Source organism: Streptomyces sp. NPDC059564 (assembly GCF_042735575.1).
GTDB lineage: Bacteria > Actinomycetota > Actinomycetes > Streptomycetales > Streptomycetaceae > Streptomyces.
Map to the genome: position 1 here is coordinate 1 of NZ_JBHWBP010000031.1, position 41354 is coordinate 41354.

Here is a 41354-nt window from a genome sequence, read left to right on the forward strand (position 1 = left end):
GCGACCGGGACCTCCCAGCGCGAGCCGAGGCCCGCGGCGACCACGTTCTTCGCGACCCAGCGCATGGCGTAGGCGGCGGAGCGGTCGACCTTGGACGGGTCCTTGCCGGAGAAGGCGCCGCCGCCGTGGCGGGCCATGCCGCCGTACGTGTCGATGATGATCTTGCGGCCGGTCAGGCCGGCGTCGCCCATCGGGCCGCCGATCTCGAAGCGGCCGGTCGGGTTCACCAGCAGCCGGTACCCGTCGGTGTCCAGCTTGATGCCGTCGGCGGCCAGCTGGGCCAGCACGTGCTCGACCACCTGCTCGCGGATGTCGGGGGTGAGCAGCGCGTCCAGGTCGACCTCCGCGGCGTGCTGCGTGGACACCACCACCGTGTCGAGGCGGGCCGGCCGGTCGCCGTCGTACTCGATGGTGACCTGGGTCTTGCCGTCGGGGCGCAGGTAGGGGACGGTGCCGTCCTTGCGGACCTGCGTCAGGCGGCGGGAGAGCCGGTGCGCGATGTGGATCGGCAGCGGCATCAGCTCGGGCGTCTCGTCCGTCGCGTAGCCGAACATCAGGCCCTGGTCGCCCGCGCCCTGCCGGTCGAGCTCGTCGCCCTCGCCCTGGACGCGCCGCTCGTACGCCGTGTCCACGCCCTGCGCGATGTCCGGGGACTGGGCGCCGATGGACACCGACACGCCGCAGGAGGCGCCGTCGAAGCCCTTCTCCGAGGAGTCGTAGCCGATCGCCAGGATCTTCTCGCGGACGAGCTGCGCGATCGGCGCGTACGCCTTCGTCGTCACCTCGCCCGCGATGTGTACGAGACCGGTCGTGATGAGGGTCTCCACGGCCACGCGCGAGGTCGGGTCCTCGGTGAGGAGCGCGTCGAGGATGGTGTCGCTGATCTGGTCGGCGATCTTGTCGGGGTGGCCCTCGGTCACGGACTCCGAGGTGAACAGGCGACGGGACATGGCTCTCCGATGGCGGGGGGACGGGCGGGGGCGTCGTGCGGGCGGACCCATGCTGGCCAGGGGCCCTGGAGGTCCGCTCAACGTCGGGTCACTTCACGCCGGGCAGGCCCAGCAGCCGGGGCACGATCTGGTCGGGGCCCGGCTGCGCGGCCAGGGCGGCCGCCGCGGCCCTGGTGGAGGCGCGCAGCCCCTCGTCGTCGAGGAGCGTCTTCAGCAGCCGCGCGTCGACGTCCTCGGGGTCCCGGTTCAGGCCGAGACCGCAGCGCTCGATCATCGCGGCGTTGATCCAGTTGTCGGCGCCGTGGGGCATGGCCAGCTGGGGGACACCGGCGTGCGCGGAGGTCAGCGTGGTGCCGGAACCGCCGTGGTGGATGATCGCGTCGCAGGTGGTCAGCAGGGTGCTCAGCGGGGTCCAGCCGACGACCCGTACGTTGCCGGGCAGCGTGCCGAGCGAGTCGAGGTCGGGGTCGTCGCCCAGGGCGAGCACGAACTCCGCGTCCACCTCGGAGGCCGCGTTCAGCACGCTCTCCAGGCTGCCGATGCCGGCCACGTGCGGCACGGTGGTGCCCAGGGTGACGCAGACGCGCGGGCGCTCCTTGGGCCGTGCCATCCAGTCGGGCAGGGTGCCGCCGCCGTGGAAGGGGACGGAACGCATCGTCCAGCCCTCGCCCTTGCCGTGCATCATGTGCTCGGGGGCGAAGTACAGCGAGGTGATGGCCGGCAGCTCCACCGGTACGCCCACGCGCTCGTACAGGGGCGTCAGGTACGGCAGGAAGCGCTCGGCCATGTCCCCTTCGCGCAGGAAACTGAACCCGTGCTCCACGGCCGGGATGCCCAGCGCCCTGGCCGTGACCAGCGCGGCGCCCTGGAGCTTCGAGTACACGATGAGGTCCGGCTGCCAGGCCGTCGCGAACTCCAGGGTCCCGTCGAGCATCAGGTCGCTGACCCGGGAGAACTTCTCGAGGATGACGTCCGGGGTCTCCAGGGTCTTGGCGATGGCCAGGCCCCGCTCGCGCATGGCGCGCGTCCGCTCCTGCGCCGAGCCGACCTTGGGGAAGACCGAGGCGAAATCGGCTCCCGGAGAGACCTCGCGGACGGCGAAGCCCGCGTGCGCCGCGGCCTCGGTGGAAACGCCCGAGGTGGCTACGACGACGTCGTGTCCGGCGGTGCGGAACGCCCACGCCAGACCCGACAGCGGATACAGGTGGTCAAAGCCCGGAGAGACGGCGAACAGTACGCGCATGCGTCGACCTCGAATCAAAAGCGCTGGTGGACCGTGCTGTCGGCGCAGACTGTGCCGCGCGCTGCTCGACGGCGGCTCGGGGAGCGCCTGACGGGGCCGTACGTCCACCGGGAGTCGAGGGGGGCGAGAGGTGTGCGCGAGGGACTTCCGCAAGCCTCGACGCGGTCCGGGGCGAGCCGGTCCGGACGGGTCCAGCGGGAGGAAAGCGATGTACGAGAACAAGAGCCAGGCGCAGATGTACGACCGGCTGTACCAGGACCGCAAGGACTACGACGCCGAGGCCGCCCAGGTCGCCGGGTTCGTCCGCGCGCGCAAGGCCGGGGCCTCCTCCCTGCTGGACGTGGCCTGCGGCACCGGCATCCACCTCGCCGCCTTCGGCAAGCACTTCGACCGTGTCGCCGGCCTCGACCTGTCCGAGTGGATGGCGGACGTCGCCTCGGAGCGGCTGGGGGGCGTGCCCGTACACCGGGGCGACATGCGGGACTTCGAGCTCGGCGAGACCTTCGACTCCGTCGTGTGCATGTTCAGCTCGATCGGCTACCTGCGCACCGTCGAGGACCTGGACTCCGCGGTCGCCGCGATGACCCGTCACCTCGCCGAGGACGGCGTCCTGGCCGTCGAGCCCTGGTACTTCCCGGACACCTTCCTGCCCGGGCACGTGTCCACGCACGCGCTGGGGGACGGCCACCGGGGCATCTCCCGCGTCTCCCACTCCACGCTGGTCGACGGCAACGTCACGCGGATGGAGATCCACTACCTGGTCGCCGACTCCGAGGCCGGCATCCAGCACCGCAGCGAGATCGACCTCCTCACCCTCTTCTCCCGCGAGGACTACACGAACGCGTTCCGCAAGAGCGGGCTGGCCGTGGAGTACGTGGAGACGGGCGGCGGCCGCCCCGGATTCTTCCTCGGCACCCGCGCCTAGCCGCGTATGCGAACCGGCAGGTGCTCGAACCGGATTCGAGGGGGAGTGGAGCGGCCGCTCGTACCGTCCCTGCCATGCAGAACCCCACCCCGGAACGCCTGGACCGCAAGCTGCTCGTCCTTGCGGGCACGCTGCTCATAGGCGCCATCGCATCCCTGCTGGACTCCACGATCGTCAGCGTCGCGCTCAACGACATCTCGGCCGATCTGGACGCGTCGGAGTCGGCGCTCTCCTGGGTGAGCACCTCCTACCTCCTCACCCTGGCGCTGGTGACGCCGCTCGTCGGCTGGGCCGTCGACCGGTTCGGCAACAAACGGATGTGGATGTGCGCCCTGGCGGTGTTCCTGGGCGGTTCGGTGCTGTGCGGGACGGCGTGGTCGGTCGAGAGCCTGATCGCGTTCCGCGTCGTGAAGGGCATCGGCGGCGGCATGGTGCTGCCGATGGTGCAGACGATCCTCGCCCAGGCCGCGGGGCCCAAGCGCTTCGGCCGGGTGATGAGCCTGGTGGGCATCCCCGGGCAGCTGGCTCCGATCCTGGGGCCGGTCGTCGGCGGGCTCATCATCGACGCGGCCGGCTGGCGCTGGATCTTCTTCGTCAACGTCCCGCTGATCCTCGTGGCGCTGGCGCTGGCGCGCAAGGTCCTGCCGGCCTCGGCCCCGGGCGGGGACGCCAGGGTGGACCGCGTCGGTGTCATGCTGCTCCCGCCCGGCATGGTGGCGCTCGTGTACGGATTCTCGCGGGTGCGGGAAGTGGCGCAGCTGACGGACCCGCTGACGCTGGCGGTCCTGCTCGCCGGCCTGGCCCTGGTCGCCGCGTTCTGCGTGCACTCCGCGCGCTCCGCCGACCCGCTCGTCGACGTGGGGCTGTTCCGCTCCCGCGCCTTCTCCTCCTCCTCGATGCTGGTGTTCCTCAACGCCGTGGCCGTCTACGGCCCGCTGTTCGTGCTGCCGCTCTTCTACGCCCGCTACCTCGGCTACGACAGCTCCACCATCGGCTGGCTCCTCGCCCCCCAGGGCCTCGGCATGCTGATCGGCATCTCGGCCGCCGGGTGGCTCACGGACCGCTACGACCCCCGGCTGCTGATCCTGGGTGCCACCGTCCTGTCCGTGGCCGGCACCGTCGGCTTCACCCGGCTCTCCGCCGGCTCGGACGACCTGCTCCTCGGTCTCTCGCTGGGGCTGCGGGGCCTGGGCCTCGGCGTCGTCGGCGTGTCCATCCTCATCACCGCCTACCTCGACATCCCGAGCGACCGGATCCCCCGCGGCACCGTCATGATCGCGGTGGTGCAGCGCGTCGGGGCCTCGTTCGGGACCGCGATGGTCGCCCTGCTGCTGTCGGTGAACCTCGGCCCCTCCACCGCTTCGGGCGGCCCGGCCGAGGACCCCGCCGCGTACGCCAACACCTTCTGGTGGGTGCTCGCCATGGTGGCGGCGATGGTCGTGCCCACGCTCTTCATGCCGAAGCGGCCCCGGGCGCAGGCCCCCGCCAAGGACGGGGCGGTGCGGCCGGAGCCGGAACACGACCGGTGCTGAGCGTCCGCGCCCTCAGAACAGGGCGGAGACGGGTCCGGCCACGCCGACCGGGACCGCCTCCGCCCGCGCCGCGCCGCGGGCCGACTCCGCGACCGACATCACGTACTCCCCGTAACCGGACTTCCGCAGCAGCCAGCCGAGCCGGTGGCACTGGTCGGCGTCGATGAAGCCCATCTGCAGGGCGACCTCCTCGACGCAGGCGACGCGCAGGCCCTGGCGCCGCTCCAGGGTCTGGATGTACTGCGAGGCCTCCAGCAGCGAATCGTGCGTGCCCGTGTCCAGCCAGGCGAAGCCGCGCCCCAGGTCGACGAGCGAGGCCTTGCCGCGGGCCAGGTACTCGAGGTTGACGTCCGTGATCTCCAGTTCCCCGCGCGGAGAGGGGGTCAGGCCCCGGGCGATGGAGACCACGTCGTTGTCGTAGAAGTACAGGCCCGTGATGGCCCGGTTGGACTTCGGACGGGCCGGCTTCTCCTCGATGGAGACGAGCCTGCCGTCCGCGTCGGTCTCGCCCACGCCGTACCGCTCCGGGTCGCGCACGGGGTAGCCGAACAGCAGTGCCCCCTGCGTGTGCGGGACGTGGCGGCGCAGCAGCTGGGCGAAGCCCGGGCCGTGGAAGACGTTGTCGCCGAGGACCAGGGCGACGGAGTCGTCGCCGATGTGCCCGGCGCCGATGACGAACGCCTCGGCGAGGCCGCGGGGTTCGGCCTGCTCGGCGTACGACAGGTTCAGGCCCAGGGAGCTGCCGTCGCCGAGGACGCGGCGGAACTGGGGCAGGTCCACCGGCGAGCTGATGACGAGGATGTCCCGGACTCCGGCGAGCATCAGCACGGACAGCGGGTAGTAGATCATCGGCTTGTCGTAGACGGGCAGCAGCTGCTTCGAGATCCCGAGGGTGAGCGGGTGCAGCCGGGTACCGTTCCCGCCGGCCAGGATGATTCCCTTCACGGACAATCTCACCTCATGTCGTCGTCGCCTCGTGCGCGGGGCCCCGAGTACCGGAACGAGCCTGTGTCCGACCGGTCGAGGGAGCCTCGAAGGCCACAAGCGGAAGGCGGAAGAGGGGGGCGGCCGTGGCGGCCGCCCCCCTCTTCTTCCCCTTCCTCGCGGTGGGTCAGCCGATGGTGAGGACGACCTTGCCGCGGCCGTGACCGCTCTCGACGTCCCGGTGGGCCTCGGCGGCCCGCGCGAGCGGGTACGCCTCACGGATGTGGATGTTCACCTTGCCCTGGACGTACAGGTCGACCAGCTCGCCGAGGCGCTCGGCCGAGCGGGCTCCCGCGACCGCCGGCAGGCCCAGTTCCAGGGCGGCCTCGTCGGCGATCATGGTGGTGACCCGGGCGCGGTCCTTGGCCACCTCGACGGAGGCGCGCAGGGCTTCGGGGCCCGCCGCGTCGACGGCCGCGTCCACGCCCTCGGGCGCGATGGCCCGTACCCGCTCCGCCAGGCCCTCGCCGTAGGTCACGGGGATGGCGCCCAGCGCGCGCAGGTGGTCGTGGTTGCGCTCGCTGGCCGTTCCGATGACCCGGGCCGCGCCCCAGGCGAGGGCGAGCTGTACGGCGAAGGTGCCGAAACCGCCGGCGGCGGCGTTGACGAGCACCGTGTCGCCGGGGTGGACGCCCACCGTGGACAGGGCCATGTGCGCGCCCTGGCCGTTGCCGGAGAATCCGGCCGCGACCTCCCACGGCATGGCCGCGGGCTTGCGGACGATCTGGTCCGCCGGGACGGTGACGTACTCGGCGTACCCGCCGAGCACGCCGTAGCCGAGCACCTCCTCGCCCGCCGCGAAGGCGCCCACGCCCTCACCGACCTGGTCGATCGTCCCGGCGAACTCGTTGCCGAGCACCATGGGGAACTCCCGCTTGATGAACGGCGGGGTCCAGCCGCCGCGCACGCGGACGTCGAAGGGCAGTACCCCGGCGGCCCGGACGCGTACGCGTACCTCGCCGGGACCGGCCTCGACGTCCTTGACCGTGGTCTCCCGCAGCACCTCGGGTGCGCCGAACTCGGACAGAGCGGCTGCTCGCATCGTGGGGTCCTTTCAGCACTTCATCGGTTGAGCACACATAAGGTGATCAATTGATCAGTTCGCATCCTGCTCGAGTCGGCGTTTGACCGCGTCGAGTATCAGCCGGACCTTGGAGCTCAGCTCCGTCCGGACGAAGCCCCGCGCGGTCCCGGTCGACGTGCCGTCGCCGAGGACGGCGGCGACGCCGGACTCCTTGATGACGACCGTCTGCACGGAGCGGACGACGGTGGCGCCGGCCTGCTGCGTCAGCAGCCACCGCACGTGGTGGGACGCGCCCAGCGGAGGCAGCAGCAGCTGCTTGTACGCGATCTTGGCGGCGGGCAGGCCGACGCGGGCGGCGCGGGTGGTGAAGGTGCCGCCGTGGCGCTCGATGGTGTCGAGTTCGAGGACGTGGGTGTGCCCCTCGCCCTCACCCCGTACGTCGGCCCGTGCCACGTGTTCCATGTACGCGGGCCAGTTCCCGGCCTCGTACAGGGCGGCGAACACCTCGGCGGCGGGAGCGGCGACGGTGACCGTGTCCTCCACGGTGACCAGCACCTCGGGCCGCAGCTCGGCCGCTTCGCGGACCGCCGCCACCTCGGAGAGCGCGATGCCCTCGATGGTGGCGAGGGTGGTCTCGGCCGCGGCCCGGTCCTCCTCCTTGAGGCGGAACTCGTGCTCCAGGCGGACCACGCACCCGCCGTCCGGGGCCGGCTCTACCACCCAGGAGCGGTACATGGACTCCAGCTGCGGCGGCAGGGATTCCGGCCGGAACTCGACGCGCAGGGCGGCCTCGTCGACCCGGCGCAGCGCGACCCAGTGCTCGACGGCGCCGTCGTAGTGGCCCCACATGCCGATCCGGTCGAAGTCGCCGTCACGGCCGAGGTTCTCGAGGTGGACGAAGGACGCGAAGATGCGGGGCCAGTTGTCCTCGTCCGCGAGCAGCCGGTGGACCGCCCGCGCGTCGGCCCGTACCGGCGTCTCGTGCTCGGTCCGGTGGAATGGTGACTGTGCCATGGGCTCCTCTTCCGTGGTGCCGGTCAGTTGTGCCAGCGCGCCGCGCGGATGACGCCCGCGGGGGTCGTCACGGAGCCGACGGCGATGCCGGAGTCGTTGACGGCGTAGGCCTCGCTCGGTCCGGACCAGGCGACGCCGAGGTCGGTGACGGCGCCGTTCTCGTCCCAGGTCACGGCGTGGTAGACGCCGCCCGGCGAGTACGAGAACCCGGCCGCGACGCCCTTGTTGTTGATGCCGTAGGCGGCGGTTCCGGTGTGGCCGGGGAGCGGCGGCAGGGCGGCGAGCTGGCCGTGCCGGTTCCAGCGGACGGCGTGGTACGGGCCGTCGTAGAACTTGCCGGCCTTGAAGGAGTTGCCCACGACGACGCCGAAGTCGTTGATCCAGCTGGCCTGGCTGGAGTCGTCGCCCGGCAGGATGCCGCCGAGGGCGACGGGGGTGCCGTCGGGGTTCCAGCGGACGGCGTTCTGGAAGCCGTTCTGGAGGGAGTAGCCGACGGTGGTGGCCGTGCTGTTGATGGATCCGGCGGAGCTGGCGGTGCCGCCCGCGAGCGGGGCGAGGTGGACGGCCTTGCCGTTCAGGTTCCAGCGCATGGCCTTGTAGACGTTGTCCGGGGTGGCCGAGAACCCGACGACGTCCCCGAGGGAGTTGACCGCGTAGGCACGGCTCTTGACGGAGCCGGGCAGCGCCTCCAGCTGGGTGGGGCCGCTGTTGGAGCGCCACACGACGGCGTGCTCGGACTTGTCGGCGCCGACCGACTTGCCGACGGTGACCCCGGAGCCGTTGACGATGAAGGCCGAGCCGCCGACGTCTCCGGGCAGTGTGCCCAGGTCGGACACGGTCCCGGTCGCGGACCAGCGGACCGGGCGGGTGACGCCCTGGGCGTTGTCGGAGTAGCCGACCGTGACACCGTTCGGGCCGATCCCGTACGCCAGGCTCGTGGTGCCGCCCGGCAGCGTGCCGAGGTCGGTGACCGAGACGGTCGCGTGCGCGGGCAGCGCGGCTGCCGTCACCAGGGCCGCCGTGCCGAGCGCGAGGCCGGCTCCTCGCAGTGCGCGGGACAGCGGGTTGAGTCTCATCTTCCGGGATTCCTCTCGGTGGTGGGGATGGAGATGGTGGTGGGGCGGTGTGGGGGTGCGCCGAGGGCGGGGGCGAGCCGTCGATTCGGCTGGAAAACGGCTGTGCGGCCACGATGGCGGGCCCGGCTCAACTCGGACTCGAGAGGCGCGGTGGAGCCTCGGCGCGAGGACGCGCCTGTGCGGGAGAGGGGAATGCGGATGAGCGAGGCCACGAGCGGGGCGGGCGCCGGCTACGTGCCGGCCGAGCTGTACACGGAGGTGCAGCAGTTCTACGCCCGGCAGATGAATCTCCTGGAGGGGCCGGCGGCGGACCCGGACGCGTGGGCGCGGACCTTCACCGAGGACGCCGTCTTCGCGACGGCGGGCGAGCCGGAGCCGCCGGCCGGGCGGGAGAACCTGCGGGACACCGTGCGCGCGGGAGTGGAGCACATCGCCGCGCAGGGGCTGGACTTCCGGCACTGGTTCGGGATGGTCGGCGTCGAGCGGCGGCCGGACGACACGCTGCGCACCCGCTACTACGCGCTGGCGATGGCCACGGCGCGGGGCGGCCCCCTGAAGGTCCGCGGGTCCATGCTCTGCCACGACGAGCTGGTCCGGGGGGACGACGGACGGCTGCTCGTGCGCCGGCGCAGCCTGGACGCGGACGGGCGGGAGCGCTGAGGTTCCGCGGGCCGCGGGCCGGCGGGGGAAGCACGCGGGGGCGTTGACGGCTCGGTGCCGTCAGCGCCCCCGGTGTGCGTCGTTCACGGGCCCGTTCAGATGCGGGCCATCAGGAGTTCCGTGACGGCCTTCAGGTCGTCCGGGGTGAGGTGGGCGGTCAGGGCGTCCGCGATGGTCTCCGGGGACTGCGTGGAGATCGTGATGCGCGGGGCCGGGGCGGCGGGCGCCGGGGCGGGTTCTGCCGCGGCGCCTTCGGTGGTGCCGGTGCCGGTGCCGGTGCCGGTGGCCGTGGCGTTCGCCGTGGTGCCGGCGGAGGGCGTCGGGCGGGTGCGCTGGCGGGGCGGGTTGACGGTGTTGATGCTCTCGTCGGCGGCCGCGGCCTGGGCCTCCTGCGGGAGGCGGCCGATGCGGCGGGCCGGCTCGACCTTCAGCTCGCCCGTCTCCACCTTCTCCTGGAGGGTGGGCGTCAGGTTGAGCAGGGTCAGCCGCTGGGAGACCCAGGCCGCCGTCTTGCCGATCCGCTTGGCGACCTGCGCCTGGGAGCCGTGGACGTCGACCAGCTCCTGGAGGGCGCGGGCCTGGTCCATGGGAGCCACGTCGACCCGGTGGACGTTGGCGATGAGGGCCGATTCCAGGATGTCCGCCGCCGACGCGGACAGGGCGTCGTTCACGTGGATCTGGATGGTCTTCAGGCCCGCCAGGTGGGCGGCCGCGAGGCGCCGGTTCCCGTCGATGACCACGTACGGGGCGCGGCCCAGGCCGTCGGTCGCGCCGGGGTGGGCCTCCATGAAGGCCATCCGGGTCGCGACCGCGAGGGGCTGGAGCTGGCCCCGTACGGTCAGGGACTCGGCCAGCTCCTCTAGGTCCGTGAGGTCCTCGCGGAGGTTGAAGGGGTTGTGGGCGAGGGCGTCGATGGGCACCTCGGACGGCGGGACCACCCCGGAGGTGGGGGCGCCCGTGGCCTCGGCGATGGCGGCGCGCCGGGAGCTCACGCCGACCGGCTGGGCGCGGGCGAAGGAAGCCGATACCCCGAGTTTGTCGGCCTTGCTCATGAGATCTCCCTTGCGAGGGCGCGCAGGGCCACGGCCTGGTCGCCCTTGGGTGCGTAGACGAACAGCGGCTGCTTCACGCGGACGGCCTCGCGCTGTTCCTTGAGGTCGGGGACGATCGCCACGACCCGCGGATCCTTTATGTCCATCCAGGCCTGGAGCGAGGACGTCGCGATGTAGCCGCGGCGGCCGTCGTAGAGGTTCACGACGAGGCCGAGGTAGTCGATGTCGAGGCTGAGGTCGTCGCGCAGGTCGTTGATCTGGGAGGTGAGCAGGTCGTACGCGTCGGCGGAGGAGTCCTCGGCCTGTACGACGATCAGCGCGCCGGAGGCGCCCGGCTGTTCGGCGTTGCGGCGGCGGCCGTAGTAGATGGCGGCGTCCATGCTGAGGCCGAGGCTGGGCGGGCAGTCGATGAGGATGACGTCGTAGTCGGCCTCGACGGGGGAGAGGGCGCGTTCGAGGGCGGCCTCGCGGGCGCGGACCGTGGAGAGGCGGACGTCGAGGAGGAAGGCGTCCGTGCAGGCGGGGAGGATGTGGAGGCGGTCGCCGAAGCGGTCGTCCGGGATGCGGACGATCAGGTCGGAGAGCGGGCCCTTGGCCTCGCCCGCCATGTGGCAGGTGAGGCTGTCGCCGCCGATGGGGAGGGGCTGCTGGCCGAGCTGCTTGGTGAGGTGGCCCTGCGGGTCGAAGTCGACGAGCAGGACGCGCATGCCGAGGCCCGGGAGGTCTTCCAGGTCCAGCGGGGTGGCCGGCGGGTGGGGGTGCTCGCTGTCCTCGGCCGGGGCGAGGCGCGCCAGTTGGCGGGCGATGCGGACCGGGTGGAGGGAGGACGGGTCCTCCGCGAGGGCCTCGGCGGTGCCGGCGGTGATGGCGGTCTTGCCGACGCCGCCCTTCTGGTTGCACACGACGATGCGGCGGACCACGGCGGGCCGCTTGACGGTGGGGGCCGGGTTCAACTCCAGCCAGAGGCGGACGGCTTGGGCGAGGCCCTGGATGAGGGAGACGCCGCGGTCCTTGGAATCGGTGCGGAAGGACTCCCACTGGCCGGCCGGGAGCCACGTCGAGAAGGACTCGGCGCCGGAGGTGTCGACGGGGGAGGGGGCGGACGCGAGGGCGCTCCATTGGGCGATGCCCTGGTGGACGGCGTCCTGGATGTCGACCCGCAGCTGGGCGGTGCGGATCTTCAACTCCTGGCGGAGCCACGGGGGGAGCTTGGAGACGACCTTCTCTCGGTCGCTCTGGGACGAGGGCGAAGTCATGAGAGGGACTTTACTAACGTTCTGGGGTGCGTGTGGGCGCCACGCTTGGGTTTTGCTAACGAAATGGCTTGGGGGTGGGGGTCCGTCGGGTGCTGTCGTCCGCCGTCAGCCGGTGGTGACGGGCGCCGGGGTGGTGTTCAGGCCGAGCGCGGTGCGGCAGGCGGTGGAGCCCGCCGGGTCGAAGAAGGGCATCCGGCGTGCGGGGACGATCCCCGGGAGGAGGTAGTTCCACAGGTCGACGACCCGGGCGTGCAGGTCCTCGCGGCCGGTGCGGACGTGCGAGGTGACCTGGATGCCGGTGAACGAGCCGACGAGGAAGGTCGAGAGGGCGCGTACGTCGTGCGAGGGCAGGACGTCCCCGCGCTCCCGGGCCGGCGTCAGGCAGTGGACGCAGGCGTCGATCCAGGTGTTGTACGGGTCCGGGTCCGGCTGCGTGAACGAGCCGAGCTCGATGACCAGGCGGATCCCGGCGCGCACGCGGACGTTGGAGCGCAGTCCCGCCGCCATCCGGTGGGTCAGGTCGATGACGGTCTGGAGGCCGGGGTCCTCGATGGCCAGGACGTCCTCGGACACCTGGAACTGCTCGTCCATCAGGGTGCGGGCGAGGGCTTCCTTGGACCGGAAGTGGAAGTACAGGGCGCCCTTGGTGACTCCGGCGTGCCCGACCACGTCGCTGAGGCTGGTGCCGCTGAAGCCGGCCTGGTCGAAGGCGACGGCCGCGCCGTCGAGGATCGCCTGCCGGGTGATCTCCGCCCGTTCCTGCCTGACCCTCGCCACGTGCGTGTCTCCTGTTGCGGTGCTGTCCGGTGGTACGGGGTCAATTTAGGGGGTTCCGGTGAAAGGAAACCAGTCGACCAGTATGTATTGGGGGGTCGGGGGAGGTTGTTTGGGGGATCACGGGTGGTTTGTGCTGTTTCTTTTTGGTGGGGTGGGGCGTTAACGGCGTTAACGCCGTTAACGGTGGGCGGGGTTCACGCGTCGTCGGGGAGGGCGAGCGCGGTGGAGGGAGGGGTCTGACTGACGGTCTGGCACCTCTTGGGGCGGGCGGCTGCTCGGTGGGGGCCGGGTTGAGGGGGACCTGCTGAAGTCGGCGTGGGTTTGGTGCCGGCTCGGGAGGAGGTGGGCAGGGTCGGGCCGTGGCGGGTGGGGTGCTGGTCGCCTTGGCGGTGGTGGTGCTCGCGTGTGGCGCGGGCGGTGCGCTGGCGCGCCGGCTCGGACAGCCGGCGGTGGTCGGGGAGATCGCCGTGGGCATCCTGCTCGGGCCCTCGTTGCTGGGGTGGGCGTGGCCGGAGGGGCAGCGGTGGCTGCTGCCGGGTGAGGTCCTGCCGTACCTGGGGGTGCTGGGCGACCTCGGGCTCATCGCCTTCATGTTCCTGGTGGGGCTGGAGCTGGATCTCGGGCTGCTGCGGGGGCAGGGGCGCGCGGTGGTGGCGGTGAGTCAGGCGAGCGTGTGGGTGCCGCTGGGGTGTGGGGGGCTGTTGGGGCTCGGGCTGTACGGGTCCTTCGCGCCGGAGGGGGTCGGCCGGGCGGAGTTCGCGCTGTTCGTGGCGGTCGCGCTGAGCGTGACCGCCTTTCCGGTGCTGGCCCGGATCCTCACCGAGCAGGGGCTGTACGGGACGCCGGTGGGGGCCCTGGCGATGGCCTGCGCGGCGGTGGTCGACGTGGTCGCCTGGTGCCTGCTGGCGGTGGTCGTCGCCGTGGCGGGAGGTGGTGGGGCGGGGGCCGGGCTGGGGCGGGCCGCGCTGGCCGGGGTGTTCGTGGCGGGGATGTGGTGGGGGGTCCGGCCGTTGCTGGGCCGGGCCGCGCGGTGGCGGTGGCGGCCGGGGCGGGGAGCGGGCGGCGGGGTGGTGGTCGCGCTGTTCGGGGGGCTGTGCCTGGCGGCGTACGCCACCGACGCACTGGGGGTGCACGCGCTGTTCGGGGCCTTCGTCTTCGGGGCGGTGGTGCCGCGCGGGGTGAAGGGGGTCGAGCGGGCGGCGGAGCGGATGCGGGACTTCGCGGTGCCGGTGCTGCTGCCGCTGTTCTTCGTGGGGAGCGGGCTGCGCACCGACGTGGGGGCGTTGGGCGCGGGCGGCGGCGGGGGCTGGCTGTGGGCGGCGGCGGTGCTGGCGGTGGCCGTCGCCGCGAAGTGGGGCTCGGCGACGGCGGCCGCGCTGGCGGCGGGGCGGGGCCGGCGGGACGCCGTACTGCTGGGGGCGCTGATGAACTGCCGGGGGGTCACGGAGCTGGTGGTGCTGAACGTGGGGCTCGGACTGGGGGTGATCGGCGTGGAGCTGTTCACGGTCCTGGTGCTGATGGCCCTGGTGACGACGGCCGTGACGGGGCCGGTGGCGAGGGCGCTGGCCGCGGGGGGTTCGGGCGGCCGCGGGGCGGGCGGCGGGTCCGCGCGGGCGCGTACGCCACGACGCGGGTGACCGGCGGTCGGCGGTGCGCGGCCGGGTGGCCACGCTCCGGTGGGAGTCCGCTCGGGCTCCGGTGGGGGAGCCGAGCGTTGCCGCGACGATGTCATACCCCTGTTCTGGGGCGAACCGCGGAGCCCCCATGGTCAAGCAGGAGCGTGCGGCACGTACGCGGGAGTCTTTGGTGCGCGCGGCCGCGGAGGTGTTCGCGGAGGAGGGCTTCGCCGTCGCCTCGGTCGCCGCGATCAGCGAGCGGGCCGGGGTGACCCCCGGTGCGCTGCACTTCCACTTCGACGGCAAGGACGCTCTGGCGCGGGCCGTCGAGGAGCGCGCCGTCGAGGTGGTGCGGGGGATCACCGGGGCGGGGGGCGATCCGCTGCGGGCGCTGGTCGGATCGACGTACGCCCTGGTGGCGCTGCTCGGCGACGACGTGGTCGTACGGGCCGGGTTCGTGCTCGGTGCGGACCTCGCCCATCGGAGCCGGGTCGATCTGCGGGCGCAATGGCGGCGGTGGGCCGAGGAGTCGCTCGGTTCCGCCGCGCGGGCCGGGCTGCTCGCCGAGGGGGTGCCGGCGCCGGACGCGGCGCGTCTGGTGGTGGCCGCGACGGTCGGGCTGGAGGACCTGGACCCCCTGGGACCCGGCGGGGACGCGCCGCACGCCCTCACCCGGATCTGGTCGGTGATCCTTCCGGGCATCGCCGCTCCCCGCACCCAAGAAACAGACTGGATGGTTTGATTATCTGCCCCGTCAGGGTGTTATATGACCCCTGTTGCGAGGCGGCCGAAGGCTTCCGAACTGTCGCAGGTGTGCGCGTTGCGCACGAAAGTGCAGGTCAGCGGAAGATTCTTGGACGGCGCCGAGATCTCGAACGACCGAAAACAGCATGTCCGGTTTGATATTGACAAACCGTCCGGCCTGTTTTCTACTGACTCTTGCGACTCATCCAAGGACAGGGGAGTACGACGTGGACATCGATGTACTGGGCGCACTCGCCGTGCGGGAGAACGGGATCTCCATCACGCCCACCGCCCCCAAGCCCCGGCAGGTCCTGGCGCTCCTGGCCCTCCATGCCGACCAGGTCGTGCCGGTGTCGGCACTGATCGAGGAGCTGTGGGGCGCGGTACCGCCGCGCAGCGCCCGTACGACGCTGCAGACGTACGTCCTCCAGCTGCGCGCGCTCATCGCGACCGCGCTGGAGGGCACCGACGGGGCGCGGACGGCGAAGGACGTGCTCGTCACGCTGCCCGGGGGCTACCTGCTGAGCAGCGGTGGCGGGACCAGCGACGTGAAGGAGTTCGACCGGCTGGCGGCGCTGGGCTACCGGGCCATGGACGCCGGGGACTTCCCGACCTCCGCGCAGCGGCTGCGCGAGGCGCTCGCGCTGTGGTCCGGGCCCGCGTTCGCCGACGTGCACGGCGGGGTGCAGCTGGACATGGAGACGCGGCGGCTGGACGAGATCCGGCTGTGCGCGCTCGACCAGCGCATCGAGGCCGACCTGAAGCTGGGGCGGCACCGGGAACTGCTGGCGGAGCTGACGGTGCTGGTGAGCCGCTACCGGACGCACGAGAACCTGCACGGGCAGTTCATGATCGCCCTGCACCGGTCCGGGCGGCGCGGGGAGGCCCTGGACGTGTACCAGCGGCTGCGCGCCACGCTCGTACGGGACCTGGGGCTGGAGCCGTCCACCGCGCTGCGCCGGTTGCAGCGCTCGATCCTGATGGCGGGTCCGGAGAGCGCGGGCGCGGGCGCGGCGGTGGCGGCGGGCGTGGGCAAGGCGCCGGCGGTGACCGCGGTGACCGGGACGGCGCGGGCGGCCGCCGACCGGCTCGTACGGGCCTGAACCGGCGGGCCGGTGCCGGGTGCCGGCGCGGGTGCCGGGTACGGCCGGGCGGGCGCCGGGTGCGCCCGGCGGCCGGGCGGCGGCGCCGGGCGCGGTGCGCGGGTGCGGAGCGGGCGTACGTGCGGGCGGGGACGGAACGGGGCGGAAGGAGACGGAGCGGTGCAGGAGAGGTCGGAGCGGACCCGTAGGCGGTTGGTCTTCGCCGGGGCCGAGTTGTTCCACCGCAGCGGATACGCCAACGCCACGCTCGGCGAGATCGCGGGCGCGGCCGGGGTGACGAAGGGGGCGCTGTACTTCCACTTCGCCTCCAAGGACGAACTCGCGGACGCCGTGCAGCGACGGGGCTGCGGTCTGCTGCGCGAAGCGGTGCGCGGGCTGAACGAGAGCGGTGCCTCGCCCCTGCAGGCGCTGATCGACGCGACGCACTGGCTGGCGCGGACGCTGCACGAGGAACCGGCGATCCCGGCGAGTTTCCGGATCACCAAGGAGTGCGCCGGGCACCAGTCGGCGCAGCTGGACCTGCAGGGTGCGTGGCTCGCGGCGGTCTCCGACCTGCTGCGGATGGCGCGGGACACCGGGGAGCTGCCGCTCGACGCGATGGCCGGCGGCGCCGGTGACGGGCTTTCGGCCGCCGAGCGGTGGGAGAGCGCCGAGGCCCTGGTCGCGGCGGCCGTCTGCGGCATCGAGGTGCTGTCCGGGACCGGGCTGTCGTACCGGGAACTGCGGCGGAAGGTGGCCGCCCTGTGGGGGCTGCTGCTGCCGAGCCTGGTGGGGCGGGTGCGGGCGCGCGAGTACCGGACGGACGCCGGTGAAGCGGCGGCGACGGGCGGGGTGCGCGGCTACGAGTTCTTCGGGAGCGCGGTCTAGGCCCGTGCGCCCGCACACGGGCACCCGGGCCGGAGCGCGGAAGCGGGCTCCGGCGAGGGGCCCGGCGGTATCGGTGCGATTCGACGAACCACGAAGGGGGAGACCATGAAGATCCAGGTTCTGGGTCCGCTGAGTGCCGAGGTCGACGAGGACTCGATCGTGCCGACGGCGGCCAAGCCGCGGCAGATCCTCGCGCTCCTCGCGCTGCACCCCGGGCAGGTGATGCCGGTGCCCACCCTCATGGAGGAGATCTGGGGCCAGGACCTGCCCGCCAGCGCGCTGACCACCGTGCAGACCTACATCCTGCAGCTGCGCCGCAGGCTCGGCACCGCCATGGGGCCGGGCCGGCCGGGCGGTGCGAAGGAGGTCCTCACGACGCGGCACGGCGGGTACCTGCTCCAGGTGCCGCCGGAGTCCGTCGACGTGAACACGTACGAGAGCCTCGTCGCCCGGGGGCAGAGCGCCTTCGAGGGCGGCGACGACCGGGCCTCGGCGGACCTGCTGCGGGAGGCGCTCGCGCTGTGGCGGGGGCCCGCGCTGGTCGACGTACGGGTGGGGCCGGTCCTGGAGATCGAGGTCCTGCGGCTGGCGGCGAGCCGGCTGGTGGCGGTGGAGCGGCGCATCGACGTCGACCTGCGCCTCGGGCGGCACACCGAACTCCTCGCGGAGCTGACCGAGCTGACCGCGCGCCACCCGCAGCACGAGGGGCTGCACTCCCAGCTGATGGTGGCGCTGTACCGGTCCGGGCGGCAGGCCGCGGCCCTGGACGTGTTCCGGCGGCTGCGCGGCCGGCTGATCGGGGAGCTGGGCGTCGAGCCGTCGCCGCAGCTGCGGCGGCTGCACCAGGCGATGCTGACGGTGGACCCGGCCCTGGACGTACCGGCCGGCCCCAAGCGCGGCTCGACCTTCGACCTCTACGCCGCCTGACCACCGGGGGCCGTCCCGGCAGCGTGACGCGGGGATGGCAGGGTGGGGGGATGGACGATCTCGGGGTGGGGCTGACGCCGTTCCGGCTCGACGTGGCGCAGGAGGACCTCGACGACCTCGACGGGCGGCTGCGCCGGGTGCGGTGGCCCGATGAGCTCGACGGGGTGGGGCGGGCCTACGGGATGCCGCTCGGCGAGATGCGGGAGCTCGTGCGGTACTGGCGCGAGGAGTACGACTGGCGGGCCGCCGAGGCCCGGCTGAACGAGTGGCCGCAGTTCACCACCGTCATCGACGGGGCACGGGTGCACTTCGCGCACGTCCGCTCGCCCGAACCGGACGCCACGCCGCTGTTGATGACGCACGGCTGGCCGGGGTCCTTCGTGGAGTTCCAGCGGGTCGCGGGCCCGCTGACGGATCCGCGGGCGCACGGCGGGGACCCCGCCGACGCCTTCCACCTCGTCCTGCCGAGCATCCCCGGCTTCGGGCTGTCCGGGCCGACGACCTCGACCGGCTGGGAGTTCAAGCGGGTCGCGCGGGCCTTCGGCGTGCTGATGGAGCGGCTCGGGTACGGGGCGTACGGGGTCCAGGGCGGTGACTGGGGCGCGGCGGTCTCGCGCGAGCTGGGGCGGCTGCTGCCCGGGCGGGTGACCGGGGTGCACCTGAACCTGCTGCCCGGGGCGGGGGCCACCGCCGAGCCCGGCGGGGCCGAACTGGCCGCGCTGAGCCCGGCCGAGCGGGAGCGGACGCTGGCCTCCTGGGAGCGGCAGCGGGTCTGGGCGCGGGAGCGGCAGGGCTACGCGGACATCCAGGCGACCCGGCCGCAGACCCTCGCGTACGGGCTGAACGATTCGCCGGCCGGGCTGCTCGCCTGGATCGGGGAGAAGTTCACGGAGTGGGCTGACCCGCGGTGTCCGGTCGACCGGGACCAGATGCTGACCAACGTGATGCTGTACTGGCTGACCGGCACCGCCGGTTCCGCGGCCCGCATCTACTACGAGCGCGCGCACGCCGACTACTACGGGCAGCCGCCCGAGGTGTCGGCCACCCCGACCGCCCTCGCCGACTTCCCCCGGGACAACTTCATCCCGCTGCGGCACGTCGCCGCGCGCACCGACGCCGTGGTGCGCTGGACCTCGTACGACCGGGGCGGCCACTTCCCGGCGATGGAGGTGCCGGAGCTGCTGGTGGGGGACATCCGGAGCTTCTTCCGGGAGCTCGCCCGGTCCGGAGGGGCCGCCGGGGGCGCCGTGTCCGGCATGTGAAATCCCGCGGGCGGGGTCCCGCGGAGCTGTGATCATCACACGGTGAACAGCGAACAGCGGACCCCTCCCGTCCTGGTCGGCGACGAACGGGCGACCCTCACCAGCATCCTGCAGTGGCAGCGCGACACCCTGATGGTGAAGTGCGCGGGCCTCACCGACGAGCAGCTGCGGCGCAAGGCCGTCGCGCCGTCCGGGCTGAGCCTGCTCGGGCTGGTGCGGCACCTGGCCGAGGTGGAGCGCGGCTGGTTCCGCAACGTGGTGGGCGGTGAGGACGTACGCGGCTACTTCCCGAAGAACGAGGCCGGGGAGTGGACGGAGTTCCACGTCGAGGACGCGGATCCGGCGGAGTCGTTCCGGATCTGGGAGGACACCTGCGCGCGGTCGCGTGCCGTCGTGGACGCCGCGGAATCCCTCGACGTCCAGGGCCGCTACGGGGAGCAGGCGTACTCCCTGCACTACGTGCTGGCCCACATGATCGAGGAGTACGCCCGGCACAACGGGCACGCCGACCTGTTGCGCGAGGCGATCGACGGGGTCACCGGGGAGTAGCCGCCCCGCGCCCGGTCAGGGCTGCGGTGCGGCGACGGTGCGGTCGACGGCGTCCAGGGCGCTCTGCCAGGGGAAGTGCGGCGGGGCGTCGACGCCGGGCGGGCCGGGGACGAAGCCGCCCTCGCCGTAGAGCAGTTCGGCGCCCGCGGCGCGCAGCACGGCCAGCGAAGGCTCGAACCGGGGGTGCGCGGCGAGCGCGGAGTTGGTGCACGGCACGGCGACGACGGGCGTGCCCTTGCCGAGGGCCTCGGCGGCGATCCCGACGACGAGGCGGTCGGTGAGGCCGAGGGCCCACGCGTTGACCGAGTTGAAGGTGGCGGGCGCGAAGAGCAGGGCGTCGGCCGGGGGCCACACGTCCGGCTCACCGGGCATCTTGTACTGCCAGCGCACCGGGTTGCCGGTCAGGGCGGCGAGCCCGTCGAGGCTCCCGGACACCCACTGCGCCGCCGCCGGGGTCAGGCCGAGGCACACGTCCCAGCCGCGCGACTGCGCGTCCTCGATCACGTGGGCCACGTCGAACACCGGCGGGGCGGCGGAGCAGAGCAGGTACAGAGTCCTCGTCATACCGTCATGTGATCACATTCCGAGCGCCGGGTCAGCCCATGGTGATCTTGGTCGCGAAGGCGTCGAGGTTCCCCCACATGCGGGCGAGCCGCTCGTCCAGGGTCAGCGACTCCTCGTAGCGCGCGGTGCGCAGCTTCGGCTGGCGCTTGCCGCGCACGTACAGGGGGCAGGCGAGGTCGGCGCAGATGTACGTCCCGACGGTGTTGCCCTCGCGGCCGCGGGCGCCCGCCAGGGGTGCGGCGAGCAGGGTGACCCCGGAGGAGGCGTGCCCGGTCAGGCAGATCTGGCAGAGGCTGGACTTGAGCGCGCTGGTGCGGCTGACGGACGGCACGCGCAGGGACATCCCCACCGGGCCTTCGTCGCGGGGCAGCACGAGGTGGGCGCGCAGCGGCGCGCCCGGATCGACCCACCCCAGGAAGTCCAGGTCCTGCCAGGGCAGTTCGGCGAAGTCGAGCGGCAGGCGCAGCCGTGAGGCCTCGCCCTTGGTGCAGTTCACGAAGGATGAGCGGATCTGTTTCTCGCTGAGCGGTTCCACGGGAGACGACCCTAATACCCCGTCCGGCCGGCGCGCACCCGGGTTTCCGCAGGCCGGACGGGTGGCGGGCCGTTACGTCAGGGCCAGGACGCCCACCGGCTCGTCGCCGCTGAGTTCGCCGGTGCGGTGGAAGCCGAGGCCCGCGTAGAAGGGCTCGGGCGTGCCCTCGCCGGTGTGCCAGGAGACGTACGCCCGGTCGGCGCCGCGGCGGCGGAGCTCTTCGAGGACCGCCTGCACCGCGAAGCGGCCGTAGCCCTTGCCCTGGTGGCCGGCCGCGATGTTCAGGCGCCACAGGCCGGAGCGGCGGTGCTCCGGGTCCTTCGCCGGGTCCCAGACGATGTCGAGGAACGCCATGACGAAGCCGACGACCTCGTCCCCGTCGACCACGGCCCGCGGCCAGGCGGTCTCCCCGTGGACGCAGGCCTCTGCGAGGGACTTCTGGACGGGGGACACGAGGCGCTCCTGGCCCGGGTGGACCCGTACGGCGCACACCGCGTCGAAATTGTCCGGTGTGACCGGCACCAGGCGGAGTGAAGAACTGATCATGTGCTCAGCATCTCAGGCGCGCTCCAGCCGCCCGCCGGTCTCTTGGAAAAGAACAGCGCAGCCGGTATATTTTTGCTCCCGGGGGGATGGTCAGCCCGCCAGGTCCTCGGCTTCCGCGGCCGCCAGCTCCTGCGAGTGGGCCAAGGCTTCGTTGTAGACGTTCAGTCCGCGACTCTCGGAGATGTCAACGGAGGTGAGAACCGAGGACTGCACGATGCTGGGCAGCAGGTGGCGCATGAGCGCGGAGACCCTGATCACCAGGTCCGCGTAGTCGGTGAGGGCCTGGGACATGGACTGGATCCCGGCGTAGGTGCCCACGATGACGTCGGCGGTCTCGGCCGGATCGACATGGGGGAGCAGCTCGCCCTGGCGCTGGGCCTTCTCCAGGCGTTCGCGTACCGGCACGGCCCATGTGCGGAACGGCCCGCTGCGGTCGAGGCCCTGTGCCAGCTGGTCCATCGTCAGCCGTACGCCCGCGCGGACCATCGCGTCGGTCTGCAGGCGGTAGGTGTGCAGCATGACGATGTCCACGACCTCCTGGACCTTGATCGCGCGGTCGGGGATGACGAGGTTCTGGTTCTGCGCGTTGAGGACCCCGAACGCCAGGTCTTCCTTCGACTGGAAGTGGAAGTACAGGGCGCCCTTGGTCACCCCCGCCGCCGCGAGGATCTCGGAGATCGTGGCCGCCTGGTAGCCGCGTTCTTCGAAGACCTTGGCCGCCGCGGCGAGGATCGCCTGTCGCGTGCGGATGGCTCGGACCTGCTCAGCCACTCCTGGCTCCTTTCCCTCAAGGATTCTCGGAGCGTCGGAAGCCCTGGTGCAAACCGCCCGTCCCGTACGTATCTTACAGCGGGTAACTCTTACGCAAACCCTGGACGGGTCGCAAGGCGTGCCCGAGACCGGAAGGACGGACCATGATTCTCGTGACGGGTGCCACCGGGACGGTGGGGCGGGAGGTGCTGCGCCGCATCGGTCCCCGCCCTGCGGTCCGGGTCATGGCGCGGAAACCGGAACGTGTCACGGCCGTGCCGGGAACGGTCGAGGCCGTCCACGGGGACTACGACGACCCGGACTCGCTCGCCCGGGCCGTGCGGGGGGTGGACACCGCCCTCCTGGTGACCAGCCGCGTCGGCCGCGACGACGACGCGCGGTTCCTGCGGGCCGCCCGGTCGGCCGGGGTCCGGCACGTGGTGAAGCTTTCCGCGGCCGCCGTCGAGGACGACCGGGCCGATGACCTCATCACCCGCTGGCAGCGGGAGAACGAGGAGACCCTGCGCGGGTCGGGGATGGAGTGGACGCTGCTGCGCCCGCGCTCCTTCATGTCCAACACCCTGTCCTGGGCGGGACCGGTGCGTGCGGAGGGCGTCGTACGGGGCTTGTACGGGACGTCGGCGAACGCCTGCGTCGATCCGGCGGACATCGCGGAGGTGGCCGTGCGGGCGCTCACCGAGTTCGGGCACGCCGGGCGCGTACACACCCTGACCGGGCCCGAGGCCCTCACGGCGGTGGAGCAGACGGCCCAGCTCTCCGCCCTGTTGGGCCGTCCGCTGCGGTTCGAGGAGTGGGAGCCGGACCAGGCCCGTGTCCTGTGGAGCACGCGCCATCCGGCGGCCGTGGTGGAGGCGCTGTTGCAGAGTGCCGAGCGGCAGCGTGCCGGGGCGAAGGCCGGGGTGGGGAACACGGTCCGGGAGGTGGCCGGCAGGCCGGCCCGCTCGTTCCGGCAGTGGGCCGGCGAGCATCTGGCGGCTTTCACACCGCACTGAACGACTTGCTCAGCCGATGTACGGGGCCGCCGTCACGGTGGAGCTGAAGACGAGGTGGCCGTCCTGGTGGCCCGTCACGAACACCGTCTCCTCGCCGCCGGGTGCGCCGTCGTGCACGCGCTCGGCCGCGATGGCGCACGGCACGTCGAGTTCGGCGTAGCGCTTGAAATCGCCGGAAATGCTGAGCGGGAGCAGGGAGGAGCGCCCGAGGGCGGCCGCCGTGGCCTGCCGCGCGGCCTCCAGGAGCACCATGCCCGGTACGTGGTCCATCGGGTGGTCGAAGAGGACGGGGTGGAGGGGGTCCACTCTCAGCTGCCAGCGGTCCGGCTCGCCGGCCGGGGAGAGCACGACGTCGGTCGGCGACAGCCGGCCCACGCTCTGCGGCGCGGCGGGGGCGGTCAGCGGAAGCGGCTTGTGGCCGGGCAGCAGCGTGTGCGGGGGCCGTATGCGCCGGTACACGGCCGGAGTGGTGCAGGTGTAGGAGACGTGTCCGGTCGCCACGATGTGGCCGTCGCGGCGGATGACCGCTTCGTACTCCAGACCGCCCAGGTCGCCGCCCCGCCGTCTGACCTCGGTGCAGGTGACGTCGATGTCGAGGGAGGCGGGCGTCCGCTGGACCTGGAGGTGCTCCGGGACGACGGTCAGGCTGAGGTCCCACAACAGGAAGTGGTGGCCGAAAGGGACCCCGAACTCGGCGTGGCCCAGCAGGCTGCCGATCTGCCGGATCGTTTCGACACACATGAGCGGGTCGTGGTAGCCGCCCGCGATCGGGGTGTAGAAGCTGTGGCCGCGGGGCCACTGGGCGCTGACGGTGAAACGGGTCTGGTCGACGCGTTCCCAGTCCGTGAGCAGGACTTCGGCGACCGAAGCGCGGTGTACTAATTCCTTCGGGACGGTGGAAGTGAACGAAGCGAAGCGGTGGTCCCGCTGGTTGAGAGGTGGGGCGGCCGTTCGCCAGGCCGGTTCGTAGATCGCTGTGTGCTCGACTTGAAACGTGCTCGCGCTCATTCTTCCCCCTAGACAGCGCTGGCCAGTTACAGGTGTGACTGCGAGAAAAATATATACCAACCGGTTTTTTATCCAGAGGGATCACGACCCTCGATTCCGAAAAATCCGGAGGGGTCTATTCCGGCCACAGGGCACCCCCCCTGCCGCCCCTGCCCCTGCCCCCTCACGCCGCGTCGGATCTCCGCCACACGCACTGAACCATCTCAAGGGGGACCGGAGCGGTGCTCGGGTCGGTTGTCGGACGTCGGATGAAGGCTTGGTGCCGAAGAATGGCCGATTCGCACTGGGCGGCAGGCTTTGCGCCTGGGGCCAAGGCCGGGTGTGGGCCCGCCGTGGTCCCGCCCGCGGCGCCGTGCGGGCAGGGGGGTCCCGGTGTGGAGCCGCCCGGAGTCCGGTTCGCGCAGCCGTGCACTACACGGAGGTGTGCCGGTCCGGGGCCGGTCCGGTCGGCGGTGCGGGCGCCGGCGACCGTCTGTGGCGGGGTGCGGGGGCGCCCCGCGCCCCCGCCCGGGTCGCCTTCACCCTTTGCCGTCGTGAACTTCCCCGCATATGTCGGTGCTTCGTGCCGCCCTGCGGTCCTGGCCGCCGGCCGGGGAACCGGCCACCGGCGCAGTAGGGGGCTGCCCGTGGGTCCCGGCCCGGTGGGCGACAGGTCCGGCTGTTCGGTGGCCGGTCCGTGGCGCGAATGGCCTCCGGTGGCCGCCCCGGTGGGGGTGGGCGGAGCCGGTGTTTCGAGCGCTGCTCCAGTGAAGATCCGACACCGCTCCATCCCTTGCCGAGCGCGAACGCCAGTGAGCAAACCGCTAAAGCGGTTTGTATTGATCATCGAGCTCTGTGATCACGGGACCCCGGGCGGTTTGGAAGCGCATCGTTTCCGCCCCCGTGAGGGGGTCGGCGAGAAGCCCTAGCCAACCAGATGGTCGGTTCTCGGCCGTTTCGTGGCGCGCAGGCGACCTTTCCAGGGTGCTTCTTGTGCCTCTGGGGGGCCTCTAGAGGCACCTGCCAGCCGCCCTCCGGTCTATGAACCCCCAGGTGGAAGGCATTCTTCGGAAGCGCTCCAGGTCGATCGGGGGCGGAAAACGGTACAGCCGGTTTGGTATTGACAAACCGGCTCGGCTGTTTTTTGCTCGTTCCAGCGAAAGTCGAGGGGTCATCCATGGACGAAGCAGGGGAGTACGGCGTGGACATCGATGTACTGGGCGCACTGGCCGTACGGGAGAACGGGGTCTCCATCACGCCGACCGCGGCGAAGCCCCGGCAGGTGCTGGCCCTGCTCGCACTCCACGCGGACCAGGTGGTCCCGGTCGCCGCGCTGATCGAGGAGCTGTGGGGGGAGCAGCCGCCGCGCAGTGCCCGTACGACGCTCCAGACCTACGTGCTCCAGCTGCGCGGGCTGATCGCCACCGCGCTGGAGGGCGCCGACGGGACGCGGACCCCCAAGGACGTGCTCGTCACGCTGCCCGGCGGCTACATGCTCAGCAGCGCCGGCGGGACCAGCGACGTCCGCGAGTTCGACCGGCTGGCCGGAATGGGCTACCGGGCCATGGACGCCGGGGACTTCCCGGGCGCCGCACGGCTGCTGCGCGAGGCGCTCGCGCTCTGGTCCGGGCCCGCCTTCGCCGACGTCGAGGGCGGCGTCCAGCTGGACATGGAGACGCGGCGCCTGGAGGAGACCCGGCTGTGCGCCCTCGACCAGCGCATCGAGGCCGACCTGCGCCTCGGCCGGCACCGCGAGCTGCTCGCGGAGCTGACCGTGCTGGCCAGCCGCTACCGCATCCACGAGAACCTGCACGGGCAGTTCATGCTGGCCCTGCACCGCTCCGGCCGCCGCGGCGAGGCGCTCAGCGTCTACCAGCGGCTGCGCGCCACGCTGGTCCGCGAGCTCGGCATCGAGCCGTCCTCCGCCCTGCGCAGCCTGCAGCGCTCGATCCTGATGAGCGGACCGGAGAACCCGGCGGAATCCCCGGAGACGGCGCGGAAGCGGCTGGCCCGGGTGGGCTGACCGTTCACCAAAAGATCATTGCCCCCTCATTTTCCGGAACCTTCCGGAAATCCGGGCAACAAATTGAGCACCAGATAACCGGAACAATGATCAAGGACCTGATGTGCGGGTTGAACAGGGGTTCTGGCGTCCAATCGGAAGCCCGAGTTTCGAATCCTTCGGCTGTTCGACTGTTTCGGAGGTCCGCTCGACGTCGGCTTGAGAACGCGGTGACGGAGCCCTGTGCTGCCTTACCGTCATCGGGTCGAATACTGAAAACCGAGAGTATCTCGACGAAATACGGAGGGGAGACGGGAGACCGTGGAGATTCAGGTTCTGGGTCCGTTGAGTGCCGAGGTCAACGGGGCATCGATCGTTCCTACGGCGGGCAAGCCGCGTCAGATCCTGGCGCTTCTCGCGCTCTACCCGGGCCGGGTGATGCCCGTACCGACCCTGATGGAGGAGATCTGGGGGACCAAGCTCCCGGAGAGCGCCCTCACCACCCTTCAGACGTACATCCTCCAGCTGCGCCGCAGGCTCGGCACGGCGATGGGGCCGGGCGCCCCGGGCACGGCCAAGGACGTCCTCGCGACCCGGCACGGCGGATACCTGCTCCAGATCCCGCAGGAGTCCGTGGACGTGCACGCGTACGAGGCCCTCGTGGCCGGCGGCCAGAGCGCCTTCGACGACGGTGACGACGAGCGCGCGGCGCACCTGCTGCGCAAGGCGCTCGACCTGTGGCAGGGGCCGGCGCTGGTGGACGTCAAGGTCGGGCCGATCCTGGAGATCGAGGTGCTGCGGCTGGCCGAGAGCCGGCTGGTCACCACCGAGCGGCGCATCGACGTCGACCTGCGGCTGGGGCGGCACACCGAACTCCTCGCCGAACTCACCGAGTTGATGGCCAGGAACCCGCAGCACGAGGGGCTGCACTCGCAGGCGATGGTCGCGCTCTACCGGTCGGGGCGGCAGGCGACCGCGCTCGACGTGTACCGCAGGCTCCGGGCCCGGCTGATCGGCGAACTGGGCGTGGAGCCCTCGCAGCAGCTGCAGCGCCTGCACCAGGCGATGCTCCGGGTGGACCCGGCGCTCGACGTGGTCGCGGGCCCGCGCCGCAGCTCGACCTTCGACCTCTACGCGGCCTGACGGGAGGGCGCCGCGAAGGGGCGGGGCGGGGGCGGGGCCGGGGCGGGTCTCCAGCGCGGCCGGATCGCGGCACGAGCGGCTCTCCAGCGGGGGCGGCCAGGCTCGCGCTGACCCGGTGTGCGCCGACGCCCCGGCGGACGAGGAGAGAGGCAGCCCATGCAAGCCACGGTCCGGCTGGGACTCACCGATCTGACCCGGATCCTGCGGGTCTGGGGCGGCGAGGAGGACTGCGTCGAAGTGACCGAGGACGTCCAGGACCTCTACTGGATGGAGCTCGGCTACGACTCCCTCTCCGTGCTGCAGACCATCGGCTCCATCGAGCGGAAGTACGACGTCCTCCTCGACGGCGAGCTGCTCGAACTGGCCGACACCCCGAGGCGGTTCCTGCGGCTCGTCAACGAGGTCCTGGGCAGCCGGACCGTCGCCGTGTGATCCTCCGGGACCGGGCGCGTGCGCAATTCGAGCGACATTCCAAGGGGGCTCCGGCGGTTACAGACAGACTCTGCGTCAAGCGTTGAGAGAGGTGTCTGATGTCTGTCGAGCGAGTACACCGGATGTCACACGCGGTCGACGCGGCCGCGCCGACCGGAGTCCTGTACACCCTGGTGGCCGACACCACGCCGTGGCCGCTGTTCCTGCCGGACACCGTGCACGTGGAGAGACTTGACTTCGACGGCACCACGGACCGGTACTCCCAGTGGGCGTCCGCGGACGGGACCCTGCGGCCGTCGCTGTGGCGGCGCACCCTGGACGCGCGGAACCGGCGCGTCGGCTTCCGCCAGGAGCGGCCCGAGGCCCCCGTCACGAGCGCCGGGGGTTCCTGGAGCGTGGAGGAGCTGGCCCCGGGCTGGTCGCGGCTGACGCTGGAGCAGGACATCACCGTCGCCGGGAACCGGACGGCCGACGTCGAGCGGGTGCTGGCGTCCGCGCGGACCGGGGCGAAGTCCGTGCTGGGCCGGCTGGGCGCCCTCGCGGAGCGCTGGCAGCGGCTCGACTCCCTGATGCTGTCCTTCGAGGAGTCCGTACGGATCCAGGGGCCCGCCGAGCCGGTCTACGAGTTCCTCTACCGGGTGGGCTCCTGGCCCGGCCGGGTCGCGCACGTGGTGGGCGCCGACGTCACCGAGGAGCGGGCCGGGGTACAGCGCACCCGCCTGGTCAGCCTCGGCGACGACGGCCTGGCGTACACCACGCAGGCGCTGCGCGTGTGCTTCCCGGCGGCCGGGCGGATCGTCTTCAAGCAGGCGCGGCCGCACCCCCTGCTGGCCGCGCACGCCGGGGAGTGGTCCGTCGAACCGGACGCCACGGGGGTCACCGTGGTGTGCCGGCACGACGTGCTGCTGGACGAGCGCGCGGTGGAGCGGGTGATGGGCCCCGGTACGGAACTCGCGCGGGCGCGCCGGCACGTGCGCGAGGTGCTCGGCCGCGAGAGCCGGGCCACCCTGGAGCCCGCGCAGCAGTACGCGCGGGAGTCGGTCAGGAGCCTGCGCGCGGTGTGAGCGCTGCGGGGCGGCCGCGGTGACGGCCGCCCCGGTCACCGTACGGGGCACCGTGCCGGCGCCGGACCGGTCACGTGCGCGGAGAATTCCGGGCCCGTGGCCCGCACCCCGCACCCCGTGGTCCGGGGGCGGGCCACGGGCCGCTCCGCGTTCCGGGCGCCGCCGCGTCAGCCGCCCCGCCCCGCGCACTCCAGCCCGCGCAGCGTGGCCGGAGCCGCCAGACAGGGCATGACCACCCGCCAGAACCCGGCCAGCGTGCGCGGCGCGAGCCACTGCGGATCGTCCCGGCCCAGCACCTCGAAGCCGAGCGTCGCGGCGACCACCGTCGTCGTGACGCTGTGGCGGTTGAGGCCGGGCAGCAGCGTGCCCTCCTCCTCCGCCTCCGTCAGCAGCCGGTGCACGTACATGTGCCACTCCCTGGGCAGGGCGTAGGACGACGGGTACGTCGGCTCCCGGCCGAGCTGGAAGCCGGCCCGTGCGACGACGTCGGAAAGGAGCAGTCCGGCGAGGGCCTGAGAGCTGTCGGCCAGGGCCTGGAGGGCCGAGGTGCGGCTCTCGTGGACCTCCCGGGCGGCAGCGCGCAGCAGGCGCGCGCCCGACGCCTCGACGGCCGCCGCGACGGCCGCCTTGTTCTCGAAGTGGAAGTGCAGCGCGCCCGGGCTGACGCCGGCTCCGACGCTGATCATGTTCAGCGTCGCCTCTCGGTATCCGCGCCGCCCGAACACCGTCGCGGCTGACTCGATCAGCGCGCGGCGGGTCCGGACGGCGCGTTCTTGTTTGATCACGCATAGCTCCTGTATCAGTTTCCTTCTATTATTAAACCGTCCCGTTGGTATTGGAACCGGGCCCGGGTGGACCCTGGTGACCTGTTTTACGGCGGTTCAAGCCTCCCGGTGGCCCGATTTAGCCCATTTATCGCGAACCTTGCCAAGTTTTGTGGGCTTTGACAAACCGACGAAGCGGTTTGTATCTTCTTGACGTTGACCCAACCGAGCTTGAGGGAGGGGGGCAGATGGACCAGCGGACCCTTGCTGTGCTGGAACCTCACACAGCCACCGCGGGAGCGAACGGCGGGTTTTTGCCGGCCGAAGGCCTGAGAACACCGCACCACATGCCGGCCCAGTCCGCGCTGTGGCGGATCCTCATCGTGGAGAGCAACTCGGTCGATGCCGAGACCCTGGCGCGCGGTCTGCGCCGCCACGGACACGAGGTCGACATCGTGGGCACCGGGAGCGAGGCACTGCGCGCCTACGCCGACGCCGATCTGGTGCTCCTCGACCTGGAACTGCCCGACCTGGACGGCCTGGAGGTCTGCCGGGGCATCCGCGCGGCCCACGAGATCCCCGTGATCGCGGTCACCGGCCGGGGCAGCGAGCTCGACCGGGTCCTCGGCCTCCAGGCGGGCGCGGACGACTACCTGGCCAAGCCCTACGGGTTCCGCGAACTGATGGCGCGCATGGAGGCGGTCATGCGCCGGGCCCGCCCGACCCGGCCCGTCGCCGCCACCATCACCTGCGGGCCGCTGCGGATCGATTCCGGGACGCGCGAGGTGACCCTGGACGGCGTACCCGTCGAGACCACCCGCAAGGAGTTCGACATGCTCTACCTCCTCGCGTCCCATCCCGACACCGTCATACCGCGCAAGATGCTGATGCAGCAGGTGTGGGGCGACTCCTGGTCCCGCCGGACCGTGGACACGCACGTGAGCACCCTGCGCAACAAGATCGGCGCCGGCTGGATCATCACGATCCGCGGCGTCGGCTTCCGCTTCGGCCAGGGCTGAGCCCGGCCCGGCCCACCGCCCCGCCGGCTCGCGGGAGCGGCACCCAGACCACCGCACGAGCCGAGGGGGGAACGACATGACGGTGACGGCACTGTGCCACGGAGAGGGCTGCCGCGGCGGGAACGCCGGCGGACGTCCGGGGCGCCGCACGGCCGCGGGCAGCCGGCTGTGCCGGGCCTGCCGCGAGCACTTCACCGCGGGCCTGGCCGAACTGGCCCACCTCTACGAGGAATGCGGGCGCGTGCTCGGCGGCGCCTCCCCCGGCAGCCTGCGCGAGCGGACGACCGGCGGCGAACTGCCCGGCCTGCCCTTCAACGGCGCCGCGGCCGACGTACGGGCCAAGATGGTCTCCGTACTCGGCTCCTGGAGCGGCCTGGTCGCGCAGCAGCGCGGGTTCACCCCGCCGGCGCGCACCGTCGCCGACCTCACCGCCTTCCTGCTGCGCAACGCCGACTGGCTCGCCGCCCACTCGGCGGCCGCCGAGGTCACCGAGGAGATCGCCCGGCTCGTCCGGGCCGGCCGCCGCGCGGCCTTCCCCGACCCCACCCGCACCATCCGCCTCGGCACCTGCCCCGAGCCCGGCTGCCCCGGCGCCCTCGCCCTGGCGGTGCGCACCGCGACGCGGGCCGCCGGCCCGGCGATCGTCTGCGACGCCGACCCGGGCCACCGCTGGACCAGCGACCAGTGGAGCGTGCTGAGCGACTCGATGGAGTCCGGGCAGGCGCCCGGCGCGGCGGCCGCGGCCACCGAACGCTGGCTCACCGCCGCCGACATCGCACAGCTGTGGCACACCCCGACGGGCACCGTCTACCGGCTGGCGAGCGAGCAGCGGTGGCGCCGGCAGGGCCGCGCGGGCCGCACGTACTACCACGAGGGCGACGTCCGCGCCTGCTTCGAGCGCCGCGCGGAGGCCCGCACCTGATCCACCGGCCGCGCCGCACGACGTTCACCAGGGGTCCGCACTCCGTCCGGTAGGGACCGGACGGAGCGTTCTGACCTGCCCTTGACACGTTCTTGGCCGTTCCCCGACGCAGCGGACCCGCCCTTGTGGAACCTGACCGAGTCCTGAATCCAGCGCCATTGAACGACCGCTCGCGTCCGAAGAACCTTGTAGTCAAGATCCGGTGCACTGTCTCCGGAGGCGAATTCAAGGAGACGTGATGGACGCCCCAGTGATCGTCGTCGGCGCGGGCCCCGCGGGCATGATGCTCGCCGGCGAACTGCGGCTGGCGGGAGTCGCCGTCGTCGTCCTGGAGCGCCTGGAACGGCGTACGGGCGAATCGCGCGGCCTCGGTTTCACCACGCGCACAATGGAGACCTTCGACCAGCGCGGCATCCTCGCCCGCTTCGGGGACATCGAGCGCAGTACGCAGGGCCACTTCGGCGGCCTTCCCCTCGACTTCGGCGTGCTCGACGGGGCCTGCCAGGCGGCCAAGACGGTGCCGCAGTCCGTCACCGAGACGCACCTGGAGGAATGGGCCACGAGCCTGGGCGCCGACATCCGGCGCGGCCACGAGGTGCTCTCGCTGCACGACGACGGCGAGGGCGTCGAGGTCGAGGTGCGCGGCCCCGACGGGACGCACACCCTGCGCGCGGCCTGGCTGGTCGGCTGCGACGGCGGGCGCAGCACCGTGCGCAAGGCGGCCGGCTTCGACTTCCCCGGCTCGGCGGCCACCATGGAGATGTACCTCGCCGACATCAGGGGCATCGAGCTCAAGCCCCGCATGATCGGCGAGAGCCTGCCCGGCGGCATGGTGATGGTGGGCCCGCTCCCCGGCGGCACCACCCGCATCGTCGTCTGCGAACGCGGCACCCCGCCGCGCCGCCGCGAGAGCCCGCCGTCCTTCGAGGAGGTCGCCGCCGCCTGGCAGCGGCTGACCGGCGAGGACATCTCCGCCGCCGAGCCGGTGTGGGTGAGCGCCTTCGGGGACGCCGCCCGGCAGGTCACCGAGTACCGGCGCGGCCGCGTGCTGCTCGCCGGGGACGCGGCGCACATCCACCTGCCGGCCGGCGGACAGGGCATGAACACCGGGATCCAGGACGCGGTCAACCTCGGCTGGAAGCTGGCCTCCGTGGTGCGCGGCCGGGCCCCGCTCGCCCTGCTCGACACCTACCACGCCGAGCGGCACCCCGTCGGCAGGCGACTGCTGATGAACACCCGGGCCCAGGGCCTGCTGTTCCTCAGCGGCGCGGAGGTCCAGCCGCTGCGCGACGCGCTGGGCGAGCTCATGGCGTACGAGGACGTGGCCCGCCACCTCGCCGCCATGGTGACCGGCCTGGAGATCACCTACGACGTCGGCAAGGGCGGCCACCCGCTGCTCGGCCGCCGCATGCCGCACCTGGAACTGGCCGGCCCGGGCGGCCGCACCTCCAGCACCGCACTGCTGCGCCCCGGCCGCGGGGTCCTCCTCGACCTGGCGGACAACCCGCGGCTGCGCCAGCGCGCCGCCGCCTGGTCCGAGCGGGTCGACCTCGTCACCGCCCGGCCCGCCGAGGCGGCCGGGGACCGGGCCCCGTACGAACCGCACGACACCACCGCCCTGCTGATCCGGCCCGACGGGTACGTGGCCTGGGCCGCGCCGGGCAGCCACCACGACCTGCCGATGGCGCTGGAGCGCTGGTTCGGCGCCCCCTGACGGCCCGTACCGCCCGCAGCACCCCCGACGCCCCGCACGGTCAAGCACCCCGACGGCCGCCGCAGCGGCGGGCCGGACGAGCACGTCACGAGGAGGAACCACCCCATGGCAACGCCCACCGCAACGATCGAGCGCGCCCCCTGCGGATCTGCCGAGGAACGCCGCGAGATCGTCCGGGCCGCCCGCAGCGTCCTGGCCCGCGAGGGCTGGACGCGCTCCACCCCCGAGGCGACCGCCGCCGAGGCGGGCGTGTCACCCGCCGCCGTGCAGCGGCACTTCCCCGACCAGGAGCAGCTGCTGCTGAGCGTGCTGCTCGACAGCTCCGCCTCCGTCGCCGCCGCCCTCGCGTCCGTCGCCGAGAGCTACCTGGCGGAGATCACCGACCTGAAGCAGGACCTCATCGCCCTCGGCCGGGCCTGGCTGGCGCCGCTGGAGGCCTTCCGCGAGCACTTCGCGATCGTCCGGCACATCAGTGCCGAGGTCACCCGGCTGCCCGCCGAGGCCGTGGAGAAGTGGCAGGCCACCGGCCCCCGCCAGGCCCGCCGCGAGCTGGCCCGCCGGCTCCAGAGCCTCGCCGCCCGGGGCCTGTTGTCCATCCCCGACGCGGACCAGGCGGCGGAACGTTTCATCCTGCTGGTCCCCTCCGGCGTCGTCCAGCGCTCCTTCCTCGGGGCGCTGCCGCTGCCCCGGGCCGAGTCCGACGCGCTGATCGCCGACGGAGTGGCGGACTTCATCCGCCTGTACCACCCCTGACACCCCCCTCGACGCACCCCCCGATACAGAGGAAAGAGACGTCGCATGCAGCACAGCAACCTGATCGTGGCCCGGATGGACAGCATGTCGAGCGACCAAGTCGCCAAGCTGTTCTCCGAGTTCGACAAGACCGACATGCCGGAGCGGATGGGGACCCTGCGCCGTCGTCTGTTCATGTACAAGGGCCTGTACTTCCACCTGCAGGACTTCGCCGAGGACGACGGCGGCCAGCGCATCCAGGAGTCCCGTACCGACCCGCGCTTCATGAAGATCAGCCACGACCTGCTGCCCTTCATCCAGCCGTACGACCCCGCCACCTGGCGCTCGCCCGCCGACGCCATGGCCACCCGCTTCTACGACTGGTCGGCGTCGGAATGAGGCCCGGCCAGCCCGAGACGAGGGGAGGGCCGCACCGGTGGCTCGCCGGGTAGTCATCACGGGGGTCGGAGTGCTGGCGCCGGGAGGCATCGGCACCCGCGAGTTCTGGAATCTGCTGAGTTCGGGCCGTACGGCGACGCGCGGGATCACCCTCTTCGACGCCTCCGCCTTCCGCTCCCGGGTGGCGGCCGAAGCCGACTTCCTGCCCGAACTGCACGGGATGACCCCGCAGGAGGTCCGCCGCATGGACCGCGCCGCCCAGTTCGGCGTGGTCGCCGCGCGCGAGGCGGTCGCCGACAGCGGCCTGGACCTCGCCGCCGGGGACCCGTACCGCACGGGCGTCAGCATCGGCACCGCCGTGGGGGCCATCGCGGGCCTCGACAAGGCCTACCGCGTGGCCAGCCACGACGGCCGGCTCGCCCTGGTCGACCACATGTACGCGCCGGGCCCGCTCTACGACCACTTCGTGCCGAGCTCCTTCGCGGCGGAAGTGGCCTGGGCCGTCGGCGCGCAGGGCCCGTCCACGGTGGTCTCCACCGGCTGCACCGCCGGGATCGACTCGGTGGCGCACGCCGTCGACCTGATCCGCGAGGGCAGCGCCGACGTCATGGTCGCCGGCGCCACCGACGCCCCCATCACACCGCTCACCCTGGCGTGCTTCGACGCGATCAAGGCGACGACCTCGCTCAACGAGGAACCGGAGACGGCCTCCCGGCCCTTCGACGCCTCCCGCAAGGGCTTCGTCATCGGCGAGGGCGCCGCGGTGTTCGTCCTGGAGGAGCTGGAAGCCGCCCGCCGCCGCGGCGCACACGTCTACGCGGAGATCGCCGGCTACGCCTCCCGCTCCAGCGCCTTCCACATGACGGGACTGCGCCCCGACGGCCGGGAGCTGGCCGAGGCCATCACGGTGGCGCTGGACGAGGCCCGGCTGAACCCGGTCGACATCGACTACGTCAACGCGCACGGCTCGGGGACCAGGCAGAACGACCGCCACGAGACGGCGGCCTACAAGCTGGCTCTCGGCGCGCACGCCTACGGCACCCCCGTGAGCTCGGTCAAATCGATGATCGGGCACTCGCTGGGCTCCGTCGGCTCCATGGAGATCGCCGCGTCCGTCCTCGCGATGGAGCACCACGTGGTGCCGCCCACCGCGAACCTGTTCACTCCCGACCCGGAGTGCGACCTCGACTACGTGCCGCTCGTCGCGCGCGAGCACCGCACCGATGCCGTCCTGACCGTCGGCAGCGGATTCGGCGGGTTCCAGAGCGCGATGGTGCTGGCCCGGCCCGACAGGAGGACCGCATGAGTGCCAGGACCCTGGTCACCGGCATCGGTGTGGCCGCCCCCAGCGGGCTCGGCGTGGAGGACTTCTGGGCGGCCACCCGCATCGGCAAGAACGCCATCGGGCCCGTCACCCGCTTCGACGCCTCCGCCTACCCGTCGCGCCTGGCCGGGGAGATCCACGGCTTCGACCCCAAGGACCACCTGCCGGGCAGGCTCGTCCCGCAGACCGACCGGGTGACCCAGCTCGCCCTCGTCGCCGCGGACTGCGCCTTCGCCGACGCGGGCGTCGCGCCGGGCGAGATCGACCCGTACGACATGGGCGTGGTCACCGCGGCCGGTTCCGGGGGCTTCGAGTTCGGCGAGAACGAGCTGCGCAAGCTCTGGAGCCTGGGCGCCAACCACGTGAGCGCGTACCAGTCCTTCGCCTGGTTCTACGCCGTCAACAGCGGGCAGATCTCCATCCGCAACGATCTGCGCGGCCCCACCGGCGTCGTCATCAGCGACCAGGCGGGCGGACTCGACGCCCTCGCGCACGCCCGGCGCCAGCTCCGCAGGGGCAGCAAGCTCATCGCCACCGGAGGCTTCGACGCCTCGATCTGCTCGCTCGGCTGGGCCTCGCACCTGCACGGCGGCCTGATGTCGACGAGCGACGAGCCCGAGCGCGCCTACCTGCCCTTCGACGAGGCCGCCGCGGGCTACGTACCGGGCGAGGGCGGGGCGCTGCTGATCCTGGAGGACGAGGACAGCGCCCTGGCCCGCGGCGCCCGGACCGTCTACGCCGAGTTCGCCGGCTACGGCTCCACCCTCGACCCCAAGCCGGGCAGCGGACGCGAACCCGGCCTGCGCCGGGCCATCGAGGCGGCGCTCACGGACGCGGCCTGCCACCCCGCCGAGGTCGACGTGGTCTTCGCCGACGGCGCGGCCACCCCGCGCCTGGACCGCGAGGAGGCCGAGGCCATCACCGCCGTGTTCGGCCCGCGCGGGGTGCCGGTCACCGCCCCCAAGACGATGACCGGACGGATCAACTCGGGCGCCGCGCCGATCGACGTGGTCTCGGCGGTCCTGTCCATGCGCGAGGGCCTGATCCCGCCGACCACCAACGTCGAGCTGTCCCCCGCCTACGACCTCGACCTGGTGGCCGTGCGCCCGCGCACCGCGTCGGTGCGCACCGCGCTCGTCCTCGCCCGCGGCCGCGGCGGCTTCAACTCCGCGGTCGTGGTGCGCGCCGTCGACTGACGCCGCACGCCCTCGGCCGGCGCTCCTTGTACCCCGCAGCCGAGATCCCCGGCTGCGGAAGACCTATGAAGGGATTCATTTTGTCCAAGCAGGAATTCACCTTCGACGACCTCAAGCGCATCCTCCTGGACGGCGCCGGCGCGGACGAGGACGTCGACCTCGACGGCGACATCCTCGACAGCGAGTTCGAGACGCTGGGTTACGAGTCGCTGGCGCTGCTGGAGACGGGCGGCCGCATCGAGCGCGAGTTCGGCATCACGCTCGACGACGACGTCTTCACCGACAATCCGACGCCCCGTTCCCTGGTCACGGCCATCAACGAGAGCCTGCGCGCGCTCGTCGACGCCTAGGACCGACCCCTTCGGCGGCGGCCCCCGCGCCGGCGCGGCGGCCGCCGCCCTCCTCACCGTTCCCCTTTCATTTTCTGGAGAAGAGACACATGTCGGATCAGGGCAAGCGGGTCGCCGTCGTCACCGGCGCCACCAGCGGCATCGGGCTGGCCGTGGCGCGGCTGCTGGCCGCGCAGGACCACCGGGTCTTCATCGGCGCCCGCAGCGCGGAGAACGTAGCGGAGACCGTCAAGCAGCTGCAGGACGAGGGCTTCGAGGTCGACGGGGCGGAGGTCGACGTCCGTTCCACCGACGAGGTGCGGGCGTGGATCCGGGCCGCCGTGGACCGTTTCGGCGGCGTGGACGTGGTCGTGAACAACGCCGGGCGTTCGGGCGGCGGCGTGACGGCCGACATCGACGACGAGCTGTGGCACGACGTCATCGACACCAACCTCAACAGCGTCTTCCGCGTCACCCGCGAGGCGCTGACCACCGGTGGGCTGCGCGAGAAGAACCGCGGCCGGATCATCAACATCGCCTCCACGGCCGGCAAGCAGGGCGTGGTGCTGGGCGCCCCGTACTCCGCCTCCAAGCACGGCGTGGTCGGCTTCACCAAGGCCCTGGGCAACGAGCTGGCCCCCACCGGCATCACCGTGAACGCCGTGTGCCCCGGCTACGTCGAGACGCCGATGGCGCAGCGGGTGCGGCAGGGCTACGCGGCCGCGTACAACGCCACCGAGGACGCCATCCTCGAGAAGTTCCAGGCGAAGATCCCGCTGGGCCGCTACTCGACGCCGGAGGAAGTGGCCGGACTGGTCGGCTACCTGGCCTCGGACACCGCCGCCTCCATCACCTCGCAGGCGCTGAACGTCTGCGGTGGTCTCGGCAACTTCTGACCGCGCCGCGGTCCGCCGACGAACCCGCCCGATCCGGTTCCCGATCCGATTCCCGAGGAGTCATCAGCATGACGCAGCCCGGCCTGCGCGAGGTGGAGCACGAGATCACGATCTCGGCCCCGGCCACCGCCGTCTACCGACTGATCGCCGAGGTCAGGAACTGGCCCCGGATCTTCCCGCCGACCATCTACGTCGACCAGGTACCGGAGGGCCCCGGCGAGGAGCGGATCCGGATCTGGGCGACCGCGAACGGCGAGGCCAAGAACTGGACCTCGCGCCGCACCCTGGACGCCGGGGGACTGCGGATCACCTTCCGCCAGGAGATCCCCGCGGCCCCGGTCGCCGCCATGGGCGGCACCTGGATCATCGAGGAGCTCGCCCCGGGCGAGTCCCGGGTCCGGCTGCTGCACGACTACCGGGCCATCGACGACGACCCGGCGTCGCTGGCGTGGATCGACCAGGCCGTCGACCGCAACTCGCGCTCCGAGCTGGCCGCGCTGAAGAAGAACGTCGAGGCCGCGCACGCGGCGGAGGACCTGACGTTCTCCTTCGAGGACACCGTGCAGATAGACGGCTCCGCGAAGGACGTCTACGACTTCGTCAACGAGGCCGACCGCTGGCCCGAGCGGCTGCCGCACGTGGCCACCGTACGGCTCGCCGAGGACACCCCGGGCCTGCAGGAGCTGGAGATGGACACCCGAGCCAAGGACGGCTCGGTGCACACCACCAAGTCCTACCGGGTGACCTTCCCGCACCACAAGATCGCCTACAAGCAGACCACCCTGCCCGGGCTGATGACCCTGCACACCGGCTACTGGACCTTCGCCGAGAACGAGGACGGCGTCGCCGCCTCCTCGCAGCACACGGTCACCATCAACACCGACAACATCGCCAAGGTCCTCGGGGACCAGGCCACGGTCGAGGACGCCAAGCGCTACGTCCACACCGCGCTGAGCACCAACAGCACCGCCACCCTCAACCACGCCAAAGCGTATGCCGAAGGCATCGCACGGGCCGAGAACTAAGGACTGATCATGTCTGGGGACTACACCGAGACCGAGGTGATCGTGGTCGGCGCGGGCCCCGTCGGGCTGCTGCTCGCCGGGGAACTGCGGCTGGCGGGCGCAGACGTGGTGGTCCTCGACAAACTCACCGCGCCGACCACCGAATCGCGGGCGTCCACCCTGCACTCCCGCACCATGGAGATCCTCGACACCCGGGGCCTGCTCGACGCCCTGGGCGAGATACCCGGCGACAGCGCGGGCCACTTCGGGGGGATCCCCTTCGGCCTCGGACTTCCCGGCCCCTACCCCGGCCAGTGGAAGGTCGCGCAGACCCGCCTGGAGGAGGTCCTCGGCCAGTGGGCGGCGGATCTGGGCGCGGACGTGCGGCGCGGCCACGAACTGACCGCGCTGACCGAGGCCGGGGACCTCGTCACCGTCGAGGCGCGCGGCCCGGACGGGACGCCCACCTCCTTCCGCGCCGCGTACGCGGTCGGCTGCGACGGCGAGCACAGCGCCGTACGCGCGCTGGGCGGCTTCGACTTCCCCGGCACCGACGCCGAGCGCGAACTGCTGCGCGCGGACGTGGCCGGGCTCGACATCCCCAACCGCCGCTTCGAGCGCCTGGAGGGCGGACTGGCCATCGCGGCCCGCCGCCCCGACGGGGTGACCCGGGTGATGGTGCACGAGTTCGGGGCCCGCCCCCGGCGCGGGCAGCCCTCCTTCGAGGAGGTCGCCGACACCTGGAAGCGCATCACGGGCGAGGACATCGGCGGCGGCACCCCGCTGTGGGTGAACTCCTTCGGGGACGCCTCCCGGCAGGCCACGAGCTACCGCCGGGGCCGCCTCCTGCTCGCCGGGGACGCCGCGCACCAGCAGATGCCGATCGGCGGCCAGGCCCTCAACCTCGGCCTCCAGGACGCCTTCAACCTCGGCTGGAAGCTGGCCGCCGTCGTCGCCGGGCACAGCGGGGACGAACTCCTCGACAGCTACCACGAGGAGCGCCGCGCCGTCGGCCAGGCCGTGCAGAGCAACATCAGGACCCAGGCCCTGCTGCTCCTCGGCGGCCCCGAGGTCGACGCCGTCCGCGAGGTGTTCGCGGAGCTGACCGCCCACGAGGACGTACGCACCCACCTGGCCGGAATGATCTCCGGCCTGGACGTGCGCTACGGGAACGGCCCGGAGGGCGGCCCGCTGCTCGGCCTGCGCCTGCCGCGGGCCGAAGCGGTGGGGGAGGAGGGCGGGACCACCACCTTCGAACTGCTGCGCGCGGGCCGGGGCCTGCTGCTCCTCGCCCCGGGCGACGAGGCCCGCCGGGAGGAGCTGCGCGCCGCCGCCCGGCCCTGGTCGGACCGGGTGCGCGTGGCGACGGCCGCCGCCACCGAGGACGGGGCGGGCGCCGCGGCGGTGCTGGTGCGCCCGGACGGCCACGTCGTCTGGTCGGACGGACCGGCCGGCGGGGGCGGCCCGGGCGCCGCCCTGGAACGGTGGTTCGGACCGGCGTCGGCCCGTACCCCGCGGCCGGCCGCCGTGCGCGAACCCGTGGCCGTGTCGGCGCCGGCGCCCGCCGTACGGGAGCGCGGGAGCGGCACGGACCGGCTCGCGGGCCGGACCGCGCTCGTCACCGGGTCGAGCCGGGGCATGGGCCGCGCGGCGGCGATCCGGCTGGCGGAGGAGGGCGCGCTCGTCGCGGTCCACTACACCAGCGACGAGCCGGCCGCCCGCGAGGTCGTCGCCTCGGTCGAACGGGACGGCGGGCGCGCCTTCGCCGTACGCGCCGAACTCGGCGTACCGGGAGACGTGGACGCCCTGTTCACCGCCCTGGAAGCGGACCTGCTGGACCGCACCGGCAGCACCGACCTGCACATCCTGGTCAACAACGCCGGTGTGATGGGCGGAGTCGGCCCCGCCGACCTCACCCCCGAGCAGTTCGACCGGATCTTCGCGGTCAACGCGAAGGCCCCGTTCTTCCTGATCCAGCGGGCGCTGCGGAACATGCCCGACGGCGGCCGGATCGTCAACATCTCCTCCGGCCTCACCCGGTTCGCGAACCCGGACGAGATCGCGTACGCGATGAGCAAGGGGGCGCTCGAACAGCTCGCCCTGCACTTCGCGAAGGCGCTGGGCCCCCGGGGCATCACCATCAACTCGGTGGCGCCCGGGATCACGCGCAACGGCAACCCCGTCTTCGACATCCCCGAAGCGGTCGAGCAGATGGCGGCGATGTCCGCCTTCAACCGGGTCGGCGAACCGGAGGACGTGGCCGACGTGGTGGCGTTCCTCGCCACCGACGAGGCCCGCTGGATCACCGGCTCCTTCGTCGACGCCACGGGCGGCACGCTGCTCGGCTGATCCGTCCGCGGCCGTCCGCGGCCGTCCGCGCCGTCACACCGCGCACCACCCAGACCCGCCGGCGCAACCCCGCGCCGCGCCGGCGCCGGGGCGGGCCGCCGGGGATCCC

Annotated in this window: 41 protein-coding genes; 26 read left to right on the forward strand and 15 right to left on the reverse strand. The window is 72.5% G+C overall.

The window, feature by feature from the left end:
• Positions 1 to 950, reverse strand: a 950-nt coding sequence (gene metK, locus ACFV0Q_RS08920) for a methionine adenosyltransferase (RefSeq protein ID WP_385002678.1), incomplete at its 3' end; no start/stop codon positions are given.
• Positions 951 to 1038: 88 nt separating this feature from the next.
• Positions 1039 to 2193 carry a nucleotide disphospho-sugar-binding domain-containing protein gene (locus ACFV0Q_RS08925; protein ID WP_385002681.1) on the reverse strand — a complete coding sequence of 385 codons (1155 nt, stop codon included), beginning with the start codon at positions 2191 to 2193 and terminating at the stop codon, positions 1039 to 1041.
• Between the two features lie 208 nt (positions 2194 to 2401).
• Between ACFV0Q_RS08925 and ACFV0Q_RS08930 the strand changes: the two genes are divergently transcribed.
• Together ACFV0Q_RS08930 and ACFV0Q_RS08935 are read left to right on the forward strand one after the other, a co-directional pair.
• On the forward strand, positions 2402 to 3118 hold the full coding sequence (locus ACFV0Q_RS08930) for a class I SAM-dependent DNA methyltransferase (RefSeq protein WP_385002684.1): 717 nt from the start codon (positions 2402 to 2404) through the stop codon (positions 3116 to 3118).
• A 74-nt stretch (positions 3119 to 3192) separates the two neighbouring features.
• On the forward strand, positions 3193 to 4650 hold the full coding sequence (locus ACFV0Q_RS08935; RefSeq protein ID WP_385002686.1) for an MDR family MFS transporter: 1458 nt from the start codon (positions 3193 to 3195) through the stop codon (positions 4648 to 4650).
• A 12-nt stretch (positions 4651 to 4662) separates the two neighbouring features.
• Here the strand turns inward: ACFV0Q_RS08935 and rfbA are convergent, their stop codons facing one another.
• The 4 genes from rfbA to ACFV0Q_RS08955 all read right to left on the reverse strand — a co-directional run bounded on the left by rfbA (position 4663) and on the right by ACFV0Q_RS08955 (position 8748).
• Positions 4663 to 5595, reverse strand: coding sequence for a glucose-1-phosphate thymidylyltransferase RfbA (gene rfbA / locus ACFV0Q_RS08940; protein ID WP_385002689.1), 933 nt, complete (start codon positions 5593 to 5595; stop codon positions 4663 to 4665).
• Between the two features lie 166 nt (positions 5596 to 5761).
• Positions 5762 to 6676, reverse strand: coding sequence for an NADP-dependent oxidoreductase (locus tag ACFV0Q_RS08945; protein ID WP_385002692.1), 915 nt, complete (start codon positions 6674 to 6676; stop codon positions 5762 to 5764).
• Positions 6677 to 6730: 54 nt separating this feature from the next.
• Complete coding sequence (locus ACFV0Q_RS08950; RefSeq protein WP_385002695.1) at positions 6731 to 7672, reverse strand: SRPBCC family protein; 942 nt, start codon at positions 7670 to 7672, stop codon at positions 6731 to 6733.
• Between the two features lie 23 nt (positions 7673 to 7695).
• A complete protein-coding gene (locus tag ACFV0Q_RS08955; RefSeq protein WP_385002698.1) occupies positions 7696 to 8748 on the reverse strand; it encodes a hypothetical protein in 1053 nt (350 codons plus the stop codon).
• Between the two features lie 198 nt (positions 8749 to 8946).
• Between ACFV0Q_RS08955 and ACFV0Q_RS08960 the strand changes: the two genes are divergently transcribed.
• A complete protein-coding gene (locus ACFV0Q_RS08960) occupies positions 8947 to 9408 on the forward strand; it encodes a nuclear transport factor 2 family protein (RefSeq protein ID WP_385002701.1) in 462 nt (153 codons plus the stop codon).
• A 95-nt stretch (positions 9409 to 9503) separates the two neighbouring features.
• Here ACFV0Q_RS08960 and ACFV0Q_RS08965 read toward each other — a convergent pair whose 3' ends face one another.
• The 3 genes from ACFV0Q_RS08965 to ACFV0Q_RS08975 all read right to left on the reverse strand — a co-directional run bounded on the left by ACFV0Q_RS08965 (position 9504) and on the right by ACFV0Q_RS08975 (position 12493).
• Positions 9504 to 10460, reverse strand: coding sequence for a ParB/RepB/Spo0J family partition protein (locus tag ACFV0Q_RS08965; RefSeq protein WP_385002704.1), 957 nt, complete (start codon positions 10458 to 10460; stop codon positions 9504 to 9506).
• Positions 10457 to 11716 (reverse strand): ParA family protein, encoded by a 1260-nt coding sequence (locus ACFV0Q_RS08970; protein WP_385002707.1) that lies wholly within the window; start codon positions 11714 to 11716, stop codon positions 10457 to 10459. Before ACFV0Q_RS08970 ends, ACFV0Q_RS08965 begins: the two co-directional genes overlap by 4 nt.
• A gap of 105 nt (positions 11717 to 11821) precedes the next feature.
• On the reverse strand, positions 11822 to 12493 hold the full coding sequence (locus ACFV0Q_RS08975) for a ScbR family autoregulator-binding transcription factor (RefSeq protein ID WP_385002710.1): 672 nt from the start codon (positions 12491 to 12493) through the stop codon (positions 11822 to 11824).
• 359 nt (positions 12494 to 12852) lie between these two features.
• On the opposite strand from ACFV0Q_RS08975, the gene ACFV0Q_RS08980 reads away from it, so the two are divergent.
• The 7 genes from ACFV0Q_RS08980 (at position 12853) to ACFV0Q_RS09010 (ending at position 19561) form a co-directional block, all read left to right on the forward strand.
• Entirely contained in the window at positions 12853 to 14130 is a 1278-nt protein-coding gene (locus ACFV0Q_RS08980) for a cation:proton antiporter (RefSeq protein ID WP_385002713.1), read from the forward strand.
• A gap of 127 nt (positions 14131 to 14257) precedes the next feature.
• Complete coding sequence (locus ACFV0Q_RS08985) at positions 14258 to 14851, forward strand: ScbR family autoregulator-binding transcription factor (protein WP_385002715.1); 594 nt, start codon at positions 14258 to 14260, stop codon at positions 14849 to 14851.
• Positions 14852 to 15080: 229 nt separating this feature from the next.
• On the forward strand, positions 15081 to 15956 hold the full coding sequence (locus ACFV0Q_RS08990; RefSeq protein ID WP_385002718.1) for a BTAD domain-containing putative transcriptional regulator: 876 nt from the start codon (positions 15081 to 15083) through the stop codon (positions 15954 to 15956).
• 159 nt (positions 15957 to 16115) lie between these two features.
• Positions 16116 to 16823 carry a ScbR family autoregulator-binding transcription factor gene (locus ACFV0Q_RS08995; protein ID WP_385002721.1) on the forward strand — a complete coding sequence of 236 codons (708 nt, stop codon included), beginning with the start codon at positions 16116 to 16118 and terminating at the stop codon, positions 16821 to 16823.
• 105 nt (positions 16824 to 16928) lie between these two features.
• Positions 16929 to 17750 carry a BTAD domain-containing putative transcriptional regulator gene (locus ACFV0Q_RS09000; RefSeq protein WP_385002724.1) on the forward strand — a complete coding sequence of 274 codons (822 nt, stop codon included), beginning with the start codon at positions 16929 to 16931 and terminating at the stop codon, positions 17748 to 17750.
• A 50-nt stretch (positions 17751 to 17800) separates the two neighbouring features.
• A complete protein-coding gene (locus ACFV0Q_RS09005; protein ID WP_385002727.1) occupies positions 17801 to 19012 on the forward strand; it encodes an epoxide hydrolase family protein in 1212 nt (403 codons plus the stop codon).
• Positions 19013 to 19054: 42 nt separating this feature from the next.
• Positions 19055 to 19561, forward strand: a complete 507-nt coding sequence (locus ACFV0Q_RS09010; RefSeq protein ID WP_385002730.1) for a DinB family protein — start codon at positions 19055 to 19057, stop codon at positions 19559 to 19561.
• Positions 19562 to 19576: 15 nt separating this feature from the next.
• Here ACFV0Q_RS09010 and ACFV0Q_RS09015 read toward each other — a convergent pair whose 3' ends face one another.
• The 4 genes from ACFV0Q_RS09015 to ACFV0Q_RS09030 form a co-directional block, all read right to left on the reverse strand.
• Complete coding sequence (locus tag ACFV0Q_RS09015) at positions 19577 to 20125, reverse strand: flavoprotein (protein ID WP_385002733.1); 549 nt, start codon at positions 20123 to 20125, stop codon at positions 19577 to 19579.
• Positions 20126 to 20156: 31 nt separating this feature from the next.
• Positions 20157 to 20660: an FBP domain-containing protein gene (locus tag ACFV0Q_RS09020; RefSeq protein WP_385002735.1), complete on the reverse strand. Its 504-nt coding sequence runs from the start codon at positions 20658 to 20660 to the stop codon at positions 20157 to 20159.
• 72 nt (positions 20661 to 20732) lie between these two features.
• Positions 20733 to 21206 (reverse strand): GNAT family N-acetyltransferase, encoded by a 474-nt coding sequence (locus ACFV0Q_RS09025; RefSeq protein WP_385002738.1) that lies wholly within the window; start codon positions 21204 to 21206, stop codon positions 20733 to 20735.
• A 90-nt stretch (positions 21207 to 21296) separates the two neighbouring features.
• Positions 21297 to 21977: a ScbR family autoregulator-binding transcription factor gene (locus tag ACFV0Q_RS09030; RefSeq protein ID WP_385002741.1), complete on the reverse strand. Its 681-nt coding sequence runs from the start codon at positions 21975 to 21977 to the stop codon at positions 21297 to 21299.
• A gap of 143 nt (positions 21978 to 22120) precedes the next feature.
• On the opposite strand from ACFV0Q_RS09030, the gene ACFV0Q_RS09035 reads away from it, so the two are divergent.
• Positions 22121 to 22969: an SDR family oxidoreductase gene (locus ACFV0Q_RS09035; protein WP_385002744.1), complete on the forward strand. Its 849-nt coding sequence runs from the start codon at positions 22121 to 22123 to the stop codon at positions 22967 to 22969.
• A 9-nt stretch (positions 22970 to 22978) separates the two neighbouring features.
• Here ACFV0Q_RS09035 and ACFV0Q_RS09040 read toward each other — a convergent pair whose 3' ends face one another.
• Positions 22979 to 23977 carry a ScbA/BarX family gamma-butyrolactone biosynthesis protein gene (locus ACFV0Q_RS09040; RefSeq protein WP_385002747.1) on the reverse strand — a complete coding sequence of 333 codons (999 nt, stop codon included), beginning with the start codon at positions 23975 to 23977 and terminating at the stop codon, positions 22979 to 22981.
• 1180 nt (positions 23978 to 25157) lie between these two features.
• Between ACFV0Q_RS09040 and ACFV0Q_RS09045 the strand changes: the two genes are divergently transcribed.
• The 4 genes from ACFV0Q_RS09045 to ACFV0Q_RS09060 all read left to right on the forward strand — a co-directional run bounded on the left by ACFV0Q_RS09045 (position 25158) and on the right by ACFV0Q_RS09060 (position 28597).
• Entirely contained in the window at positions 25158 to 25979 is an 822-nt protein-coding gene (locus ACFV0Q_RS09045; protein ID WP_385002791.1) for a BTAD domain-containing putative transcriptional regulator, read from the forward strand.
• Between the two features lie 300 nt (positions 25980 to 26279).
• Positions 26280 to 27101, forward strand: coding sequence for an AfsR/SARP family transcriptional regulator (locus tag ACFV0Q_RS09050; RefSeq protein WP_266581687.1), 822 nt, complete (start codon positions 26280 to 26282; stop codon positions 27099 to 27101).
• Positions 27102 to 27257: 156 nt separating this feature from the next.
• Complete coding sequence (locus tag ACFV0Q_RS09055) at positions 27258 to 27533, forward strand: phosphopantetheine-binding protein (protein ID WP_385002750.1); 276 nt, start codon at positions 27258 to 27260, stop codon at positions 27531 to 27533.
• Between the two features lie 98 nt (positions 27534 to 27631).
• Positions 27632 to 28597: an SRPBCC family protein gene (locus ACFV0Q_RS09060; protein ID WP_385002752.1), complete on the forward strand. Its 966-nt coding sequence runs from the start codon at positions 27632 to 27634 to the stop codon at positions 28595 to 28597.
• Positions 28598 to 28764: 167 nt separating this feature from the next.
• Here the strand turns inward: ACFV0Q_RS09060 and ACFV0Q_RS09065 are convergent, their stop codons facing one another.
• A complete protein-coding gene (locus ACFV0Q_RS09065; RefSeq protein ID WP_385002756.1) occupies positions 28765 to 29382 on the reverse strand; it encodes a ScbR family autoregulator-binding transcription factor in 618 nt (205 codons plus the stop codon).
• A gap of 326 nt (positions 29383 to 29708) precedes the next feature.
• On the opposite strand from ACFV0Q_RS09065, the gene ACFV0Q_RS09070 reads away from it, so the two are divergent.
• The 11 genes from ACFV0Q_RS09070 to ACFV0Q_RS09120 all read left to right on the forward strand — a co-directional run bounded on the left by ACFV0Q_RS09070 (position 29709) and on the right by ACFV0Q_RS09120 (position 41245).
• On the forward strand, positions 29709 to 30380 hold the full coding sequence (locus ACFV0Q_RS09070; protein ID WP_385002759.1) for a response regulator transcription factor: 672 nt from the start codon (positions 29709 to 29711) through the stop codon (positions 30378 to 30380).
• 76 nt (positions 30381 to 30456) lie between these two features.
• Positions 30457 to 31302, forward strand: coding sequence for a hypothetical protein (locus tag ACFV0Q_RS09075; protein WP_385002763.1), 846 nt, complete (start codon positions 30457 to 30459; stop codon positions 31300 to 31302).
• Between the two features lie 238 nt (positions 31303 to 31540).
• Positions 31541 to 33016 carry an FAD-dependent monooxygenase gene (locus tag ACFV0Q_RS09080; RefSeq protein WP_385002766.1) on the forward strand — a complete coding sequence of 492 codons (1476 nt, stop codon included), beginning with the start codon at positions 31541 to 31543 and terminating at the stop codon, positions 33014 to 33016.
• Positions 33017 to 33121: 105 nt separating this feature from the next.
• Positions 33122 to 33769 carry a TetR/AcrR family transcriptional regulator gene (locus ACFV0Q_RS09085; protein ID WP_385002769.1) on the forward strand — a complete coding sequence of 216 codons (648 nt, stop codon included), beginning with the start codon at positions 33122 to 33124 and terminating at the stop codon, positions 33767 to 33769.
• Between the two features lie 45 nt (positions 33770 to 33814).
• Positions 33815 to 34147, forward strand: coding sequence for a TcmI family type II polyketide cyclase (locus ACFV0Q_RS09090; RefSeq protein ID WP_385002772.1), 333 nt, complete (start codon positions 33815 to 33817; stop codon positions 34145 to 34147).
• A 37-nt stretch (positions 34148 to 34184) separates the two neighbouring features.
• Positions 34185 to 35453 (forward strand): beta-ketoacyl-[acyl-carrier-protein] synthase family protein, encoded by a 1269-nt coding sequence (locus tag ACFV0Q_RS09095; RefSeq protein ID WP_385002775.1) that lies wholly within the window; start codon positions 34185 to 34187, stop codon positions 35451 to 35453.
• Positions 35450 to 36667, forward strand: coding sequence for a ketosynthase chain-length factor (locus tag ACFV0Q_RS09100; RefSeq protein ID WP_385002778.1), 1218 nt, complete (start codon positions 35450 to 35452; stop codon positions 36665 to 36667). The genes ACFV0Q_RS09095 and ACFV0Q_RS09100 overlap by 4 nt, the downstream gene beginning before the upstream one ends.
• A gap of 80 nt (positions 36668 to 36747) precedes the next feature.
• A complete protein-coding gene (locus tag ACFV0Q_RS09105; protein WP_385002781.1) occupies positions 36748 to 37017 on the forward strand; it encodes an acyl carrier protein in 270 nt (89 codons plus the stop codon).
• 89 nt (positions 37018 to 37106) lie between these two features.
• A complete protein-coding gene (gene fabG, locus ACFV0Q_RS09110; protein WP_385002783.1) occupies positions 37107 to 37892 on the forward strand; it encodes a 3-oxoacyl-ACP reductase FabG in 786 nt (261 codons plus the stop codon).
• A 68-nt stretch (positions 37893 to 37960) separates the two neighbouring features.
• Positions 37961 to 38917 (forward strand): aromatase/cyclase, encoded by a 957-nt coding sequence (locus ACFV0Q_RS09115; RefSeq protein WP_385002786.1) that lies wholly within the window; start codon positions 37961 to 37963, stop codon positions 38915 to 38917.
• Between the two features lie 9 nt (positions 38918 to 38926).
• A complete protein-coding gene (locus ACFV0Q_RS09120) occupies positions 38927 to 41245 on the forward strand; it encodes an SDR family oxidoreductase (protein ID WP_385002788.1) in 2319 nt (772 codons plus the stop codon).
• Positions 41246 to 41354 lie beyond the last annotated feature (109 nt).

Bases quoted from the DNA above. Each gene is read 5' to 3' on its own strand.
- ACFV0Q_RS09115 (WP_385002786.1), top strand. From the start codon at position 37,961: ATGACGCAGCCCGGCCTGCGCGAGGTGGAGCACGAGATCACGATCTCG.
- ACFV0Q_RS08970 (WP_385002707.1), bottom strand. From the start codon at position 11,716: ATGACTTCGCCCTCGTCCCAGAGCGACCGAGAGAAGGTCGTCTCCAAG.
- ACFV0Q_RS09000 (WP_385002724.1), top strand. From the start codon at position 16,929: ATGAAGATCCAGGTTCTGGGTCCGCTGAGTGCCGAGGTCGACGAGGAC.
- ACFV0Q_RS09075 (WP_385002763.1), top strand. From the start codon at position 30,457: ATGACGGTGACGGCACTGTGCCACGGAGAGGGCTGCCGCGGCGGGAAC.
- ACFV0Q_RS08925 (WP_385002681.1), bottom strand. From the start codon at position 2,193: ATGCGCGTACTGTTCGCCGTCTCTCCGGGCTTTGACCACCTGTATCCG.
- ACFV0Q_RS08935 (WP_385002686.1), top strand. From the start codon at position 3,193: ATGCAGAACCCCACCCCGGAACGCCTGGACCGCAAGCTGCTCGTCCTT.
- ACFV0Q_RS09055 (WP_385002750.1), top strand. From the start codon at position 27,258: ATGCAAGCCACGGTCCGGCTGGGACTCACCGATCTGACCCGGATCCTG.
- ACFV0Q_RS08965 (WP_385002704.1), bottom strand. From the start codon at position 10,460: ATGAGCAAGGCCGACAAACTCGGGGTATCGGCTTCCTTCGCCCGCGCC.
- ACFV0Q_RS08955 (WP_385002698.1), bottom strand. From the start codon at position 8,748: ATGAGACTCAACCCGCTGTCCCGCGCACTGCGAGGAGCCGGCCTCGCG.
- ACFV0Q_RS08960 (WP_385002701.1), top strand. From the start codon at position 8,947: ATGAGCGAGGCCACGAGCGGGGCGGGCGCCGGCTACGTGCCGGCCGAG.
- ACFV0Q_RS09070 (WP_385002759.1), top strand. From the start codon at position 29,709: ATGCCGGCCCAGTCCGCGCTGTGGCGGATCCTCATCGTGGAGAGCAAC.
- ACFV0Q_RS08945 (WP_385002692.1), bottom strand. From the start codon at position 6,676: ATGCGAGCAGCCGCTCTGTCCGAGTTCGGCGCACCCGAGGTGCTGCGG.
- ACFV0Q_RS09090 (WP_385002772.1), top strand. From the start codon at position 33,815: ATGCAGCACAGCAACCTGATCGTGGCCCGGATGGACAGCATGTCGAGC.
- ACFV0Q_RS09120 (WP_385002788.1), top strand. From the start codon at position 38,927: ATGTCTGGGGACTACACCGAGACCGAGGTGATCGTGGTCGGCGCGGGC.
- ACFV0Q_RS09015 (WP_385002733.1), bottom strand. From the start codon at position 20,125: ATGACGAGGACTCTGTACCTGCTCTGCTCCGCCGCCCCGCCGGTGTTC.
- ACFV0Q_RS09025 (WP_385002738.1), bottom strand. From the start codon at position 21,206: ATGATCAGTTCTTCACTCCGCCTGGTGCCGGTCACACCGGACAATTTC.
- ACFV0Q_RS08930 (WP_385002684.1), top strand. From the start codon at position 2,402: ATGTACGAGAACAAGAGCCAGGCGCAGATGTACGACCGGCTGTACCAG.
- fabG (WP_385002783.1), top strand. From the start codon at position 37,107: ATGTCGGATCAGGGCAAGCGGGTCGCCGTCGTCACCGGCGCCACCAGC.
- ACFV0Q_RS09100 (WP_385002778.1), top strand. From the start codon at position 35,450: ATGAGTGCCAGGACCCTGGTCACCGGCATCGGTGTGGCCGCCCCCAGC.
- ACFV0Q_RS09060 (WP_385002752.1), top strand. From the start codon at position 27,632: ATGTCTGTCGAGCGAGTACACCGGATGTCACACGCGGTCGACGCGGCC.
- ACFV0Q_RS08985 (WP_385002715.1), top strand. From the start codon at position 14,258: ATGGTCAAGCAGGAGCGTGCGGCACGTACGCGGGAGTCTTTGGTGCGC.
- ACFV0Q_RS09085 (WP_385002769.1), top strand. From the start codon at position 33,122: ATGGCAACGCCCACCGCAACGATCGAGCGCGCCCCCTGCGGATCTGCC.
- ACFV0Q_RS08950 (WP_385002695.1), bottom strand. From the start codon at position 7,672: ATGGCACAGTCACCATTCCACCGGACCGAGCACGAGACGCCGGTACGG.
- ACFV0Q_RS09080 (WP_385002766.1), top strand. From the start codon at position 31,541: ATGGACGCCCCAGTGATCGTCGTCGGCGCGGGCCCCGCGGGCATGATG.
- ACFV0Q_RS09040 (WP_385002747.1), bottom strand. From the start codon at position 23,977: ATGAGCGCGAGCACGTTTCAAGTCGAGCACACAGCGATCTACGAACCG.
- ACFV0Q_RS09005 (WP_385002727.1), top strand. From the start codon at position 17,801: ATGGACGATCTCGGGGTGGGGCTGACGCCGTTCCGGCTCGACGTGGCG.
- ACFV0Q_RS09035 (WP_385002744.1), top strand. From the start codon at position 22,121: ATGATTCTCGTGACGGGTGCCACCGGGACGGTGGGGCGGGAGGTGCTG.